At 69.1% G+C, this 56,842-nt stretch carries 52 protein-coding genes and 6 pseudogenes (1 of these 58 cut by a window edge); 34 read left to right on the forward strand and 24 right to left on the reverse strand.

Translation table 11 applies throughout. The features are described 5' to 3' along the window. The coding region (locus BN971_RS16470) for a cell division protein FtsQ/DivIB (RefSeq protein ID WP_211704215.1) at positions 1–754 on the forward strand (754 nt) is incomplete at its 5' end. Between the two features lie 21 nt (positions 755–775). Here the strand turns inward: BN971_RS16470 and BN971_RS16475 are convergent. After that, positions 776–2,236: a wax ester/triacylglycerol synthase family O-acyltransferase gene (locus BN971_RS16475; protein ID WP_085179046.1), complete on the reverse strand. Its 1,461-nt coding sequence runs from the start codon at positions 2,234–2,236 to the stop codon at positions 776–778. A gap of 286 nt (positions 2,237–2,522) precedes the next feature. Between BN971_RS16475 and ftsZ the strand changes: the two genes are divergently transcribed. The 13 genes and pseudogenes from ftsZ (at position 2,523) to secA (ending at position 17,480) form a co-directional block, all read left to right on the forward strand. Further along, positions 2,523–4,628: a cell division protein FtsZ gene (gene ftsZ, locus BN971_RS26315; RefSeq protein WP_139027125.1), complete on the forward strand. Its 2,106-nt coding sequence runs from the start codon at positions 2,523–2,525 to the stop codon at positions 4,626–4,628. A 218-nt stretch (positions 4,629–4,846) separates the two neighbouring features. Then, the gene (locus BN971_RS16485; protein WP_085182062.1) at positions 4,847–6,088 is read left to right on the forward strand and encodes an alkane 1-monooxygenase; all 1,242 of its coding nucleotides are present in this window, start codon (positions 4,847–4,849) and stop codon (positions 6,086–6,088) included. Continuing rightward, positions 6,085–6,261 (forward strand): rubredoxin, encoded by a 177-nt coding sequence (locus BN971_RS16490; protein WP_085182061.1) that lies wholly within the window; start codon positions 6,085–6,087, stop codon positions 6,259–6,261. The genes BN971_RS16485 and BN971_RS16490 overlap by 4 nt, the downstream gene beginning before the upstream one ends. Continuing rightward, the gene (locus BN971_RS16495; RefSeq protein ID WP_085182060.1) at positions 6,258–6,440 is read left to right on the forward strand and encodes a rubredoxin; all 183 of its coding nucleotides are present in this window, start codon (positions 6,258–6,260) and stop codon (positions 6,438–6,440) included. Before BN971_RS16490 ends, BN971_RS16495 begins: the two co-directional genes overlap by 4 nt. A gap of 26 nt (positions 6,441–6,466) precedes the next feature. Beyond that, positions 6,467–7,063 carry a TetR family transcriptional regulator AlkX gene (gene alkX, locus BN971_RS16500; RefSeq protein WP_085182153.1) on the forward strand — a complete coding sequence of 199 codons (597 nt, stop codon included), beginning with the start codon at positions 6,467–6,469 and terminating at the stop codon, positions 7,061–7,063. A 98-nt stretch (positions 7,064–7,161) separates the two neighbouring features. Next, positions 7,162–8,634 carry an adenosylhomocysteinase gene (ahcY, locus tag BN971_RS16505; RefSeq protein WP_085182059.1) on the forward strand — a complete coding sequence of 491 codons (1,473 nt, stop codon included), beginning with the start codon at positions 7,162–7,164 and terminating at the stop codon, positions 8,632–8,634. Positions 8,635–8,734: 100 nt separating this feature from the next. Next, positions 8,735–8,986 (forward strand): annotated as a pseudogene (locus BN971_RS25900) (nucleoside/nucleotide kinase family protein); the annotation flags it as partial. Positions 8,987–9,061: 75 nt separating this feature from the next. Continuing rightward, positions 9,062–10,354: pseudogene (gene mtrB, locus BN971_RS16510) on the forward strand (MtrAB system histidine kinase MtrB); the annotation flags it as partial. A 1-nt stretch (position 10,355) separates the two neighbouring features. Further along, positions 10,356–12,113, forward strand: coding sequence for an MtrAB system accessory lipoprotein LpqB (gene lpqB / locus BN971_RS16515; protein WP_085182056.1), 1,758 nt, complete (start codon positions 10,356–10,358; stop codon positions 12,111–12,113). 132 nt (positions 12,114–12,245) lie between these two features. After that, on the forward strand, positions 12,246–12,932 hold the full coding sequence (gene mtrA / locus BN971_RS16520) for a two-component system response regulator MtrA (RefSeq protein WP_007168097.1): 687 nt from the start codon (positions 12,246–12,248) through the stop codon (positions 12,930–12,932). A 49-nt stretch (positions 12,933–12,981) separates the two neighbouring features. Then, positions 12,982–13,515, forward strand: a complete 534-nt coding sequence (locus BN971_RS25905; RefSeq protein ID WP_170322178.1) for a phosphoribosyltransferase family protein — start codon at positions 12,982–12,984, stop codon at positions 13,513–13,515. Positions 13,516–13,784: 269 nt separating this feature from the next. After that, positions 13,785–14,477 (forward strand): ribosome hibernation-promoting factor, HPF/YfiA family, encoded by a 693-nt coding sequence (gene hpf / locus BN971_RS16530; protein ID WP_085182054.1) that lies wholly within the window; start codon positions 13,785–13,787, stop codon positions 14,475–14,477. 113 nt (positions 14,478–14,590) lie between these two features. Continuing rightward, positions 14,591–17,480: pseudogene (gene secA / locus BN971_RS16535) on the forward strand (preprotein translocase subunit SecA). A 113-nt stretch (positions 17,481–17,593) separates the two neighbouring features. On the opposite strand, the gene BN971_RS16540 reads toward secA, so the two are convergent. Next, a complete protein-coding gene (locus tag BN971_RS16540) occupies positions 17,594–18,982 on the reverse strand; it encodes an alpha/beta hydrolase (protein ID WP_085179670.1) in 1,389 nt (462 codons plus the stop codon). 108 nt (positions 18,983–19,090) lie between these two features. Next, positions 19,091–19,699, reverse strand: a pseudogene (locus BN971_RS16545) (HAD-IC family P-type ATPase); the annotation flags it as partial. Positions 19,700–19,903: 204 nt separating this feature from the next. On the opposite strand from BN971_RS16545, the gene BN971_RS16550 reads away from it, so the two are divergent. Together BN971_RS16550 and BN971_RS16555 are read left to right on the forward strand one after the other, a co-directional pair. Next, positions 19,904–20,386, forward strand: coding sequence for a cation:proton antiporter regulatory subunit (locus BN971_RS16550; protein WP_085182052.1), 483 nt, complete (start codon positions 19,904–19,906; stop codon positions 20,384–20,386). A gap of 4 nt (positions 20,387–20,390) precedes the next feature. Further along, complete coding sequence (locus BN971_RS16555; RefSeq protein WP_085182051.1) at positions 20,391–21,545, forward strand: cation:proton antiporter; 1,155 nt, start codon at positions 20,391–20,393, stop codon at positions 21,543–21,545. Between the two features lie 7 nt (positions 21,546–21,552). Here the strand turns inward: BN971_RS16555 and BN971_RS16560 are convergent, their stop codons facing one another. Then, on the reverse strand, positions 21,553–22,086 hold the full coding sequence (locus tag BN971_RS16560; protein ID WP_085182050.1) for an Rv3235 family protein: 534 nt from the start codon (positions 22,084–22,086) through the stop codon (positions 21,553–21,555). Positions 22,087–22,282: 196 nt separating this feature from the next. Between BN971_RS16560 and BN971_RS25350 the strand changes: the two genes are divergently transcribed. From BN971_RS25350 to BN971_RS16585, 5 genes are all read left to right on the forward strand, one after another. Beyond that, entirely contained in the window at positions 22,283–23,701 is a 1,419-nt protein-coding gene (locus BN971_RS25350) for a WS/DGAT/MGAT family O-acyltransferase (protein WP_085182049.1), read from the forward strand. Positions 23,702–23,717: 16 nt separating this feature from the next. Then, positions 23,718–24,584 (forward strand): polyphosphate kinase 2, encoded by an 867-nt coding sequence (gene ppk2, locus BN971_RS16570; protein ID WP_085182048.1) that lies wholly within the window; start codon positions 23,718–23,720, stop codon positions 24,582–24,584. 8 nt (positions 24,585–24,592) lie between these two features. Further along, positions 24,593–25,120 carry a DUF6912 family protein gene (locus BN971_RS16575; protein WP_085182152.1) on the forward strand — a complete coding sequence of 176 codons (528 nt, stop codon included), beginning with the start codon at positions 24,593–24,595 and terminating at the stop codon, positions 25,118–25,120. A gap of 130 nt (positions 25,121–25,250) precedes the next feature. After that, the gene (locus BN971_RS16580) at positions 25,251–26,399 is read left to right on the forward strand and encodes a ferredoxin reductase (protein WP_085182047.1); all 1,149 of its coding nucleotides are present in this window, start codon (positions 25,251–25,253) and stop codon (positions 26,397–26,399) included. 96 nt (positions 26,400–26,495) lie between these two features. Next, positions 26,496–27,785 (forward strand): fatty acid desaturase family protein, encoded by a 1,290-nt coding sequence (locus BN971_RS16585; RefSeq protein ID WP_085182046.1) that lies wholly within the window; start codon positions 26,496–26,498, stop codon positions 27,783–27,785. A 3-nt stretch (positions 27,786–27,788) separates the two neighbouring features. Here BN971_RS16585 and BN971_RS16590 read toward each other — a convergent pair whose 3' ends face one another. After that, positions 27,789–28,655, reverse strand: a complete 867-nt coding sequence (locus BN971_RS16590) for an ABC transporter substrate-binding protein (protein WP_085182045.1) — start codon at positions 28,653–28,655, stop codon at positions 27,789–27,791. 14 nt (positions 28,656–28,669) lie between these two features. Next, positions 28,670–29,413, reverse strand: coding sequence for an SDR family NAD(P)-dependent oxidoreductase (locus BN971_RS16595; protein ID WP_085182044.1), 744 nt, complete (start codon positions 29,411–29,413; stop codon positions 28,670–28,672). Between the two features lie 171 nt (positions 29,414–29,584). On the opposite strand from BN971_RS16595, the gene BN971_RS16600 reads away from it, so the two are divergent. Next, positions 29,585–29,965 carry a nuclear transport factor 2 family protein gene (locus BN971_RS16600; RefSeq protein WP_085182043.1) on the forward strand — a complete coding sequence of 127 codons (381 nt, stop codon included), beginning with the start codon at positions 29,585–29,587 and terminating at the stop codon, positions 29,963–29,965. A gap of 10 nt (positions 29,966–29,975) precedes the next feature. Here the strand turns inward: BN971_RS16600 and BN971_RS16605 are convergent, their stop codons facing one another. The 7 genes and pseudogenes from BN971_RS16605 to BN971_RS16635 all read right to left on the reverse strand — a co-directional run bounded on the left by BN971_RS16605 (position 29,976) and on the right by BN971_RS16635 (position 35,919). Next, positions 29,976–30,800, reverse strand: coding sequence for a hypothetical protein (locus tag BN971_RS16605; protein ID WP_085182042.1), 825 nt, complete (start codon positions 30,798–30,800; stop codon positions 29,976–29,978). Continuing rightward, entirely contained in the window at positions 30,797–31,405 is a 609-nt protein-coding gene (locus BN971_RS16610) for a TetR/AcrR family transcriptional regulator (RefSeq protein WP_085182151.1), read from the reverse strand. The genes BN971_RS16605 and BN971_RS16610 overlap by 4 nt, the downstream gene beginning before the upstream one ends. Before the next feature lie 108 nt (positions 31,406–31,513). After that, a complete protein-coding gene (locus BN971_RS16615) occupies positions 31,514–32,014 on the reverse strand; it encodes a DUF302 domain-containing protein (protein ID WP_085182041.1) in 501 nt (166 codons plus the stop codon). A 3-nt stretch (positions 32,015–32,017) separates the two neighbouring features. Next, a pseudogene (locus tag BN971_RS16620) lies at positions 32,018–32,236 on the reverse strand (steroid 3-ketoacyl-CoA thiolase); the annotation flags it as partial. Between the two features lie 30 nt (positions 32,237–32,266). After that, positions 32,267–33,829 (reverse strand): FAD-dependent monooxygenase, encoded by a 1,563-nt coding sequence (locus tag BN971_RS16625; RefSeq protein ID WP_085182040.1) that lies wholly within the window; start codon positions 33,827–33,829, stop codon positions 32,267–32,269. 218 nt (positions 33,830–34,047) lie between these two features. Then, positions 34,048–34,425: a trypco2 family protein gene (locus BN971_RS16630; RefSeq protein WP_085182039.1), complete on the reverse strand. Its 378-nt coding sequence runs from the start codon at positions 34,423–34,425 to the stop codon at positions 34,048–34,050. Positions 34,426–34,731: 306 nt separating this feature from the next. Then, positions 34,732–35,919 (reverse strand): thiolase family protein, encoded by a 1,188-nt coding sequence (locus tag BN971_RS16635; protein ID WP_085182038.1) that lies wholly within the window; start codon positions 35,917–35,919, stop codon positions 34,732–34,734. 95 nt (positions 35,920–36,014) lie between these two features. Here BN971_RS16635 and BN971_RS16640 point away from each other — a divergent pair, with 95 nt between their 5' ends. Next, entirely contained in the window at positions 36,015–36,488 is a 474-nt protein-coding gene (locus tag BN971_RS16640; RefSeq protein ID WP_085182037.1) for a winged helix-turn-helix transcriptional regulator, read from the forward strand. Between the two features lie 12 nt (positions 36,489–36,500). On the opposite strand, the gene rsgA is transcribed toward BN971_RS16640, so the two are convergent. Then, positions 36,501–37,481, reverse strand: a complete 981-nt coding sequence (gene rsgA, locus BN971_RS16645; RefSeq protein WP_085182036.1) for a ribosome small subunit-dependent GTPase A — start codon at positions 37,479–37,481, stop codon at positions 36,501–36,503. Next, positions 37,478–38,761: a 3-phosphoshikimate 1-carboxyvinyltransferase gene (gene aroA, locus BN971_RS16650; RefSeq protein WP_090350337.1), complete on the reverse strand. Its 1,284-nt coding sequence runs from the start codon at positions 38,759–38,761 to the stop codon at positions 37,478–37,480. Before aroA ends, rsgA begins: the two co-directional genes overlap by 4 nt. Positions 38,762–38,816: 55 nt before the next feature. On the opposite strand from aroA, the gene BN971_RS16655 reads away from it, so the two are divergent. Beyond that, positions 38,817–39,590 carry an SOS response-associated peptidase gene (locus BN971_RS16655; RefSeq protein ID WP_085182150.1) on the forward strand — a complete coding sequence of 258 codons (774 nt, stop codon included), beginning with the start codon at positions 38,817–38,819 and terminating at the stop codon, positions 39,588–39,590. Positions 39,591–39,593: 3 nt separating this feature from the next. Here BN971_RS16655 and BN971_RS16660 read toward each other — a convergent pair whose 3' ends face one another. Then, positions 39,594–40,946, reverse strand: a complete 1,353-nt coding sequence (locus tag BN971_RS16660; protein ID WP_085182035.1) for a PE domain-containing protein — start codon at positions 40,944–40,946, stop codon at positions 39,594–39,596. Between the two features lie 133 nt (positions 40,947–41,079). Here BN971_RS16660 and BN971_RS16665 point away from each other — a divergent pair, with 133 nt between their 5' ends. Next, a complete protein-coding gene (locus BN971_RS16665) occupies positions 41,080–41,946 on the forward strand; it encodes a 3-hydroxyacyl-CoA dehydrogenase family protein (RefSeq protein ID WP_085182034.1) in 867 nt (288 codons plus the stop codon). Positions 41,947–41,958: 12 nt separating this feature from the next. Here the strand turns inward: BN971_RS16665 and BN971_RS16670 are convergent, their stop codons facing one another. After that, entirely contained in the window at positions 41,959–43,131 is a 1,173-nt protein-coding gene (locus BN971_RS16670) for an NDMA-dependent alcohol dehydrogenase (RefSeq protein ID WP_090350338.1), read from the reverse strand. 550 nt (positions 43,132–43,681) lie between these two features. Here BN971_RS16670 and BN971_RS16675 point away from each other — a divergent pair. Continuing rightward, entirely contained in the window at positions 43,682–44,281 is a 600-nt protein-coding gene (locus BN971_RS16675) for an HdeD family acid-resistance protein (RefSeq protein WP_085182032.1), read from the forward strand. Positions 44,282–44,298: 17 nt separating this feature from the next. Here the strand turns inward: BN971_RS16675 and BN971_RS16680 are convergent, their stop codons facing one another. Next, entirely contained in the window at positions 44,299–45,516 is a 1,218-nt protein-coding gene (locus BN971_RS16680; protein WP_085182031.1) for a PucR family transcriptional regulator, read from the reverse strand. Between the two features lie 145 nt (positions 45,517–45,661). Between BN971_RS16680 and BN971_RS16685 the strand changes: the two genes are divergently transcribed. From BN971_RS16685 to BN971_RS16695, 3 genes are read left to right on the forward strand one after another with little or no spacing between them, the layout of a single operon-like run. Further along, a complete protein-coding gene (locus tag BN971_RS16685) occupies positions 45,662–47,173 on the forward strand; it encodes a long-chain-fatty-acid--CoA ligase (RefSeq protein ID WP_085182030.1) in 1,512 nt (503 codons plus the stop codon). Between the two features lie 2 nt (positions 47,174–47,175). Further along, on the forward strand, positions 47,176–48,867 hold the full coding sequence (locus BN971_RS16690; RefSeq protein ID WP_085182029.1) for a PHA/PHB synthase family protein: 1,692 nt from the start codon (positions 47,176–47,178) through the stop codon (positions 48,865–48,867). Between the two features lie 27 nt (positions 48,868–48,894). Continuing rightward, on the forward strand, positions 48,895–49,722 hold the full coding sequence (locus BN971_RS16695; protein ID WP_090350384.1) for an alpha/beta fold hydrolase: 828 nt from the start codon (positions 48,895–48,897) through the stop codon (positions 49,720–49,722). A 12-nt stretch (positions 49,723–49,734) separates the two neighbouring features. On the opposite strand, the gene BN971_RS16700 is transcribed toward BN971_RS16695, so the two are convergent. Beyond that, on the reverse strand, positions 49,735–50,583 hold the full coding sequence (locus tag BN971_RS16700) for an SDR family oxidoreductase (RefSeq protein ID WP_085182028.1): 849 nt from the start codon (positions 50,581–50,583) through the stop codon (positions 49,735–49,737). Positions 50,584–50,868: 285 nt separating this feature from the next. On the opposite strand from BN971_RS16700, the gene BN971_RS16705 reads away from it, so the two are divergent. Continuing rightward, a complete protein-coding gene (locus tag BN971_RS16705; RefSeq protein ID WP_169718630.1) occupies positions 50,869–51,513 on the forward strand; it encodes a sigma-70 family RNA polymerase sigma factor in 645 nt (214 codons plus the stop codon). After that, positions 51,510–51,815 carry a mycothiol system anti-sigma-R factor gene (rsrA, locus tag BN971_RS16710; protein ID WP_085182026.1) on the forward strand — a complete coding sequence of 102 codons (306 nt, stop codon included), beginning with the start codon at positions 51,510–51,512 and terminating at the stop codon, positions 51,813–51,815. The genes BN971_RS16705 and rsrA overlap by 4 nt, the downstream gene beginning before the upstream one ends. Before the next feature lie 3 nt (positions 51,816–51,818). Here the strand turns inward: rsrA and BN971_RS26715 are convergent, their stop codons facing one another. Beyond that, complete coding sequence (locus BN971_RS26715) at positions 51,819–51,893, reverse strand: 50S ribosomal protein bL37 (protein WP_011728008.1); 75 nt, start codon at positions 51,891–51,893, stop codon at positions 51,819–51,821. 194 nt (positions 51,894–52,087) lie between these two features. Here BN971_RS26715 and BN971_RS16720 point away from each other — a divergent pair, with 194 nt between their 5' ends. Then, positions 52,088–52,303, forward strand: coding sequence for a biotin/lipoyl-binding carrier protein (locus tag BN971_RS16720; RefSeq protein WP_085182025.1), 216 nt, complete (start codon positions 52,088–52,090; stop codon positions 52,301–52,303). A 23-nt stretch (positions 52,304–52,326) separates the two neighbouring features. Next, positions 52,327–53,823 (forward strand): sensor histidine kinase, encoded by a 1,497-nt coding sequence (locus BN971_RS16725; RefSeq protein WP_085182024.1) that lies wholly within the window; start codon positions 52,327–52,329, stop codon positions 53,821–53,823. A 63-nt stretch (positions 53,824–53,886) separates the two neighbouring features. Here the strand turns inward: BN971_RS16725 and whiB1 are convergent, their stop codons facing one another. After that, entirely contained in the window at positions 53,887–54,141 is a 255-nt protein-coding gene (gene whiB1 / locus BN971_RS16730; protein ID WP_085182023.1) for a transcriptional regulator WhiB1, read from the reverse strand. 272 nt (positions 54,142–54,413) lie between these two features. Then, complete coding sequence (locus tag BN971_RS16735) at positions 54,414–55,388, reverse strand: diacylglycerol/lipid kinase family protein (RefSeq protein WP_085182022.1); 975 nt, start codon at positions 55,386–55,388, stop codon at positions 54,414–54,416. A gap of 78 nt (positions 55,389–55,466) precedes the next feature. Between BN971_RS16735 and BN971_RS16740 the strand changes: the two genes are divergently transcribed. Next, on the forward strand, positions 55,467–55,919 hold the full coding sequence (locus BN971_RS16740; protein WP_090350340.1) for a hypothetical protein: 453 nt from the start codon (positions 55,467–55,469) through the stop codon (positions 55,917–55,919). Here the strand turns inward: BN971_RS16740 and BN971_RS16745 are convergent. Then, entirely contained in the window at positions 55,862–56,353 is a 492-nt protein-coding gene (locus BN971_RS16745) for a GNAT family N-acetyltransferase (RefSeq protein WP_085182021.1), read from the reverse strand. The two genes, BN971_RS16740 and BN971_RS16745, sit on opposite strands and share 58 nt — an antisense overlap. Next, a pseudogene (locus tag BN971_RS16750) lies at positions 56,350–56,842 on the reverse strand (isochorismate synthase); its annotated part runs 233 nt beyond the window's last position; the annotation flags it as partial. The pseudogene BN971_RS16750 and the gene BN971_RS16745, both read right to left, overlap by 4 nt.

Consider the following 56,842-nt stretch of genomic DNA (forward strand, 5'->3'; position numbering starts at 1 on the left):
CGCGCGAGCCATCGAGGAGGCCCGCCGGGAGGCCAAGCGCAAGGCCACCGGACGCCTGGTCAACCAGCCCAAGCCCGTCGGGCGCGGTGTCGTCCGGGGCCTGAAGATGTTGCTGGCGACGGTGCTGCTGACGCTCCTCGGGGTGGGCCTGGCGCTGGTGCTCTACTTCACGCCCGCGATGTCGGCACGCAGCATCGTCGTGACCGGCATCGGGGCGGTGACCCGCGAGGAAGTGCTGGACGCGGCCCAGGTGCGGCCCGGCACGCCGCTGCTGCAGATCAACACCAACCAGGTCGCCGACCGCGTCGCCGCGATCCGGCGGGTGGCCAGCGCCCGCGTACAGCGCCAGTACCCGTCGGCGTTGCGGATCACGATCGTCGAGCGGGTTCCGGTGGCGGTCAAGGACTTTCCCGACGGCCCGCACCTCTTCGACCGCGATGGCGTGGACTTCGCGACCGCGCCGCCGCCTCCGGCGCTGCCCTACATCGACGTCGCGGACCCGGGCCCGAGCGACCCGGCGACCAAGGCGGCGCTGCAGGTGCTGACGGCGCTGCGGCCCGAGGTCGCCGGCCAGGTCAGCCGGATCGCGGCGCCGTCGGTCGCCTCGATCACCCTGACGCTGAACGACGGCCGGGTGGTGGTCTGGGGGACCACCGACCGCACCGAGGAGAAGGCGGAAAAGCTGGCCGCGCTGTTGACCCAGCCGGGGCGGACCTACGACGTGTCCAGCCCGGACCTGCCGACCGTCAAATAGCGGCCCGGCGCGGGCGCCCGCTCAGGGCTGGGCGCGGGGACGACGCTGCCGCGCGGGCCTCACGGCGGCCTTCAGCTCGGCGAAGGACGCGTCCATGCAATCCCCGTAGTGCGCGATGTCGGGCATCACGGTGGGGCACCCGTTGATGCTGACGACGATGCGTCCGCAGTAGCTGATCACGTTGTGCATCAGCCCGCCTCCCTGCGTGAAGGGCGACAGGGCGTAGCCGGCGAGCATCCGGGCGCCGACCAGGTAGACCGGGAAGTCCGGGCCCCGCATGGTGGACACCAGGGTGTTCGAGATGTGGGAATGCTCGGCGAGCCTGCCGAGGTGGGCGGCCATCCCGACCCGCAGGGCCGTCACGACGAGCGCGCCGGGCACGAATTCGGCGTACTGCAGAACCTGTTCTCCCAGAACCGAATTGGCGGCCTTGGACTGGGCGGTCGCCTCGTGTACGGCCCGCAGCCGGTCCACCGGGTCGGCGATGTCGGTGCCGAGCGGAACCCGGACCACCGAAATCTGGTTGACCCCGCGCCGGCGGCCGGAGTTGTCGTGCATGGAGATCGCCATCGCCGTCACCAGAGATTTGTCCGGCAGCGCGTCCTTCTCCTCGAGGTAGCGGCGCATCGCGCCCCCGATGCCGGTGATGGCGGCGTCGTTGACGGTGGCGCCTTCGACGAGCGCGCAGGCCGCCTTGCATGTCGCGAGGTCGTAGGAACGGGCGTCGAAGTTGCGGGTGCTGTCGGTGTGTGCGTTGAACGGGCTGTCCGGCACCTCGAGGGACGTGTCGTGCTCGAGTCGGGGCCCGACCGGCATCCGCCGGTTGATCGCGCCCGGCAACCGGCCGAGCAACGGGATGCTGTGCGCCGCGGCCGAGGCGAAGCGCACCGGACGGCGCGCGAACGTCACCGCGGTGCGCGCCAGCAGATGCAGGGACGACGGGTGCGCCTCCGGGGTCCAGTCGTCGTCCAGGGGCGGTGCGATCTCGGGGGTCAGGTCGTGCAGCCCGTTGACGATGGACAGCCCGGTCACCCCGTCGACCGCGCAGTGGTGGACCTTGAAACACACGGCGAACGCGTCCTTCGGAACGCCCTTGATCCGGCCCAGCCCGTCGATCACGTAGCCCGCCCAGGGCGGCCGGCGCAGGTCGAGGCGCTCGGCGTGCAACCGCGACACCTCGTCGCACAGCTGCCGCCACCCACCGGGCCGCGGCAGGGTCAGGTGGTGCAGGTGTTGGCTCAGGTCGAACTTCTTGTCGCGCACCCAGTACGGGTGATCCAGGTCGAACGGCACGCGCGCGAGCACCGAACGGAAGACGCGGTCCGCGCCCAGCCGGGAGGCCACGTGCTCCACCACGTCATCGAAGGTGACGATGCCGCCGGGCGTCGTCGAGGGATCGTAGATCCCGAAGAAGGTCACGTGCGCGGCGCCGGCGGTCTCGGCGTACACGAACGCGGCATCCAGGCCGCTCAGTTGCTCCACCCTGGCCTCCGTTGGTCAGTCGAGTCGCCGAGCCCCCCGCATCATCATTTACCGATCGGTCGCGCCGTTCCCAGTCATCGTCACTGTTCTGTCTACCGTCGCCGCAATGACGCGCCCGAAATTGCTCAAATTTCGCACCGGCGCGTCGGCGCGCCTGCGAGGCTACGGCGCGCCGTGCCCATACCGTTCTGTTTGCGCGAAACTACTTGACATAACTCTAAACCTATGGTTGAGGTTGAGGGTTTTGCAGGCAAGAGCTTGAGCCCACCAGGGAGGAAGACGAATGATGACCCCCCCGCATAACTACCTGGCCGTCATCAAGGTCGTGGGGATCGGTGGCGGCGGCGTGAACGCCGTCAACCGGATGATCGAACAAGGCCTCAAGGGCGTCGAGTTCATCGCGATCAACACCGACGCACAGGCGTTGCTGATGAGCGACGCCGACGTCAAGCTGGACGTCGGTCGCGACTCCACTCGCGGGCTGGGCGCCGGCGCGGACCCCGAGGTCGGCCGCAAGGCCGCCGACGACGCCAAGGACGAGATTGAAGAACTGCTGCGCGGGGCGGACATGGTGTTCGTGACCGCCGGCGAGGGGGGCGGCACCGGAACCGGCGGCGCGCCCGTCGTCGCCAGCATCGCCCGCAAGCTCGGCGCGCTCACCGTCGGCGTGGTCACCCGGCCGTTCTCGTTCGAGGGCAAGCGCCGGGGCAACCAGGCCGAGAACGGCATCGCCGCGCTGCGGGAGAGCTGCGACACCCTCATCGTGATCCCCAACGACCGGCTGCTGCAGATGGGCGACGCGGCGGTGTCGCTGATGGACGCCTTCCGCAGCGCCGACGAGGTGCTGCTCAACGGCGTGCAGGGCATCACGGACCTGATCACCACGCCGGGCCTGATCAACGTGGACTTCGCCGACGTCAAGGGCATCATGTCCGGCGCGGGCACGGCGCTGATGGGCATCGGCTCGGCCCGCGGCGAGGGCCGCTCGCTCAAGGCCGCCGAGATCGCCATCAACTCGCCGCTGCTCGAGGCCTCGATGGAGGGCGCGCGGGGCGTGCTGACGTCGACCGCCGGCGACATCACCGGTCCCGCGATCTGGATCTCGTTCGTGATCGCCGCGGCGACCTGCGCGCTGGCGGCGTTGTGCTACGCCGAGTTCGCCTCCACGCTCCCGGTCGCGGGCAGCGCCTACACCTTCTCCTATGCCACGTTCGGGGAGTTCCTGGCCTGGATCATCGGCTGGAACCTGTTGCTGGAGCTGGCGATCGGCGCCGCCGTCGTCGCCAAGGGCTGGTCGAGCTATCTCGGCACGGTGTTCGGGTTCGCCGGTGGCACCGTCGGCGTGGGATCCGTCCAGCTCGACTGGGGCGCGCTGCTGATCGTCGCGGTGGTGGCGACGCTGATCGCCCTGGGCACCAAGCTGTCCTCGCGATTCTCGGCGGTGGTCACCGCCATCAAGGTGTCGGTGGTGGTGCTGGTCGTCGCCGTCGGCGCCTTCTACATCAAGCGCTCGAACTACTCGCCGTTCATCCCGAAGCCCGAAGCGGGGGCCGACGTGCGGGGCATCGACCAGTCGGTGCTCTCGCTGCTCACCGGGGCGCACAGCAGCCACTACGGCTTCTACGGCGTGCTGGCGGGGGCGTCGATCGTGTTCTTCGCGTTCATCGGGTTCGACATCGTCGCCACCATGGCCGAGGAGACCAGGAACCCCCAGCGCGACGTCCCCAAGGGCATCCTCGCGTCGCTGGGGATCGTGACCGTGCTCTACGTCGCGGTCGCGGTGGTGTTGTCCGGCATGGTGTCCTACACGAAGCTCAAGACCGTTCCCGGCCGGGGGCATGCCAACCTGGCAACGGCGTTCGAGGACAACGGCATTCACTGGGCCAGCGAGGTCATCTCCATCGGGGCGCTCGCGGGGCTGACCACCGTGGTGATGGTGCTGATGCTCGGTCAGTGCCGGGTGCTGTTCGCGATGGCGCGCGACGGCCTGTTGCCGCGGCAGCTGGCCAAGACCGGCTCGCGGGGCACCCCGGTGCGCATCACGGTGCTCGTCGCCGTGCTGGTGGCGGCGACGGCCTCGGTCTTCCCGATGGCCAAGCTGGAGGAGATGGTCAACGTCGGGACGCTGTTCGCGTTCGTCCTGGTGTCGGCCGGCGTCCTGGTCCTGCGCCGCACCCGCCCGGACCTCGAGCGCGGATTCCGGGCGCCGTGGGTGCCGGTGCTGCCCATCGCCTCGATCTGCGCGTGCCTGTGGTTGATGGTCAACCTCACCGCGCTGACCTGGGTGCGGTTCGGCATCTGGCTGGTGGCCGGGACCGCGATCTATGCCGGCTACGGCTACCGCCACTCGGTGCAGGGCCGCCGCGCGGCGAGCGCCGCGCCGACCCGGTAGCCCACTGTCATCTGCGTGCATCTGCGTGCGGGCGTCGAGCCTGCGTCCAGGGCGTCGAAAACGCCGGATTCGCGACGTGAGCGCAGGTTCGATGCCGGCAGCGCAGGCTCGACGCCGCCCGCAGTTGTACAAAACAGCTCAAATTGTCTAGACGGAAGACGCAAAGCGATGTATTGTCCAATCCCAAGCGTGGTGTGACTCACAAGGAGGTTTGGCATATGACCACATTCAGCCGGCAGTCGGAGGCGGCGACGGGCGAGGCCCCCGCCTGGCGGGACAAGAAGCGCCACCTGTGGCTGATCGGGCTGATCCCGCCGACGGCGCTGTTCGTGATGCTGCCGATCGTGTGGGGACTGAACCAGCTCGGCTGGCACGCCGCGGCCCAAATTCCGCTGTGGATCGGGCCGTTCCTGGTCTACGTGCTGCTCCCGATCCTCGACACGCGGTTCGGGCCGGACGGGCAGAACCCGCCCGACGAGATGATGGAGCGGCTGGAGAACGACAAGTACTACCGCTACTGCACCTACATCTTCATCCCGTTCCAGTACCTCACCGTGGTGTTCGGCGCCTACCTGTTCACCGCCGCCCACCTGGGTTGGCTCGGCTTTGACGGCGCCCTGGGCTGGGGCGGGAAGCTCGGCGTGGCGCTGTCGGTCGGCATCGTCGGCGGCGTGGGCATCAACACCGCGCACGAGATGGGCCACAAGCGCGAGTCGCTGGAGCGCTGGTTGTCCAAGATCACCCTGGCGCAGACCTGCTACGGCCACTTCTACCTCGAGCACAACCGCGGCCACCACGTGCGGGTGTCCACTCCGGAGGACCCGGCGTCGGCGCGGTTCGGCGAGACCTTCTGGGAGTTCTTGCCGCGCAGCGTGTTCGGCAGCCTGCGTTCGGCACTGCGGCTGGAGGCCCAGCGGATTCGCCGGCTCGGCAGGAGCCCGTGGGACCCGCGGACCTACCCGTCCAACGACGTGCTCAACGCGTGGGCGATGTCGGTGGTCCTGTGGGGCGTGCTGATCGCGGTCTTCGGGCCGGCGCTGATCCCGTTCGTGCTCATCCAGGCGGTGTTCGGGTTCTCCCTGCTGGAGGCCGTCAACTACCTGGAGCACTACGGCCTGCTGCGGCAGAAGACCGCGAACGGCCGCTACGAGCGCTGCGCGCCGGTGCACAGCTGGAACTCCGACCACCTGGTCACCAACCTGTTCCTCTACCACCTGCAGCGGCACAGCGACCACCACGCCAACCCCACCCGGCGCTACCAGACGCTGCGCAGCATGGACGGGGCGCCCAACCTGCCCAGCGGGTACGCGTCGATGATCTCGCTCACCTACGTCCCGCCGCTGTGGCGCAGGGTCATGGACCATCGCGTGCTCGAGCACTACGACGGCGACATCACCAGGGTGAACCTGCACCCGCGGCTGCGTGCCCGGCTGCTCGCCAAGTACGGAGCCGCGGCGTGACCGCCAGCTTCCGCTGCCCGGGCTGTGACTACGTCTACGACGAGGCGAAAGGCAATGCGCGCGAGGGCTTTCCGCCCGGCACGCCCTGGGAGCGGATTCCCGACGACTGGTGCTGCCCCGACTGCGCGGTCCGCGAGAAGGTCGACTTCGAAAAGATAGGAGCGAATCGATGAGTGCCTACAAGCTCTTCCGGTGCATCCAGTGCGGTTTCGAGTACGACGAGGCGCTGGGCTGGCCAGAGGACGGCATCGCCCCGGGCACCCGCTGGGACGACATCCCCGAGGACTGGAGCTGCCCCGACTGCGGCGCGGCCAAGTCCGACTTCGAGATGGTGGAGGTCGCGCGCACGTGAGCGATATCCTCGCGCCTGTGAAGCGGATGGCGTACGCCGAGGCGTCGCGGATCCTGCTGAGGGACTCGGTCCTCGACGCGATGCGGGATCTGCTGCTCACTCGCGACTGGTCGGCCATCACGCTGTCGGACGTCGCGCGCGCCGCGGGCATCAGCCGGCAGACCATCTACAACGAGTTCGGCTCTCGGCAGGGCCTGGCGCAGGGGTACGCCCTGCGCCTGGCCGACCGCCTGGTGGACACCGTCCATGCCGCCGTCGACGCCAACGTCGGCGACATCTACGGAGCATTCCTGGAGGGTTTTCGTTCCTTCTTCACAGAATCCGCCGCCGACCCGCTGGTGATCTCGCTGCTGAGCGGGGTGGCCAAGCCCGACCTGCTGCAGCTCATCACCACCGACAGCGGGCCGATCATCACCCGGGCGTCGTCGCGGCTGGCGTCGACCTTCACCCAGACGTGGGTGGCCACCAGCGACGACGACGCCGGGGTGCTGGCGCGCGCGATCGTGCGGCTGTGCCTGAGCTACGTGTCCATGCCGCCGGAGGCCGACCACGACGTCGCGGCGGACCTCGCGCGGCTGATGGCGCCGTTCGCCGAGCGCCACGGCGTCGCGGGCGTTCCCTAGTCTCGGGGGCCGACGGACCGGCGACTACAGTGGCGGAAGAACATACTTAACCTATGTACCGCCGGATCCGCTGATCCCCGCAGAAGGATGAAACACGCATGACGACGACCGAGACATCGCTCACCCCCGACGTTCGCAACGGCATCGATTTCAAGGTCGCCGACCTGTCGCTGGCCGACTACGGCCGCCGCGACATCGAATTGTCCGAGCAGGAGATGCCGGGTCTGATGTCGCTGCGGCGCGAGTACGCCGACGTGCAACCGCTCAAGGGCGCGCGGATCTCGGGCTCGCTGCACATGACGGTGCAGACCGCGGTGCTGATCGAGACTCTGGTGTCGCTGGGTGCCCAGGTCCGCTGGGCGTCGTGCAACATCTTCTCCACCCAGGACCACGCCGCCGCCGCCGTGGTCGTCGGCCCCTACGGCACCCCCGAGGAACCCAGGGGCGTGCCGGTGTTCGCCTGGAAGGGCGAGACGCTCGAGGAGTACTGGTGGGCCGCCGAGCAGATGCTGACCTGGCCCGACGAGCCCGCCAACATGATCCTGGACGACGGCGGTGACGCCACCATGATGGTGCTGCGCGGCGCGCAGTACGAGAAGGCCGGCGTGGTGCCCCCCGCCGAGGAGGACGACCCCACCGAATGGAAGGTCTTCCTGGACCTGCTGCGCCGCCGGTTCGAGACCGACAAGGGCAAGTGGACGAAGATCTCGGCTTCGGTCAAGGGCGTCACCGAGGAGACCACCACCGGCGTGCTGCGGCTCTACCAGTTCGCCGCCGCCGGCGACCTGGCCTTCCCGGCGATCAACGTCAACGACTCGGTCACCAAGTCCAAGTTCGACAACAAGTACGGCTGCCGGCACTCGCTGATCGACGGGATCAACCGCGGCACCGACGTGCTGATCGGCGGCAAGAAGGTGCTGGTCTGCGGCTACGGCGACGTCGGCAAGGGCTGCGCGGATTCCGTGAAGGGCCAGGGGGCGCGCGTCGTGGTCACCGAGATCGACCCGATCAACGCGCTGCAGGCCCTGATGGAGGGCTACGACGTCGAGACGGTCGAGGACGCGATCGGCCAGGCCGACATCGTGATCACCGCGACCGGCAACAAGGACATCATCACGCTGGCCCACATGAAGGCGATGAAGGATTACGCGGTCCTGGGCAACATCGGGCACTTCGACAACGAGATCCAGGTCGCCCAGCTCGAGCGCTCCGGCGCCACCAAGACCAACATCCGCCCGCAGGTCGACGTGTGGACCTTCCCCGACAGCGGCAAGTCGATCATCCTGCTCTCCGAGGGCCGGCTGCTCAACCTCGGCAACGCCACCGGCCACCCGTCGTTCGTGATGAGCAACAGCTTCTCCAACCAGGTGATCGCGCAGATCGAGCTGTGGACCAAGAACGACGAGTACGACAACGAGGTGTACCGGCTGCCCAAGCACCTCGACGAGAAGGTCGCCCGCATCCACGTCGAGGCGCTCGGCGGCAAGCTGACCAAGCTGACCAAGGAGCAGGCCGAGTACATCGGCGTGGACGTCGACGGCCCCTACAAGGCCGACCACTACCGCTACTGAGCTCTCGCCCTCGCCGTAACGCCCGGCCAGCCGGGCGCTCGGCACCGAAAGCCCGGCTGGCCGGGCGCTCGGGAAGGACTAGGCTCGCGCCGTGCTGATCGTGATCGAAGGGGTCGACGGCGCCGGCAAGCGGACGCTGTCCGGCGGCCTGCGCAAGGCCTTCGAGGCCGCCGGGAAGTCGGTCGCCATGCTGGACTTCCCGCGGTACGGGCGCTCGGTGACCGCCGACCTCGCGTCGGAGGCCCTGCACGGCCAGCACGGTGACCTGGCCTCGTCGGTGTACGCGATGGCGACGCTGTTCGCCCTCGACCGCGCAAGCGCGACGGGCGAGGTCGAGGAGATGTGCCGCGCCCACGACGTGGTGATCCTGGACCGCTACGTCGCCTCGAACGCGGCTTACAGCGCCGCGCGGCTGCGCGAGGGAGCGGCGGCGAGCGCCGCCGGGCCCGTCGACCAGGTGCCCAACTCGCTGCGCGGCTTCATCAAGGCCGGGCAGGCGGCCTACCAGTACGCCACCGTGCACACCGACGGCTTCTCGGGCCCCGCGCTGATCATCGGCACGCCGGCGTCGGCGCAGGTGGCCAACCTGGAGCTCTACCTGATCTTTCCGCTGAAGAACGAGCAGGCCACCATCACGCTGGTGCGCGGCACGATGATCACCGGCGGCGTCGTGCTGCTGGTGCTGCTGGCGGGGATCGCGCTGCTGGTCACCCGCCAGGTGGTGGTGCCCGTGCGGTCGGCGTCGCGGATCGCCGAGCGGTTCGCCGAGGGGCACCTGTCCGAGCGGATGCCGGTGCGCGGTGAGGACGACATGGCCCGGCTGGCCGTGTCGTTCAACGACATGGCCGAAAGCCTGTCCCGCCAGATCACCCAGCTGGAGGAGTTCGGCAACCTGCAGCGCAGGTTCACCTCCGACGTCAGCCACGAGCTGCGCACCCCGCTCACCACCGTGCGGATGGCCGCCGACCTGATCTACGACCACAGCGAGGACCTCGACCCGACCCTGCGCCGCTCGACCGAACTGATGGTCAACGAGCTGGACCGGTTCGAGACGCTGCTCAACGACCTGCTGGAGATCTCCCGGCACGACGCCGGCGTGGCCGAGCTGTCCGTCGAGGCGCTGGACCTGCGGGCCACCGTGCGCAGCGCGCTGGGCAACGTCGGCCACCTCGCCGAGGAGGCCGGCATCGAATTGCAGGTCGACATGCCCGACACCGAGGTGATCGCCGAGGTCGACGCGCGCCGGGTCGAGCGGATCCTGCGCAACCTGATCGCCAACGCCATCGACCACGCCGAGCACAAACCCGTGCAGATCCGGATGGGCGCCGACGAGGACACCGTCGCGGTCACGGTCCGCGACTTCGGGGTGGGCCTGCGGCCCGGCGAGGAGAAGCTGGTGTTCAGCCGGTTCTGGCGGTCGGACCCCTCGCGGGTAAGGCGCTCCGGCGGAACGGGCCTGGGCCTGGCGATCAGCATCGAGGACGCGCGGTTGCACCAGGGCCGGCTCGAGGCCTGGGGCGAGCCCGGTCAGGGCGCGTGTTTCCGGCTGACCCTGCCGCTGGTGCGCGGCCACAAGGTCACCACCAGCCCGCTGCCGCTCAAGCCGATTCCGCAGCCCGGAGTCCCCGGGCCGCCGCCGGGCGCCGCCACCGGTCTACAGCCCACCCAGCACACCAAGGAAAGCCAGCGGCAGCGCGAGCACGCCGAGAGGAGCGGGTAGCGTGCGCAGGCTCCTGACCATGCTGGTGCTGGCGGCGGTGCTCGCCGGCTGCGCGGGCGTGCCCAATTCGTCGGCGCCGCAGGCCATCGGCACCGTCGAGCGGCCGGCCCCCTCCAACCTGCCCAAGCCGACCCCGGGGATGGACCCCGACGTGCTGCTGCGCGAGTTCCTCAAGGCCACCGCGGACCCGGCGAACCGGCACCTGGCGGCGCGCCAGTTCCTCACCCAGTCGGCGTCCAACTCCTGGGACGACGCCGGCAGCGCGCTGCTGATCGACCACGTGGTGTTCGTGGAAACCCGTGCCGCCGAACGGGTTTCGGCGAACATGCGGGCCGACATCCTCGGTTCGCTGTCCGATGTCGGCGTGTTCGAAACCGCCGAGGGCGTGCTGCCCGACCCGGGCCCCATCGAGCTGGTCAAGACCTCGGGCGGCTGGCGGATCGACCGGCTGCCCAACGGCGTCTTCCTGGACTGGCAGCAGTTCCAGGCGACCTACAAGCGCAACACCCTGTACTTCGCCGACCCGACCGGCAAGACGGTGGTGCCCGACCCCCGTTACGTCGCGGTGCCCGACCACGATCAGCTGGCCACCGAGCTGATCTCCAAGCTGGTGGCCGGGCCACGGCCGGAGATGGCGCACACCGTCCGCAACCTGCTCGCGCCGCCGCTGCGGCTGCGCGGGCCGGTGACCCGCGCCGACGGCGGCAAGAACGGGATCGGGCGCGGCTACGGCGGCGCCCGGATCGAGCTGGAGAAGCTGTCCACCACCGACCCGCACAGCCGGGCTTTGCTTGCGGCGCAGATCATCTGGACGCTGGCCCGCGCGGACATCCGCGGCCCGTACGTCATCAACGCCGACGGCGCGCCGCTCGACGACCGGTTCGCCGAGGGCTGGACCACCTCCGACGTCGCCGCCACCGACCCCGGCGTCGCCGACGGCGCGGGCGCCGGGCTGCACGCCCTGGTCAACGGGTCGCTGGTCGCGCTCGACGGGCAGCACATCACCGCGGTGCAGGGCGCCTTCGGGCGCATGGGCGACCAGACCGGGGCCGCGCTGTCCCGCAACGGACGGCAGGTGGCGTCCGTGGTGACCCTGCACCGCGGCGCACCCGACATGGCGGCGTCGCTGTGGATCGGGGACCTGGGCGCCGAGGCGGTCCAGTCCGCCGACGGGCACACCCTGTCGCGGCCCAGCTGGTCGCTCGACGACGCGGTCTGGACCGTGGTGGACGGCAACAACGTCCTGCGGGCGATCCAGGAACCGGCGTCGGGCCAGCCCGCCCGGATCCCGGTGGATTCCGTCGCGGTGGCCAGCCGCTTCCCGGGGCCCATCACCGACCTGCAGCTGTCGCGGGACTCGACGCGCGCCGCGATGGTGATCGGCGGCCAGGTGATCCTGGCCGGGGTCGAGCAGACCCAGGCCGGGCAGTACGCCCTGACCTATCCGCGCCGGCTGGGCTTCGGGCTGGGCACCTCGGTGGTGTCGCTGTCGTGGCGCACGGGTGACGACATCGTGGTGACCCGCACCGACGCCAGTCACCCCGTGTCGTACGTGAACCTCGACGGCGTCAACTCCGACGCCCCGTCCCGCGGTGTCGGGCTGCCGGTGTCCACGGTCGCGGCCAACCCGTCGACGGTGTACGTCGCCGCCCCCGACGGGGTGGTGCAGTATTCGGCGTCGGCGGCCGAGGGACAGCAGGGCTGGTCGGAGGTCTCGGGGCTGACGGTGCCCGGCGCGGCGCCGGTGCTGCCGGGATAGCCGCCGGCACACACCGGCACACGCCGGCACACACATGTCGGCGCCATTCGCCACACTGACCGGGTGCTCGACCTGATTCTGCCGCTGGAGTGCGGCGGCTGCGGGGCGCCCTCGACGCGCTGGTGTGACACCATGGACTCCATGAGGCAAAGGATTTTGGTCGTCGACGACGACGCTTCGCTGGCCGAGATGCTCACCATCGTGTTGCGTGGGGAGGGTTTCGACACCGCGGTCATCGGTGACGGCACCCAGGCCCTGACCGCGGTGCGCGAATTGCGCCCCGACTTGGTACTGCTGGATCTGATGCTGCCGGGCATGAACGGCATCGACGTCTGCCGGGTGTTGCGCGCCGACTCCGGCGTCCCGATCGTCATGCTGACGGCCAAGACCGACACCGTCGACGTCGTGCTGGGCCTGGAATCCGGCGCCGACGACTACATCATGAAGCCGTTCAAGCCCAAGGAGCTGGTGGCGCGGGTGCGGGCGCGGCTGCGGCGCAACGACGACGAGCCGGCCGAGATGCTGTCGATCGCCGACGTCGAGATCGACGTGCCGGCGCACAAGGTCACCCGCAACGGCGAGCAGATCTCGCTGACGCCGCTGGAGTTCGACCTGCTGGTCGCGTTGGCGCGCAAACCGCGGCAGGTGTTTACTCGTGATGTGCTGCTCGAACAGGTGTGGGGCTACCGGCACCCGGCGGACACCCGCCTGGTGAACGTGCACGTCCAGCGCCTGCGGGCCAAGGTCGAAAAGGACCCGGAGAACCCCACCGTGGTGTTGACCGTTCGAGGAGTGGGATACAAGGCCGGACCTCCGTGATCCGGGCGGGCGACGATCCGGAACGGAGTAATGCGAAGGAGCGCCGCCATTGATCTGGGGGCCGCGGCAACGCACCCGTAGCCGCTGGGGCCGTTCGGGCCCCATGACCCGCGGCATGGGTGCGGTCAGTCGGGTCGTGGGCACCGCCTGGCGCCGATCGCTGCAGCTGCGCGTGGTGGCGCTGACCCTCGGGCTGTCGCTGGCGGTAATCCTGGCGCTGGGGTTCGTGCTGACCAGCCAGGTCACCAACCGCGTGCTCGACGTCAAGGTCAAGGCCGGCATCGAACAGATCGAGCGCGCGCGCACCACCGTCGGCGGCATCGTCAACGGCGAGGAGACGCGGTCGCTGGACTCGAGCCTGCAGCTGGCCCGCAACACGCTGACCTCCAAGACCGACCCGGCCTCGGGCGCCGGCCTGGCCGGCGCGTTCGACGCGGTGCTGCTGCGCGGGCGCCCGCCGGGCACCGAGGTCGTCCTCGTCGACGACGTCGTCACCACCGGGGCCACGGCCCGCGAGTCGGTGCGGGTGCTGCGCGCGGCCGGGGTGCGCGTCGTCGCGGTGCTGGCGATCGCCGCCGCCTGAGTCGGGCGTGTGAAGAACTCGCAACACCTCCCCGAAATCAGTGGCATCCGCGGGCGAACACGAGCTAACGTCGAGAACAACATGCAATGACAGGACTGTCGCAGGTTGAGCTCCCACCGATCGGAAGGGGTGAGTATTCGACACCTCGCACCGGCGGGCAGCCTGAGGCGGTCACGGCTCTACAACCGCTCTAACCCCGTCGGCGCGCTTCTTGAAAAGCCCGGCACGCACGAGGCGTGCGACATGGAAAAGAGAGCGAGTTGTCCCGTATGTCAAGGCTATCCGTGGATTTCGACCCAACGCTGGACCAACCGCCCGCAGAAACCAACGGGCAATCCGAACCGACGCTGACCGCCGAAGTCGTGTTCAAGGGCCGCAACGTGGAGATCCCCGATCACTACCGTGTCTACGTCTCGCAGAAACTCGCCCGCCTCGAGCGATTCGACCGCTCCATCTACCTTTTCGACGTCGAGCTCAAGCACGCGCCCAACCGGCGTCAGCGCAAATCGTGTCAGCGCGTGGAGATCACCGCCCGCGGCCGCGGCCCCGTGAGCCGGGCGGAGGCCTGCGCCGACAGCTTCTACGCGGCCTTCGAGTCGGCGGTGCACAAGCTGGAGAGCCGGCTGCGCCGCGTCAAGGATCGCCGCAAGGTGCACTACGGCGACAAGACCCCGGTGTCGCTGGCAGCCGCGACCGCGGTCGTGCCGCCCCCGGAGGCGCAACCGGAGGCGCAGCCCGAGCCGTCAGCGCCCGAGCGTGACGGCGCCGCGGCGGATCACGAGCCCGGGCGGATCGTGCGCACCAAGGAGCACCCGGCCACCCCGATGACCGTCGACGACGCCCTCTACGAGATGGAACTGGTCGGACACGACTTCTTCCTGTTCCACGACAAGCAGACCGAGCGGCCGTGCGTGGTCTACCGGCGGCACGCCTACGACTACGGTTTGATCCGCCTGGCCTGATCGGGCTCCGCCGAGGTACGACGGCCATTCGCGGGTTGTCACCTACCATGGGAGTCGCTTGATAGATCGAGACTCCCACCAACAGGGGACCATCCCAAAAAGGGGACAACACCGTGCTGTCGAAGTTGCTGCGCCTGGGCGAAGGCCGCATGCTCAAGCGTCTGCGGCGGGTGGCTGACTACGTCAACACCTTGTCCGACGAGGTCGAGAAGCTGACCGACGCCGAGTTGCGGGCCAAGACCGACGAGTTTAAGAAGCGGCACGCCGACGGTGAGAGCCTCGACGACCTGCTGCCCGAGGCGTTCGCCGTGGCGCGGGAGGCCGCCTGGCGGGTGCTCGACCAGCGCCCCTTCGACGTCCAGGTGATGGGTGCGGCGGCGCTGCACTTCGGCAACGTCGCCGAGATGAAGACCGGTGAGGGCAAGACCCTGACCTCGGTGCTGCCGGCCTACCTCAACGGCATCGGCGGCAAGGGCGTGCACGTCGTCACGGTCAACGACTACCTGGCCAAACGCGACAGCGAGTGGATGGGCCGCGTGCACCGCTTCCTCGGCCTCGACGTCGGGGTGATCCTCGCGCAGATGACGCCCGACGAGCGCCGGGTGGCCTACAACGCCGACATCACCTACGGCACCAACAACGAGTTCGGCTTCGACTACCTGCGCGACAACATGGCGCACTCGCTCGAGGAGCTGGTGCAGCGCGGGCACAACTTCGCCATCGTCGACGAGGTCGACTCCATCCTGATCGACGAGGCCCGCACCCCGCTGATCATCTCCGGCCCGGCCGACGGCGCCTCCAGTTGGTACACCGAGTTCGCGCGGCTGGCGCCGCTGATGGAGAAGGACATCCACTACGAGGTGGACCTGCGCAAGCGCACCGTCGGCGTGCACGAGAAGGGCGTGGAGTTCGTCGAGGACCAGCTCGGCATCGACAACCTCTACGAGGCCGCCAACTCGCCGCTGGTCAGCTACCTCAACAACGCGCTGAAGGCCAAGGAGCTGTTCACCCGCGACAAGGACTACATCGTCCGCGACGGCGATGTGCTCATCGTCGACGAGTTCACCGGCCGCGTGCTGTACGGCCGCCGCTACAACGAGGGCATGCACCAGGCCATCGAGGCCAAGGAGCACGTGGAGATCAAGGCCGAGAACCAGACGCTAGCCACCATCACGCTGCAGAACTACTTCCGGCTCTACGACAAGCTCTCCGGGATGACGGGCACCGCCCAGACCGAGGCGGCCGAGCTGCACGAGATCTACAAGCTCGGCGTGGTGCCCATCCCGACCAACAAGCCGATGATCCGCACCGACTGCTCCGACCTCATCTACAAGACCGAGGAAGCCAAGTACATCGCGGTGGTCGACGACGTCGCCGAGCGCTACGAGAAGGGCCAGCCGGTCCTGATCGGCACCACCAGCGTGGAGCGCTCGGAGTACCTGTCGCGGCAATTCACCAAGCGCCGCCTGCCGCACAACGTGCTCAACGCCAAGTACCACGAGCAAGAGGCCGGCATCGTCGCGGTGGCGGGCCGCCGGGGCGGCATCACCGTCGCGACCAACATGGCCGGCCGCGGCACCGACATCGTGCTGGGCGGCAACGTCGACTTCCTCACCGACCTGCGGCTGCGCGAGCGCGGCCTCGACCCGGTGGAGACGCCCGAGGAGTACGAGGCGGCCTGGCACTCCGAGCTGCCCAAGGTCAAGGAGGAGGCCGGCAAGGAGGCCGCCGAGGTGATCGAGGCCGGCGGCCTGTACGTGCTGGGCACCGAGCGGCACGAGTCGCGGCGCATCGACAACCAGCTGCGCGGCCGCTCCGGCCGCCAGGGTGACCCGGGGGAGTCGCGCTTCTACCTGTCGCTGGGCGACGAGCTGATGCGGCGCTTCAACGGCGCCGCCCTGGAGGCGATGCTCAACCGGCTCAACCTGCCCGACGACGTGCCGATCGAGGCCAAGATGGTCACCCGGGCGATCAAGAGCGCCCAGACCCAGGTGGAGCAGCAGAACTTCGAGGTCAGAAAGAACGTCCTGAAGTACGACGAGGTGATGAACCAGCAGCGCAAGGTGATCTACGCCGAGCGCCGCCGGATCCTCGAGGGCGAGAACCTCAAAGAGCAGGCGATGGACATGGTGCGCGACGTGATCACCGCCTACGTCGACGGCGCGACGGCCGACGGCTACGCCGAGGACTGGGACCTCGACGCGTTGTGGACCGCGCTCAAGACCCTCTACCCGGTCGGCATCAGCCACGAGACGCTGACCCGCCTCGACGGCGACTCCGAGCGCGACGACCTGACCCGCGAGGAGCTGCTCGACGAGCTGCTCAAGGACGCCGAACGCGCGTATGGGGTCCGGGAGGCCGAGCTCGAGGAGCTCGCGGGCGAGGGCGCCATGCGGCAGCTGGAGCGCAACGTGCTGCTCAACGTCATCGACCGCAAGTGGCGTGAGCACCTCTACGAGATGGACTACCTCAAGGAGGGCATCGGCCTGCGGGCGATGGCGCAGCGCGACCCGCTGGTGGAGTACCAGCGCGAGGGCTACGACATGTTCATGGCGATGCTCGACGCCATGAAGGAGGAGTCCGTCGGCTTCCTGTTCAACGTCTCGGTGGAGGCGGTACCCGCCCCGCAGGTCGCCCCGATGCAGACGCCGGAAGGCCTCGCCGAGCTCGGAACGGCGGCGCCGGAGGACGCCGCACCCCAAGCGCCGGCCGAGGCCCGCGAGGAACCGCGAAGTGTGGTGCACGCCAAGGGGATCGACAACGAGGCGCCCGCCCTGACGTACTCGGGCCCGTCCGAGGACGGGTCGGCGCAGGTACAGCGCAACGGCGGTGACGCCGAGAAGGCGACCGCCGGCGTGGCCGGGGGTGCGAGCCGCCGCGAGCGCCCCGAGGAAACGGCGGCGGTTGAGTTCCGGGGAACCGCCGACGCGCCGGCGATTGCGGACGGCCGGCTTGCGGTGTGACTCCGGCGTGCGCGCCCCCGCGCCCGAGGCGCGGGAATAGCCGAACTCCGTCGTCACAGCAGCGAACCGTACCATCGCCGGCGCCGATATGCCGGGCGCGTTACAGGAGGGTCAGCTGTGAATTCTGCATCGATCCGGCAACGATTCCGCGGGTCAATGCGGCGTCCCGTCGCCGGGTCGCGGTAACGGGACGGGCTCGACACCCGGGGTGCCCAGCGTCCCGGCCAGCCACGGCAGCGCCGCCTCGAAAGCCCGGGCCGCGAACGGCCAGTCGTGCCTGCCCTCCTGGCTGACCACCGCGCAGGGGATGCCGTTGGCCATCGCCGCGGCGCACAGGGCGTGGGCCGCGGCGTCCTGACCCTCGGGGTTGGCCGCCGGATCGGCGTCCTGGCCACCGCTGGGATTTGCCTCCGCCGAGACGTCGCGGGTGCCCGGCGAGCCGGGGACGTCGAACCAGCCCGACAGTCCCGTGTAGCGGCCGTGGCGGGACATCACCGTGATCGGGTCGAAATCCGACCAGGCGGCGGTGTCGCCGCCGAACAACTTGGCGACGGTCAGATCCTTGCTGCCGATGTTCGGGCTGCGGTCGCCGGCGATGTCGACGAAGGCGCTGAACAGCTCGGGATGCATCACCGCCAGGTCAACGGCGCAGGTGCCGCCCATCGACCATCCGGCGACGCCCCAGTTCGCGCGGTCGGGGCTGACACCGAAGTTGGACACCATGAACGGCACCACGTCCTTGGTCAGGTGGTCCGCGGCGTTACCGCGGCTGCCGTTGACGCACTCGGTGTCGTTGTCGAACGAGCCGGTGGGGTCGACGAACACCAGCACCGGCGCGAAGCCGTGATGCGCGGCGGCGAAGTTGTCGATCGCGGTGAAGGCGCCGCCGGGGCCCAGCCAGTCGGAGGGGGTGTTGAAGGCGGAGCTGATCATCATCACCGTCGGCAGCCGCGGGGGCGGGTTGCTGTTGAACCAGGCCGGCGGCAGGTAAACGAGCTCTTCGCGGTGCGGGAAGTGCGACGCGTCGCCGCCGGTGTTCACCGGCACCACCACGCCCTTGCTCGGCCTGGTGCCGGCGACCTGCATCTCGGTGACCCGCAGCCGGTCGATCTCGTTGGGTAAGGGCACCGATGTCAGCTGGTTCCACGCGGCGAGGACCGTCGGAAAGTAGCCGACCCACACGTTCAGGGCGAGGGCGGCGCACAGCGCGCACAGCGGAACCGACAGGGCCGCCAGGCCGCGCCTCCACCAGCGCGTGCCCGGCCAGCCCAGCAGCAGCACGGCGGCGGCCAGCCCGGTCATGGCGATCCAGAGCCACAGCGAGGTCGGTGCCGGGTCCCCGGCCACCCCGAGCGACGCGAGGTACCAGTACGACAGGGCTGTCAGCGCCGCCGCGGCGATCAGCGCCCCGGGCAGGACCCACCTGCGCCAGCGTCGCCTGCGCCATTGGATCGCGGCGATCACCGCGACCAGGGCCACCGCCTGCAGCATGGGCGGCAGCCAGCCGTGCAGCAAGGACAGCTGCCCGAAAAAGTGTTGCAACGGTCGATCGCTCCGCGAGGTTCATCCCGCCGGCCGTGGCCCGGCGAGGCTAGTCAGACCCCACTATCCCATACCGGGGCGAGCCCCAGGCTCCGCCGAGGGCGCGGGTTACGGCTCCCGGATGACCGTGGCGAGCGATCGTAGGCGCAGGCTGTTGCCGACGACGAAGACGCTGGACAACGCCATTGCGGCGCCCGCCAGCATCGGGTTGAGCAGGCCCAGGGCGGCCAACGGGATGGCGGCGATGTTGTAGCCGAAGGCCCAGAACAAATTCGTCTTGATGGTCCGCAGCGTTCGGCGCGAGAGCCGGATCGCGTCGGCCGCCGCGCGCAGGTCCCCGCCCACCAGGGTGAGGTCGGCGGCCTCGATGGCCGCGTCCGTCCCGGTGCCCATGGCCAGTCCCAGATCCGCGGCGGCCAGCACGGCGGCGTCATTCACGCCGTCACCGACCATCGCGACGACGTTGCCCGCGGCCTGCAGGCGCCGGACCGCGGCGACCTTGTCGGCGGGCGAGGTGTCGGCGATGACGTGGGTGATGCCGACCTGCTCGGCGATCAGGTTCGCGGCGGCCCTGTTGTCGCCGGTGAGCAGCACCACCGTCAGGCCCAGGAGATCGAACAGCCGCACGGCTTCCGCGCTCGTGGGTTTGACGGTGTCGGCGACGACCAGTACCCCGCGGGCCCGCCCGTCCCAGGCGACGGCGACCGCGGTCTTGCCCGCGAGGCCGCCCGCCGCCAGGGCCGCGGAGCCAAGCCGCCGAAATCGGTCAAGAGGCGCTAGCCTTTCGCCGGACGTGACGCCGGCTTCGCCTTCGCCGGGCCCGGCGAGAGGGGCCGTCGACCCCGAGCCAAGAGTATGAGTTTGGCCGGAACCCCTTGACTGCGCGGGCATCTCGTGGTGGCTTGCCGGTAGGTTTCGGGTATGGATGTCAAGGAGGTGTTGCTCCCGGGGGTCGGTCTGCGTTATGAGTTCACCGACCACCGGGGCGACCGAATCGGCATCGTCGCGCGCCGCGGCGGCGACTTCGACGTCGTGGTCTACGCCGTTGAGGATCCCGACGAGGCCAGGCCGCTGCTGCATCTCAACGACGAAGAGGCCGAGGCCGTGGCCCAGATCCTGGGCGCGCCGCGGATCGCCGAGCGGTTCACCGAGTTGGCCCGGCAGGTGCCGGGCCTGCAGACCCGCCAGGTCCGCGTCGTGGCCGGCAGCCCGTTCGTCGACCGCCCACTGGGGGACACCCGGGCCCGCACCCGCACGGGAGCGTCGATCGTCGCGATCGTGCGCAACGAGGACGTGCTGGCCTCACCCGGCCCGGCCGAAATCCTGCGCGCCCGAGACACATTGATCGTGATCGGCACCGAAGACGGCATCACCGGTGTCGAGCGGATCATCGAAAAGGGCTGAGCGAATGCAGATTTCGGGGACGCTACTGCTGCAACTGGGCGCCCTCCTGACAGGCCTGGCCATCCTGGGCGCGCTCGCGCGCCGAGTCGCGTTGTCCCCGATCCCGGTGTACCTGCTCGCCGGTCTCTGCCTCGGCAAGGGTGGGATCCTGCCGGTGGCGGCCGCCGGTGACTTCGTCACCACCGGCGCGCCCATCGGCGTCGTGCTGCTGCTGTTGACGCTGGGATGCCAGTTCTCCGCGACCGAGTTCGCCAGCAGCCTGCGTCATCACCTGCCGTCCGCGGGCGTCGACATCGTCCTCAACGCGCTCCCCGGCGCGATCGCGGGCTGGCTGCTCGGGCTCGACGGCGTCGCGATCCTGTGTTTGGCCGGCGTCACCTACATCTCCTCGTCGGGAGTCATCGCGCGGCTGCTCGAGGACCTCAACCGGCTGGGCAACCGGGAGACGCCCGCGGTCCTGTCGGTGCTCGTCCTCGAGGACTTCGCGATGGCGGCCTACCTGCCGTTGTTCGCGGTGCTGGCGTCCGGCGGCGGGTGGCTGCGCGCGGTCGCCGGCATGGCCGCGGCGGTCGGTGCGCTGCTGGCGGCGTTCGCCGCCTCCTACCGCTGGGGCCACCACGTCGGCAGGCTGGTCGAGCATCCCGATTCCGAGCAGCTGCTGCTCCGGATTCTCGGGATCACCCTGATCGTGGCGGCCGTGGCCGAAAGCCTGCACGCGTCGGCGGCCGTGGGCGCGTTCCTGGTGGGCCTGACGCTGACGGGCGACACCGCGGAGCGGGCGCGCAAGGTGCTGGGTCCGCTGCGTGACCTGTTCGCCGCCATCTTCTTCCTGGCCATCGGCTTCTCGGTGGACCCGCACGAGCTGGTCCCGATGCTGCCGGCGGCGCTGGCGCTGGCCGCGGTCACCGCGGGAACGAAGGTCCTCACCGGGATGTTCGCCGCCCGGCGCGACGGCGTGGCGCGGCGCGGGCAGCTGCGCGCCGGCATGGAACTGGTCGCCCGCGGTGAGTTCTCCCTGATCATCATCGGCCTGGCCGGCGCATCCCTCCCGGCGGTGGCGGCCCTGGCGACGGCGTACGTCTTCGTCATGGCGACCCTCGGCCCGGTGCTGGCCCGCGCAACCGGCGGACGGTTGCGGGCGGCGACCGCGGCCGGTTAGCCGCTGACTAGCCGATATGCAGGGCCACCACCAGCCACCGGCCGGTGGGCGCCCGCTCCACCCTGCAGGCGATGGCGTGCATCCGGTCCCCGCGGCTGTAGCAGCCGAACACTTCCGCCGCCGTGTCGCGGTGACCGGCCGGCTGCAGCCGCATCCGGCGCAGCACCGCGGCGCCCTGCCGGCCGGTCGCCCCGTGGCCCAGCGCGAACACGGAATCGACCAGGCTCGGCGCCAGCAGGGGCCGCAATTGGGCGGCGGGGCGACGGCGGTCGATCACTTCCAGCACCCGGCGCAACGCTGCGTCGGCGAAGAGAGCCGCCTGGCGCATCGGGGCGGACACGGCCTCGGCGACCGGCGGCGACGACGGCGCCGGGCCGGGCTGCCGGAGGTGGGGCCGGTGCGGCGCGTGGGTGGTGCGGCGCCGCGACGGCCGGCACGGGACCGGGTTGCGGTGTGCCGCGACGTTGCGCGGCGGAGGCTCATAGTCGACGACGGGCTGGACGGCGAAAGCGTGGGGGCCGGCCGGGCGATCACTGGTCAACGCGCACTCTCCAACTGGGGGTCCGACGGGGAGCCTGCTGGAGAGGGGCAGACGGAATTTTCCGGGTCAGTCAGGGGTCATCATGACACAAGTCGCGCGCACGCGTACCCGCGCCGAACCGCACCCCGCCGGGGGGATTAGCGTGGGCCACACCTGTGGGTAGACGTCACGAAACGACAAGGAGCGCAGCGCCGTAATGGTGACCCGGTTGTCCCCCTCGGACGCGTCCGCCTATGGGCTGGAGAACACGGCAACCCCGATGTACGTCGGGTCGCTGTCCATCCTGCAGCGGCCGCGCGCCGGGCTGAGCTACGAGTCGCTGCTGGCCACCGTCGAGAAGCGCCTGCCCCAGACGCCGCGCTACCGGCAGAAGGTCCGCGAGGTCGGCATCGGCACGGCCCGGCCCGTCTGGATCGACGACAACGACTTCGACATCACCTACCACGTCCGCCGCTCGGCGCTGCCCTCGCCGGGCAGCGACGAGCAGCTGCACGAGCTCGTCGCCCGGCTGGCCGCGCGACCCCTGGACAAGTCGCGTCCGCTCTGGGAGATGTATCTGGTCGAAGGGCTGGAGAAGAACCGGGTCGCGCTCTACACCAAGTCGCATCAGGCGCTGATCAACGGCATGAGCGCGCTGGAGATCAACCACGTCATCGCCGACCGCACCAGGCGGCCGCCTCCGTTCCCCGAAGACATCTGGGTGCCCGAGCGCGACCCGGGCAACACCCGGTTGGTGCTGTGGGCGATCGGCGACTGGCTGGGCCGGCCGGGCGCGCAGCTGCAGGCGGTCGGGTCCGCGGTCGCCGAGCTGGCCACGAACTACGGCGAACTCGTCGGCGCCGGCCGCCGCGTCCTCGACTACGCGCGCAACATCGCCCGCGGCACCGCGCCCAGCAGCCCGCTGAACGCACGGGTGTCGCGGCACCGGCGGTTCACGGTCGCGCGCGGCAGCCTGGAGGACTACCGCACCGTGCGGGCGCGCTACGACTGCGACGTCAACGACGTGGTGCTCGCGGTGATCGCCGGGGCGCTGGGCAACTGGCTGATGTCGCGCGGGGTGGCGGTGTCGGCGACCGCGACGATCCGGGCGATGGCGCCGCTGTCGGTCTACGCCGACGACCAACTCGACGCGACGGGCCCGGGCCAGAGGATGAGCCAGGTGATGCCGTTCCTGGTCGACCTGCCGGTGGGGGAGCCCAACGCCGTGGTCCGGCTGTCGCAGATCGCGCACGCGACCGAGTCCAACCCCACGGCCGGCAGCCTCGTCGACGCCAGGACGATCGTCACGCTGTCGGGGTTCGCGCCTCCGACCTTGCACGCCATGGGCATCCGGGTCGCCACCAGCTTCCCCAGCTTCTCCAAGCGGACGTTCAACCTGTTGATCACCAACGCGCCGGGGGCGCAATCGCAGATGTACATCGCCGGCGCCAAGCTGCTGGAGACCTACGCGGTGCCACCGCTGCTGCACGACCAGGCGCTGGCCATCAGCGTCACGTCCTACAACGGGATGCTGTATTTCGGGATCAACGCCGACCGCGAGGCCATGAGCGACGTCGACCTTCTTCCGGCGCTGTTGAGCCAATCGCTCGAGGAACTGCTGGAAGCGTCCCGGTAGTCTCTATCATTCGGTGATGAGCACCGCGACAAACGACGGCGCGCCGGTGAGGGCGAAGAAACCGAAATCGACCGCCAAAGCCGCCCGCAAGATCTCCGACGCCGTCTATGAGTCCGAATTGTTCCGTCTGCAAACGGAATTCGTGAAGCTACAGGAATGGGTGCGACATTCCGGGGCGCGCGTCGTGGTGATTTTCGAGGGTCGTGACGCCGCCGGCAAGGGTGGTGCGATCAAGCGGATCACCGAGTACCTGAGCCCGCGGGTCGTCCAGGTCGCCGCGCTGCCGGTGCCGACCGAACGCGAGCGCGGGCAGTGGTACTACCAGCGCTACATCGCCCACCTGCCCGCCAAGGGCGAGATCGTGCTCTTCGACCGCTCCTGGTACAACCGCGCCGGCATCGAGAAGGTCATGGGATTCTGCACGCCCCAGGAGTACGTGCTGTTCCTGCGGCAGACGCCGATCTTCGAGCAGATGTTGATCGACGACGGGATCATGCTGCGCAAGTATTGGTTCTCCGTCTCCGAGGGCGAGCAGCTGCGCCGGTTCCGGGCCCGCATGAACGACCCTGTGCGGCAATGGAAACTGAGCACCACCGACCTCGAGTCGGTGTATCGGTGGGAGGACTATTCGCGCGCCAAGGACGAGATGATGGTGCACACCGACACCCCGGTCAGCCCGTGGTACGTGGTGGAATCCGACATCAAGAAGCACGCGCGGCTGAACATGATGGCGCACCTGCTGTCCACGATCCCCTACCAGCCGGTCAAACAGCCCGAGGTGAAGCTCCCGCGGCACCCCCTCGTGTCCGAGAACTACCACCGTCCGCCGCGCGAGCTGTCGACCTACGTCGACGACTACGCCGCCACCCTGATCGGGCGTTGAGCGCCTCGATGCAGGTCTTCATCCCCGCCACCCTGGCGATGCTGCAGCAGCTGGTGACCGATGGCTCGCTGCGGCCCGTCAACGGCACCGCGTTCGCCGTGACGCCCACGTTGCGCGAGGCCTACGCCGAGGGCGACGACGACGAGCTGGCAGAGGTGGCGCTGCGCGAGGCGGCCCTGGCGTCGCTGCGATTGCTGGCGGGCGCCGCGGAGGCCCAAGCGGGGGCCCACCCCGGGGTCACCGCGGACCTTCCGCCCCGGCGGGTGGTGCTGGCCGCGGAGGCGCGGGAGGTCACCTATCGGCCCGACCTGGACGACGCCGTCGTGCGGCTCGCCGCCGCGGTGGCGATGGAGGACGTCATCGCCGCCTATGTGGACAACGCCGCCGCCGAGCCGGCGGTGCGCAAGGCGATCGAGGTCATCGACGTCGCGGACCTGGGGGACGAGGACGCGGAGCTGGCGGTCGGTGACGCGCTGGACCACGACCTGGCCTGGTATGCGAACCAGGAACTGCCGTTCCTGCTGGAGCTGCTGTAGCGCCGGTGTGATGAGTTCGATCTCGCATTCCCGGATACGCTGTCGTAAGTTACGGTACCGTAGGTTGATGACGGGCGTCAGCGCCCCGATGGCAGCGGAAGCTGACGCCTCAGACGAGCAGGAGCTTCCTATGGGCAAGAAGTCCACAGTGCTGGTCGCGAAAGTAGTCGATACGGCCCGTCCGGCAGTCGTAGGCGGAGACAGGCGCCCCGTGTGGCACGCGCTGCGCACGATCGCCTCGCGGATCACCACGCCGCTGTTGCCCGACGACTATCTGCACCTGGCCAACCCGCTGTGGTCCGCGCGGGAACTGCGGGGCCGCATCCTGTCGGTGCACCGGGAGACCGAGGACTCGGCAACCCTGGTGATCAAGCCCGGCTGGGGCTTCGACTTCGACTACCGGCCCGGCCAGTACATCGGGATCGGGCTGCTGGTCGACGGGCGGTGGCGCTGGCGGTCGTATTCGCTGACATCGAGCCCCACGGACACCGGATCCTCATCGGCCCGCACCGTGACCATCACGGTCAAGGCCATGCCCGAAGGCTTCCTTTCGACGCACCTGGTCGCCGGCGTCGAGCCGGGGACCATCGTGCGCTTGGCCGCACCCCGGGGCAACTTCGTGCTGCCCGATCCGGCGCCGGCCTCGATCCTGTTCCTGACCGCCGGATCGGGCATCACGCCGGTGATGTCGATGCTGCGAACGCTGGTGCGCCGCAACCAGATCGGCGACATCGTGCACGTTCATTCGGTGCCCACGGGAGCCGACGCCATGTTCCGTGCCGAGCTGGACGCGCTGGCCGCGGACCGGCCGGGGTACCGACTGCTGCTGCGCGAGACCCGCACCCGGGGCCGGCTCGACCTCGAGTCGCTGGACCACGAGGTGCCGGACTGGCGCGAGCGCCACACCTGGGCCTGCGGGCCGGAGGGGATGCTCGCCCAGGCCGAGCGGGTGTGGACGTCGGCCGGCATCGGTGATCGATTGCACCTGGAGCGGTTCGCGGTGGCGAAGGCCGCCCCCGCCGGGGCGGGCGGGACGGTGACGTTCGTGCGCAGCGGTCGGACCGTGGCCGCCGACGCCGCGACGTCGCTGATGGACGCCGGCGAGGGCGCGGGCGTGCTGATGCCGTTCGGCTGCCGGATGGGCATCTGCCAGTCGTGCGTGGTGGGCCTCGTCGACGGACACGTCCGCGACCTGCGGACCGGGCGGGAGCACGAACCGGGGTCGCGGATCCAGACCTGCATATCGGCGGCGTCGGGCGATTGCGCAATAGACATTTAGAGGCTACTCACAGGTAACCTACGGATACGTAGGTTACGATAGCGTAAGTCCGGGAGATTTCCGGATGCACGCACCGATCGTAGGGAGAAGAACACGATGGCGATTAGCGACGTCGACGTATTCGCCCATTTGACGGAGGCGGATATCGAAAGCCTGGCCGTGGAGCTCGACGCCATCCGCCAGGACGTCGAAGACTCACTCGGCGCCCGCGACGCGCGCTACATCCGCCGCACCATCGCCGCCCAGCGCGGGCTGGAGGTGGCCGCCCGGCTGATGCTGGCCGCCGGTTCGCGCCGCTCCGCCTGGTGGGCCGGGACCCTGACGCTGGGCGTGGCCAAGATCATCGAGAACATGGAGATCGGCCACAACGTCATGCACGGCCAGTGGGACTGGATGAACGACCCGGAGATCCACTCCACCTCGTGGGAGTGGGACATGAGCGGGTCGTCCAAGCACTGGCGATACACGCACAACTTCGTGCACCACAAGTACACCAACATCCTCGGCATGGACGACGACGTCGGCTACGGCCTGCTGCGCGTCACCCGCGACCAGCGCTGGAAGCGCTTCAACCTGCTCAACCTCGTCTACAACACCCTGCTCGCGCTCCTTTTCGAGTGGGGCGTGGGGCTGCAGCACGTGGAGATCGGCAAGATCGTCAAGAAGCGGATGGACGAGGACGACGCCCGCCAGCGTGTCGACGAGTTCCTGGCCAAGGCCGGCCGGCAGGTGGTCAAGGACTACGTGGCCTACCCGGCGGTGACCGCGCTGTCGCCCGGCGCGACCTACAGGTCCACGCTCAAGGCCAACGCGCTGGCCAACGTGATCCGCAACGTGTGGGCGAACGCCGTGATCTTCTGCGGGCATTTCCCCGACGGCGCAGAGAAATTCACCAAGACCGACATGATCGGCGAGACGAAGGGTCAGTGGTACCTGCGCCAGATGCTGGGCAGCGCCAACTTCGAGGCCGGGCCCGCGCTGCGGTTCATGAGCGGCAACCTTTGCCACCAGATCGAGCACCACCTGTACCCCGACCTGCCCAGCAGCCGGCTGCACGAGATCTCGTTCCGCGTCCGCGAGCTGTGCGACAAGTACGACTTGCCTTACACCACAGGCTCTTTCCTGGTCCAATATGGCAAGACCTGGCGCACGCTGGCCAAGCTGTCGCTGCCCAACTCCTACCTGCGCGACGACGCCGACGACGCGCCCGAGACCCGCAGCGAGCGGATGTTCGCCGCGCTGGAGCCAGGCTTCGCCGGCACCGACCCGGCGACCGGACGCCGGCGCGGGCTCAAGACCGCCATCGCCACCGTGCGGGGCTGGCGGCAAGACCGGCGCGACAGGCGCCAGGCGGAGGCCGGTCGCAACGGCGGCCTCGCCGCCTAGCAGCTAAGACGCCGGCTGGTACATTCGCGCGGCGTCTCCTGAAGGGACACCGAGTTCGCCGGCGACAGCATCGACCGCTTGCTGCGCTAGCCCGATGTCCACCTTGCGGCCCGCAATGAAATACGGCCCGACATAGCGTTCGTAGTATTGCTGCGCTTCATCACGCGTCAGCCGGTCGAGGAACCAGTTGACGTAGCTCACGGCCCGATCCGGTTTTTCGGCGAGGAGCTGCAACGCTCGCTGATTCGCCTGAACCACTCCCTGCACGGCGGGGCTGTCCAGCGGGATGTGGCCGGGGTCCACCGCGACGCCCACGGTGGGAATCCGGAAGTGGTCCCCGACCCAGGCCAGGACGTGGAATCCCTCTTCCGCGGCGACCTGTTCGGGCGACAGGGTGCTGCCTACGTAGGCGGCGTCGATCGAGCCGTCGCGAAGGCGCCGCAGGTCCATCTGGTAGTCGCCCGGATGGCGCACCACGCATTTCAGGTCGCGGTCGGGGTCCAGGCCGTGCTTGCGCAACACGATTCTCGCGAAGGTACCCGGCGGATTGTCGGGGGCGTGGACTGCCAGGCGCCGCCCGCGCAGATCCGCCATGGACGTCACCTCGGAGTTGCCGAGGAACCAGAACAGCGGGCGATCGGTGTTAACGCTGACCGCCGTCCAACCGATCCCGTCGGTCAGCCGCGACAGCAGGGTCCGGCCCAATCCGATGACGGCGCCGCGGCGCAACCGCTCCGGCTTCCAGCCGATCCCGTCGCGAACGGCGACGTGGACACCTTCGTCTTCGTAGTAGCCCTCTTGGTCGGCGACATGGGCGACCAGCTCCTCATGAAGGCCGCGACCGACATAGGCCAGATCGATCGTCTCCACAGCCACAGCCCCTTTCAGTCCATGGCAAGGCCGCCGTTGATCTCCACACAATGGCCGGTGATGAAACCGGAATCCTCACTCGCCAAGAACGCCACCGTCTTGGCGATCTCGTCGGGACGGACGTTGCGCCCCATGGGATTGGATGCGCCGATTCGACGCAACTCCTCGGCCTTCAACAGCGCGCTCGCCGCCGTATCAGCCACCGTCGCGGGCGAAACGAGATTAGCGGTGATTCCGTGCGGCGCCAGCTCGAGAGCGACGTACCGGACGAACTGGTCGAGCGCCGCCTTGGCGGTACCGACCGTAATCATGCCTTGCCGGGGCCGGCGGGACAACACCGTGGTGAGAAAGACCAACCGGCCATAATTCCGGGAAAGCATGCCCGGCACAACGGCTTTGGTGACCATGTAGGCGGCATGCAGCTCCCGGTCCAGCTTTCCCCCGAGCTGCTCCCAGCTCAGATCGGCAAACGAAGTTACATCGTAGGGAATTAACGCGTTATGCACGAGTACGTCGACCCGGCCCCATCGCTGTTCGGTGTGCTCGAACAGCGCCCTGACATCGTCGGGCGAGGTGACGTCGGCCCGAATCGCCACGGCTTCACCACCGGCCGCCCTGGCGGCGCCGACCACCTCATCTGCCTGCCCGGCGCTGGAATGGTAATTGACGACGACCCGAAATCCACGCTCCGCGAGGACCAATGCGGTTGCCGCACCGATTCCCCGGCTGGCGCCGGTGACCACCGCGACACGATCCATCGGCGTAGCCTCCGTCCATGTTTACTGTCCGGACAACCCGCGGACATGTGACGGTTTCCTGGCGGCCGGCAACCTCCCGACGTGCTGTCACGACGGCGTAGGCTGGCCACGCCGAACGATACTCCGGCCGCGCAACAGGGTAAAGCGCGTCGATCGGGAAGGATTGCAGCCATGGGAGACGACGACGTGCGGGTCGCCCTGCGGCGCCACTGGGTGGCCTCCGACGCCAACGACTTTGCGACGGAGCACGAAATTTACCGGGCCGATGCGGTTCTCGAATATCCGCAATCGCGCGAGCGGATCCGAGGCCGGGCCAACATCCAGGCGTCGCGTGCCGCCCAGCCGAACGAGAAACGGTTCACGGTGCGACGCATGCTGGGCGGGGGTGACCTGTGGGTCAGCGAACTCGTCCTGACCTATGACGTGCAACCGTTCTACACGGTCAGCATCATGGAGTTCGAGGACGGCGAAGTGGTCCGTGAGACACAGTACTTCGGCGATCCGTTCGAGCCGGGGGCATCGCGGGCGCAGTGGACCGAGCGAATGGAGTGAGGGATCGCCGTCAGGGGTGGGCGACCAGATAGGTTTCGTTGTCCAGCCCGGCGGTGAGTTCGTCGACGTCGAAGGGTCGGTCGAGTCGTGCCCGCAATTCCGCCATGTCGACGAGCAGGCTGATCTCCACGGTCTGCCGGGCGAAAAGCCGTCCGATGAGTGGATAGATCCGGCGCATGGCCGCCCGCTCCGCGGATGTGCAGCGCGACGCGCAGTAGCCGACGTGGCCGATCTCGTCGGTGAGGATGTCGCTGTAGAGCAGTTCGATTCGTCCGGCGACCGCGGGTTCGTCGGCGAACAGCTTGCTGCCGACGCGGCGCAGTTCGTCAAACATGATGCAGCCGGCCATCTCCGCGGCGCCGACGAACGCGAAGCTGACCCGGTCGGGGAGGAACACGGCCGTCTTGACGAACTGCCGCATGACGAACGGCGGGGGCACGACTTGGAACGTCAGATCGAAGATGTCCAGCGCGTAGGCCAGCAGCCGGGTGTGGTAGTGCTCCTCGAGTTCGAGGTAGACATTCTCCGGCGGCAAATTCTCGTCGCTGTTGCGCCCGTAGGTTTCTCCGAGGCCGACACCGAAGCGTTCGGCCTGGTTCAGTTTGGCGGTCGCCAGCAGGAAGAGCATCTTGGGGTCCAGCCCCGGTTCGGGTCGACGGCGTCGCAGGTTGCGAAGGAATGTCGCCCGGTCGGCGGGATGGGCCGACCGGACGGGGTTGGCTTCGAGGTCGTTGAAGAACCGCTCCCGATTCGCCAACCGCCGATTGAGCAGGTCGGCTTCGCCGTCACGCTTGGCGAGGAACTCCCGGTAGCCTTCGATTCCGTTGCCATTCATCGTTTCTCCATTCCCTTGACGGTCGTTGTGACGTAACGCCTCAGCAGCGCGGCGTCGTGCGCTCCGATGGCCAACAGGGCGAACAGCCCGGTCAGGAAGAAGGTCGCGAGTTCCTCGGCGTCCTGGCGTAAGGAGACGTGCCCGGCCTTTTGCGCCCGACGGATGACCGCCACGAGAAACTCTGCGAGCGGATGCGCCGTCACATCGTCTTCGACCGGTCGCGCGGGCGAGAAATGCAGTCCGAGCATGGCCCGGAAGACGACCTCGCCCAGCCGGCGTTCCGCATTGAGGACGTGCTGCACGAGTCGCGCCAGCACCGACTCCAGATTGCCCTTGGCCGTGCCGATTTCACCGACGATCCGCTGTTCCTCGTTGCGCTCGAGTTCGATGAGGACGTGTTCTTTGGTCGGGAAGTGGAAGTAGAACGTCCCCCTCACCACGCCGGCCGCAGCGGCGATGGCACTGACATCGGCGTCGGCGAATCCACGTCGGGATATCTCGGCCAGCGCCGCGTCGAACAAGCGGGCCCGGGTTTCCAGCCGCCGAGCCTCCCGGACACCGGCCGCCGGCGATGGGGCGGCTGACGTTGCGTTGGGTGCCCCCATGACGGGAATCATATGCACGTTCGCTGACGGCCGTCAATGACGGTCGTCAGCGAAGCTGCGCGGCGGCGAACCTGCTCGACGGGCCGTTCGGCATCGATTGCTGTACGTTCAGGGGCCGCCGCCGGTCACCTTTTCCGCCAGGGCTGCCAACTTGGCGTCGAGTTCTTCTGCGGCGCTGAGCAATTCGGGGTTGAACCCGATCACCATCAGCGACGACGGCTTGACGTAGGTCAGGCTGCTGCCGGCGCCCTCGTCGAGGAGCAGCAGTTCGACCGGCGCGAACAGCCCGGCGGTCACGTCGTGGCGCAGCATCGTGATCGCGATCAGCGGGTTGCCGAGGATGACGCGCATCGCCTTGCGCTCGATGCCGGCCTTGGTGATCCAGGCGCCGTGGTCGAGCAGCGCGAACAACGCGAATCCGCTTGGCCCGATGTAGGTTTCGACCCGCTCCTGGTAGGACCGCCAGTCGCCGCCAGAACCCGCGATGTCGTTGATCGGGACCGGCTTGTCGCCGATGTCGGCCAGCAGGGCGGCCAGCAGCGCGTCGTAGCCCTTGGCGCTGTCGTAGCGGACGCGCACCCCGTCGAACCTTGCCTCGGAGGCCGCCACGGCCTAGCCCAACCGCTCGATGATGGTGGCGTTGGCCATGCCGCCGCTCTCGCACATCGTCTGCAGGCCGTAGCGCCCGCCGCGCTGGTGCAGGGCGTTGACCAGTGTGCGCATGATCCGGGCCCCGCTGGCGCCCAGCGGGTGACCGATCGCGATGGCACCACCGTTGACGTTGGTCTTGGCCAGGTCGGCGCCGGTGTCCTGCGCCCAGGCGAGCGCGAGGGTGGTGCGGAAGAGTACGTCCATAAGCAACTAGATACCGAACCAATGCGTAAGCGCGCCGAACAGTTCGCCCAATTCCTCGGGGCCGGGTCTGGCGTGCGACGACGCCCAAGCCACGTAACCATCGGGACGCACCAACACAGCGGTGGCGGCGATCTCGCCGACGGGTTGTCCGGCGGCGAGGTTGAGCTGGTCTGCAATATCGGTCACTGCCGCTGTGACGGCGCCGCTCTCGGTGAGATCGACGAGTACTGGCCGCCCATCGCGGGCTAGCTCCGCAATACGTTGGGTTGTGCTGGTGCCCGCAACAGCGAAGTCGGGCACCCAGCGTCCAACGAGCGGATGTGTACTGGCGCCAAAAGTGCCCATCGTGTAACGGTTGTCCGCGCCCGAGAGCAAGTCGCCGATCCGGCTGACGTTATTGCAGTCGGCGAGCATTTCGGAGAAGAGTTCGCGTTGCGCCGTGACTTCAAGTCCCGGTCGAAACAGAGCCAACTGGACCCGGCTTTGCATGATAAGCCGCTCGGCGGCGGCCCGACGCTCGGTCTCGTAAGTGGCGAGCAATGCGGGCTGCACGCGCCCACTGACAACCGCCGCCATCTTCCAGCCGAGGTTGACCCCGTCTTGCAAGCTCAAGTTTAGACCCGGTCCGCCAATGGGCGAGTGGACGTGAGCGGCGTCGCCGACCAGCATCACCCTGCCGACCTGGTACCGGGAAGCGATCCTCGAGTTGATGCCGAAGAACCGACGCAGATCAAGTGGTGTGTCAGGCGATGTCCGCCGTAGCGGCACGCCGGAGCCGAGCACACGCTCGGCGCTGGCCTCCAGCTCGGCCAGGCTCATGGGTGGCTCATCAGCTCTTTCTTCGCTGCGCTGTTCGCGGGCCGCGATGTCCAGTTCGTAGGTCATCACCGCCACGCGGTTTCCCATCGCACCGCATGCGAACACACCTCGGTCGGTTCGGTAATACCGCTGGGGTGGAAGGTGATTGGATTCTGGTGAGTCGCTGACCGGTTCAAGCCATTTGTCGGGCGGCAGCAGGTCGAAGCCGATCCGGACAACCAAGTCGTAAGACGACATTCCGGAAAACTCGATGCCGGCGAGGTGGCGTGTTTTGCTGTGGCCGCCGTCGGCGCCGACCAAGTACTTGGCCGTCATGTCGTAGGCGCCGTCCGGCCCGGTGACATGCACCGTGACGCGGTCTTCGTCTTGGTCGAAACCGGTCAAAGCGTGACCCCAACGAATGTCCACGCCGTATTCGTCGGCCCGTTCGGTAAGCACTTGAACAAGCCCGTGCTGTTGAATCGGGACGACGAAAAGTTGGGAGTCCGGCATTGCGGCGAGGTCCAAGGGAAAACCCGCGAACATCGCGCGCTTTGCTGGCCGGGGCGGTTCCGCTGACCCGGTGAGTGCACCGTAGAGACCTCGGTGATCAAGGATTCGAGCCGCTTGGCCCACGATGCGGTTGGCCCGCGCGCTGGGATTGGGGCCGGGTGTCGGGTCCAACATCACCGGCCGGACCCCGGCCAATCCCAGTTCGCAGGCCAGCATCAATCCATCCGGACCAGCCCCGGCGATGACGACATCAGTCACTTGGCCCGCCCAACTTCCAGCTAGCTTCCCTGATCACCGCAGCGCGACGAAGTCTTCGAACACCCAAGCGCCTGACACGCTATTAACCCGACGGTTGCTGCCAAGTCGGAACGATACGTATGCAATAGGTCTCGGTAAAGGGCGCGCAAGGGAACGCGCCGACTTTACCCGTGCGTAGCGAGGCGGGGGCCTTTCTATCGCCGACTCGGAAGTCCTGCTCAGCTCTCCAAGTCCGACGCCGTTGGCTCTCCATCTGCCGTGTATGGCTTGACCATCAGCGGATGCCACTCGCTTGCGCGTACCTCGGCCAGCAAAGGACCCCACCCGGCCCCAGACTTGCTCTGCGGCACCATCTTTACCGTCACAGTGTTGGTGTGTGCGCTGCCCACTTTTCCTTTCGCGCCGAGAGAAACGACCGATAAGTTGATCCCAGCCCCCGCGCCACCTTCGCGTGTCAGCTCGACTGCAAACTCCAAGGTCACCTCATCGACCCTGAACTGCAACTCCTGACCCTCGCCGCGCACTTGGGCATTCTCGAGTTCGGCGCGTACCTGCCCGATCGCTTCCGCTAGCCCTATGGGCCCTTGATCACCCACATCGACACCTCCTGACAAATCGACAACAGTCCCGAACCATCGTCCTCTCCCGCACTTTCTAAAGCGAGGGCGTCTTAGGGGGGGTCGGCCCAGGGCGATTTCGTCGCACCCGTGAGCATCGAGCAGTCTGCGCTGGTGATCAACTGATGTGCGAGTTGACGAGGTATTTCATTCAATCCCCGGCGCGGCTCGCAGCAGTCCAGCAAGCGTTTGCCAGCCGTCAGCAGGGCGGCGGACAAGCTCCGAAAAGGCTAGAGCCCGCGCGACGAATCGCGAGGTGCTCTCCCGTCGTGTGTAACCGTCTATCTAGCCAAGCCGCTCGATGATGGTGGCGTTAGCCATGCCGCCGCCCTCGCACATCGTCTGCAAACCGTAGCGACCTCCGCGCTGTTCGAGCGCATTAACCAGCGTCGTCATGATGCGGGCACCGCTGGCACCGAGCGGGTGGCCGATGGCGATGGCACCACCGTTGACGTTGGTCCGAGATAGGATGCCGGTCTGCTCCCCATCTACGTCCTGTGCCCAGGCCAGGACGACGGGCGCGAACGCCTCGTTCACCTCGAACAGGTCGATGTCGGCCACGGTCAGCCCGGCGCGGCGCAGCACCTTCTCGGTGGCGGGGATGACCCCGGTCAGCATGTAGAGCGGGTCGGATCCCACCACGGTGGTGGTGTGGATGCGGGCCAGCGGGCGCAGGCCCAGCTTGCGCGCGACCTCGCTGCTGGTGATCATGACCGCGGCGCTGCCGTCGGACAGCGGGGACGAGTTGCCCGCCGTGATCGACCAATTGATCTGGGGGAAGCGCTCATTCATCGCGTCGCTGTAGAAGGCGGGCCGCAATCCGGCCAGCGTGTCGACCGTGGTGCCGGGCCGGATGAATTCGTCGGTGGACAACCCGGCGATCGGGATGAGCTCATCGTCGAACAGCCCGTCCTTGGTGGCGCGCGCGGCCTTCTCGTGGCTGGCCGCCGAGAACTCGTCGAGCTGGGTGCGGGAAAAGCCCCACTTCGCCGCGATCAACTCGGCGCTGATGCCCTGCGGCACCAGGCCGTCGGGGTACCGGCGCGTCATGTCGTGGCCGAAGGGGTTGCTGCCGGGCAGCACGGAGGTGCCCATCGGGACGCGGCCCATCGACTCCACGCCGCCGGCGATCACCAGGTCGTAGGCGCCGGCGAGCACACCCTGGGCCGCGAAACTGATGGCCTGCTGGCTGCTGCCGCACTGACGGTCGATCGTGACGCCGGGAACCGACTCGGGAAACCCGGCGCCCAGCAGGGCGTTGCGCGCGATGTTGACCGCCTGGTCACCGACCTGGGCGACGGCGCCGGCGATCACGTCGTCGACCTGCGCCGGGTCGACGCCGGTGCGGGCCACCACTTCGCGCAGGCTGTGCGCCAACAGGTCGGCGGGCAGCACGTCGTGCAGCGCGCCGGTGGGCTTGCCCTTGCCGATGGGGGTGCGGACCGCACCAACGATGACGGCGTCGCGAGACATGGCTCCTCCTTGAGTCCGTTGCCTGAGTATTTGAGGCTATACCCAGGTAAACATCTAGGTACACTAAAAGCAACCCAGACCGGGAGGTGATGTGCGTGACACTGCTGCAGGGGCCGCTGGCCGACCGCGACGCCTGGTCGGCGGTCGGGGAGTGTGCGATCGAAAAGACCATGGCGGTCGTCGGCACCAAGTCCGCCATGCTGATCATGCGCGAGGCCTATTACGGGACCACCCGGTTCGACGACTTCGCCCGCCGCGTCGGCATCACCAAGGCCGCAACGTCGGCGCGGCTGGCCGAACTCGTCGAGATCGGGCTGCTGCAGCGCCGGCCCTACCGGGAGCCGGGGCAGCGCCGTCGCGAGGAGTACGTCCTCACCGAGGCCGGCATCGACTTCATGCCCGTGGTGTGGGCGCTGTTCGAGTGGGGCCGGCGCCACCTGCCGGGACGCAACCGGCTCAGGCTCACCCATCAGGGCTGCGGCGCCGAGGTTGGCGTCGAGATTCGTTGCAGACAAGGCCATCTGGTGCCGCCCGACGAGCTCGGCATGCGGCTGGCCAAGCCCGTCTGATCGGCGCTTTGCCTAGGGCGCCCGCAGCGCCGCCAGCAGCCGACGCGCCGCGGCGACGCGGCGTTCCGCGGGCCCGGACAGCGCGTCCAGCGCGCACTCGGGGTCGGCGGGCGGGCCCATGTGCCCGCAGCCGCGGGGGCAGTCCTCGATCACCTCGGCCAGATCCGAGAACGCCATCAGCACGTCCTCGGGCCGGATGTGGGCCAGCCCGAACGACCTGATCCCCGGCGTGTCGATCACCCAGCCGGAACCCTCGAGCGCGAGCGCCAACGACTGCGTCGAGGTGTGCCGGCCCCTGCCGATCTCGGTCACCTCGCCCACCGCCCGGAAGGCCTCGGGCACCAAGCGGTTCACCAGTGTCGACTTGCCCACGCCGGAATGTCCCAGCAGCACGGTGATTTTGCCGGCCAGCAGGTCGGCGACGGCCAGCAGGGGATCGTCGCGGCCCGCCGCCACGATCGTCAGGTCCAGGTCGGCGAACTGCTCGGCGAACGGCTCCGGCGCGGCGAGGTCCGTCTTGGTCAGGCACAGGATCGGAGCCAGCCCGCCGGCGTAGGCGGCGATCAGCGCCCGGTCGACCAGGCCGGTGCGCGGCGGCGGGTCGGCCATCGCCACCACGATCAGCAGTTGGTCGGCGTTGGCGACCACCACCCGTTCGGTGGGATCGGTGTCATCGGCGGTGCGGCGCAACACCGTTCGGCGCTCGCCGCGGCGCACGATGCGCGCCAGCGTGTCGGGGCGCCCGGACAGGTCGCCGACCAGGTCGACGTCGTCGCCGACGACGATCGGCGTGCGGCCCAGTTCGCGGGCGCGCATGGCGGTCACCCGGCGAGCGGGGTCCCCGCCCAGCACGCAACCCCAGCGGCCGCGGTCGACGCTGACCACCATGGCGGCCTCGGCGTCCGCGTGCCCGGGACGGGTCTTGGTCCGCGGCCGCGAACCGCGTCCGGAGCGGATCCTGACGTCGGACTCGTCGTAGTCGCCAGGCCTCAAGCCCAGGGCTCCAGCATGTTGGCCCACAGCCGGGGGAAGTCCGGCAGCGTTTTGGCGGTGGCGCCGATGTCGTCCACCAGGACCCCGGGCACCCGCAGCCCGATTATGGCCCCCGCCATGGCCATTCGATGGTCGGCGTAGGCGCGCCAGGTGCCGGGCTGCAGCGGGGTCGCGGTGATCACCAGGCCGTCCGCCGTTTGGGCGCAGTCGCCGCCCAGGCGGTTGATCTCGGCGCTCAGCGCGGCGAGCCGGTCGGTTTCGTGGCCGCGCAGGTGCGCGATGCCCGACAGGCGCGACACCGAACCGGTTTCGGCCAGCGCGGCCAGCGCCGCCACCGACGGCGTCAGCTCGCCGACGGCACTCAGGTCGACGTCGAACCCGGAGTAGTCGCCGGGCCCGCGCACCTCGAGATACGTATCCGTCTGCGTCACAACGGCATTGAGCTTGGCGAGGACGTCGAGGATGTGCCCGGCCGGTTGCACGCTGGCGGCCGGCCAGCCGGTGATGCGCACCGCACCGCCGGTGACCACGGCCGCGGCCAGGAAGGGCACGGCGTTGCTGAGGTCGGGTTCGATGTCCCAGTGCCGGGCGGCGACCGGGCCGGCGCCCACCCGCCACCGGTTGGGAGCCGAGTCGTCGACGTTAACCCCGGCCCGCCGCAGCATCGCGACCGTCATGGCGATGTGGGGGGCCGACGGCAGCGCCGCGCCGGTGTGCTGCACGGTCAGGCCCTCGCTGAACGACGCCGCACACAGCAGCAGCCCGGAGACGAACTGCGACGACGCGGAGGCGTCGATCGCGACGGTGCCCCCGGCCACCGATCCGCCGCCGTGCACCCGGAACGGCAGGCCGTCGCCGTCGATGCGGACGCCGAGGCCGCGCAGCGCGTCCAGCAGCGGCGCGATGGGACGCGCACGGGCCTGTTCGTCGCCGTCGAACTCGACCACCGCGTCAGACAGCGCCGCCAGCGGCGGCACGAAGCGCAGGACCGTGCCGGCCAGGCCGCAGTCCACCCGCGCGTCGGGCCCGGGGGCCACCCGGCCGCCGATCGTCACGTCGGGCCCGGCCCCGTCGACGGTCAGACCCAGGGTGCGCAGCGCCCCGATCATCAGGTCGGTGTCGCGGCTGCGCAGCGCCCCGCCCAGGGTCGACGGGCCCTGCCCCTGCGCGGCCGCCAGCGCGGCCAGCATGAGCGCGCGATTGGTCTGCGACTTGGAGCCCGGGATCGTCACGGTCGCGTGCACCGGCGCCGGCATGGTCGGGGCCGCCCAGTTGATCACGGGTCCATCATCGCCTGTCCGCGGCCCGTCGGGGACATCTGCCACCATGGAAACCATGTGCGGACGGTTCGCGGTGACCACCGATCCGGCCCTGCTGGCCCAGAAGATCAAGGCGATCGACGAGGCGACGGGCACTACGGAGGGCGCGGCGCCGGGCGCCACGGCCCCCAACTACAACGTGGCCCCCACCACCAGCATCGCGACCGTGGTCAGCCGGCACTCGGAGCCCGACGACCAGCCGAGCCGGCGGGTCCGGCTCATGCGCTGGGGCCTGATCCCGCCGTGGGCGAAGGCCGGCGCCGGCGGCGCGCCGGAGGCCAAGGGGCCGATGCTGATCAACGCCCGCGCCGACAAGGTCACGTCCTCGCCGGCCTTCCGGTCGGCCGTGAAGTCGAAGCGCTGCCTGATCCCGATGGACGGCTACTACGAGTGGCGCGTCAACGACGCGGGCGCCGGCGCCAAGTCCCGCAAGACCCCGTTCTTCATGTACCGCGCCGACGGTGAGCCACTGTTCATGGCCGGGCTGTGGTCGGTCTGGAAGCCGGCCAAGGAGGGCTCGCCGCTGCTCAGTTGCACGATCATCACCACCGACGCCCCCGGCGAGCTCGGCCGGATCCACGACCGGATGCCGCTGGTGGTGCCCGAAGCGGACTGGGACCGCTGGCTGGACCCGGACGCCCCGGTCGACGAAGAGATCCTGTCCCGCGTCCCCGACGTCAGCGGCATCCGCATGCGGGAGGTGTCCACCCTGGTGAACAACGTGCGCAACAACGGCCCCGAGCTGGTCGAGCCCGCCGAACCGCAGCCCGAGCAGGCCCGGCTGCTCTAGGCGCTACAAGTTCGAGACGTTGATGATCGGGTTCAGCGAATCGGCCGGGCCGCCGCCCAGGGCGCCGACGATGTCGTGGGTCACCGCGACGGGGAATTGCGCGGTCGCGGTGCCGACCAGGTCGGCACCGTTGGCAAACGTGTTCACGATGGTCGCGGGGTTGCCGCCGAGCAGGGCCTGCACGTCGTCATAAGCCGCGAATTGCGGCGCCATCATCAGGTCGCGCACGTCGACGAACAACTCGGTCGGCAGCGAGGCCGGGGGAACGGGCACCCCGTCCCAACTCACCAGGTTCCAGCCGTCCTGGGGGTCGCCCTGCACCACGACGACGCCCGTGTTCGGCAGCGGGTGGGTGAGCATCAGCAACAGGTCGGGGTTCTTGACGTTCATCAGCGTTCCCACCTCGATGGCGAATTCGCTCGAGTACGCCACGTCGGTGATCTGGCCGTTGGCCGCCAGCACCGGGTGCGCCATCGCACCGGCATACATCGTCTGCAGGGCATTGGTGAACCCCTGGTCGAACGCCAGCCCGCTGAACGGGCCGGAGCCCGGGCCCAGCATGGGCACCAGGGGCAGCCCGAGCACCCACGCCAGCGGGGCCGGCAGATACAGGACGCCCAGCGGGACCTCCGGGAAACCGTTGAGGGCGCCGGCATAGATCTCGTTGAGCCCGGGCAACGTGGTGACGGGCATGCCCAGCAGCGCGGCCAGCGGCGCGGCGGTCTGCTGCGTCCGGAGCAACTGCGACGAGAAGATCGCGGCGAACGGCCCCTGCGAGTCGAGCGCGTTGGCGATGGTCACCGCTTGTTGCTGACCGAGCGCGGTCAACGGGGTGCCGGGCACGCCGGTGTCGATCAGATTCGCCGCGTTGCCGAACGACTCCCCGTGCCGGACGAAGTCGATGACGATCTTGGTGGCGGGTGCCGGCGTTCCGGCGGCGCCGGTGCCGATCAGATCGCGGCCGAACAGCACGTCCGTCGGCGCGTTGATGATCGGATCGAGCACCTGGCCCAGTGGGCTGTTGACCCAGGCCTCGCCGACGGTGCGCAGCGGATCGGCGACGAAGGACGCGGCGGCCGCCGTCTCGGTGCCTGCGTAGGCCGCCGCCGCCGCGTTCAGGGTCCCCGCGAACTGCTCGCAGTACGTCGCCGCCTGCGCCGCCGCCGCCTGGTAAGTCGTGGCATGCGCGCCGAACACCGCGGCGATGGCCGCCGACACCTCGTCGGCGCCGGCCGCCGCCAGTTCGGTCGTCGGGAGCAGCGCGGCGAGATTTCCGGTGTGCACCGCCGAACCGATCCGCCCGATGTCGGCGGCCGCCGTCTGCACCAACTCCGGTGCCACGTCAACAAATGACATCGCCCAACCCCCGACGTTTCACGACGCAACCATTGAGCCGCGCCCACACATTAGGGCAATTGGCCCGGTGATATAGCTGTTTTCGGGCCGTTTCCACCCGAGGCGTCGATCGGGTGCCGCCTACCATGCGTATGTGACCGGCTCCTACACCCACACGTTCGAGGACATCCGCGACCGTCCGGTGGCCGTGATCGGGGCGGGCACGCTGGGGCGCCGCATCGCCTTGATGTTCGCCAGCCGCGGCGGAACGGTGCGAATCCATGCCCGCCGCGCCGACCAGCTCGCCGAGGCGGCGCGCTATGTCGTGGATGGATTGCCAAAACTTGTGCAGGACAGGGGATTCGGTGAGATCGGCGTGGCGCTGCCGATGACCTCGCTCGACGAGGCGTTGGACGACGCCTGGCTCGCCGTCGAATCCGTGCCGGAGAAGCTTGAGATCAAGGTGCCGCTCTGGGGTCGGATCGACCAATCGGCGCCGCCGGACACCATTTTCGCGACGAACTCGTCGTCATACCCGTCGCGCCTGCTGGCCGACAATGTCGGGGACAGACGCCGGCTGTGCAATATGCACTTCTACATGCCCCCGCAGGTCAATGGCGTCGACCTGATGTCCGACGGCGAGACCGACCGCGGGTTGCTCGACACCCTGCTGGCCGTGCTGCCCGAGTTCGGACTGCATCCGTTCGAGGCGCTCAAGGAGAGCACCGGCTTCATCTTCAACCGCATTTGGGCGGCCATCAAACGGGAATCGTTGGCGGTGGTCGCCGAGGGCGTCGCACGTCCCGAGGATGTGGACGGGCTGTTCAGGGTCAACCTCGGTGTGGCGGCCGGGCCGTTCCAGATGATGGACGCGGTGGGGCTGGACGTGGTGCTCGACATCGAAAACCACTACGCCCAAGAGTTTCCCCACCTGCCCAAGAGCGTGCGAGACCTCCTGCAGTCCTACGTCGACGCAGGCAAGCTCGGGATCAAAACCGGCGAGGGCTTCTACAAGTACTGAGCCGACCGGCGACTACTGAAAGTCAATGAAGTCGATGAGCCCGCGGATGTTTCGCCCTTCCCGCATATCGCTGAACGCCTCGTTGATCTGATCGAGCCGGTAGCGCCGGGTGACGAGCTCGTCAAGCTTCAGCCTGCCTTCGCGATACATCGACAACAGCATCGGCATGCTGGCGCGCGGATTCATTCCGCCGGCGAGCAATCCCTTGAGCTGCTTGGCCGACAACACCATGTCGTTGAGCACCAGTGGCACCGGCAACTCGTCGTAACGGCTCAGCCCGGTGAGCACGCAGGTACCGCCCTTGCGCGTCAACATCATCGCCGGAGACAGCAAGTCCGTCGGGACGACGCCGGGAGTCAGGACCACCCTGTCGGCCATCACACCGCGGGTCAGCTGCCGCACCAACGGTGCGGCCTCGTCGATCGACGCCACGGCATGGGTCGCGCCGAAAGCGCCCGCCGAGTCACGTTTGAACGCGACCGGATCGACCGCGACCACGTACTTCGCCCCAACGGCCCGCGCGCCCTGCAACGCGTTCATGCCGACGCCGCCGGTGCCGATCACCACGACGGTGTCGCCGGCCTCCGTGCCCGCGCCGACCGTCGCCGAGCCCCAGCCGGTCATGACTCCGCAGGACACCAGTGATCCGGCGTGGAACGGAATGTCGTCGTCGATCTTGATCACCGACGACTCCGCCGCCACCAGGTACTCCGCGAAGGTGCCCAATTGCGTCATGGCGGTCAGGTGTTCGTCCCCCACGTGACGGCGCGGCGTGCCGTCCGTCGTCATCTCCTTGGAGACGGTGCCGGCGCCGAGGTCGCACAGGTAGCTCTGCCCACGGGAGCACCACCGGCAGGAACCGCATGCCGGGATGAACGATGTGGCCACGCGGTCACCGGGTCGCACGGACCGCACGCCCGGACCGACCTCGGTGACGACGCCGGCGCCCTCGTGTCCGCCAAGCATCGGATACAGCTCGGGCACCGGGATTTCGTTGTCCGCCATGATCGTCGCCAGGCGGCTCCCCGCGACGCCGTCCCCCGTCGCGTAGTGATCATCGGAGTGGCAGATTCCGGCGACGGCCACCCGCACCAGCACTTCGCCGTCCCGCGGCGGATCGAGTTCGATCTCCCGGATCTCCCAGCCGCGGCCGGCGCCCGGCAGCACCGCCCCTCGGCACTTCATCGGCCACCATCACCTGCAAGTCTGGTCATGGCTTCATCCCGTCGCTCGCGGCTCGAATCCGTTCGAGCCGAAGCATGTCATCACCGAACCCGGCGCGCGGGCAAAGGCCGGAATTCGGCGGGCCGGGTCAGGCTCGGCGGCGCAGCGCCCGGATTAGGCGCACCGGCCGGACCCGGCCGCCTTCACGCTCGAAATGGATCGCATGCACGGGCGCCGGAGTTAGCACGGGCGTGAAAACGACCGCGGTGCACATCGTGATCACCAGTGTGCGTTTCGACAGGCGCCTGCGCTTTCCCGCGGTCCCAAATCGAAGTGACTGCGGCACTTGGCGATCGAGATCCCTGATGGATCGCCTTGCCGGGTTCGTCGCAGAACTTGACGGCGCGGCGTGGCCGTGGCGCCGTCCCCGTGCGACGAGGGTTGTCGGTAGCGAGAAATGCGCCCCGGGGCGGATGAATTGTCGTAGGCAATTCGTGTGACAACCGCCCGTATACCAAATTGTGTCGCCCAAGCCATTTTCTTTACGCCACGAGTGGCGAATCATATTGTCATGACAACTACCGATCGGACCGTGTTCGAAGGTCCACTGCAGCAGTTTGCCCGCAGCGCGTGGCAGATGCTTCTCTTCACCGGTCTCCTGGCGGTGGCACTCGGTGTCATCGTGCTGGCCTGGCCGGGCAAGACACTGTTCGTGGCGGGTGTCTTGTTCGGCATATACCTGGTGGTTTCCGGCATCGGGTACGTGTTCGCGTCTTTCGGCACGCACGCGGGCGCCGCGATGAGGGTGCTCACCTTCCTCGCCGGCATCGTGTCAATAGTGCTGGGGTTCTTCTGCTTCCGCGACAAGTTCGAGGCCGTGGCCCTGTTGGGGATATGGATCGGCGTCAGCTGGTTGTTCCGCGGGATGACATTGCTCACCGCGGCGCTGGCGCTCGACCACATGCCCGGCCGCGGCTGGCAGGTGCTGTCCGGGTTGATCATCGTCGTCGGCGGCGCCGTCCTGATCGTCTCCCCGCTGGACTCGATCGCCGTCCTGACCCTGGTCGCGGGCTGCTGGCTGATCGCCATCGGCATCGTCGACGTCATCACCGCGATTCAGGTTCGCGGCCGCGCCAAGCACCTGACGGAATCGCCGGGGCACCCGGCCTAGGGGGTGCCGGTGACCCGCTAGGGCAGTCGCCGGTCCGCCTCGAACACCAGGCACAGCTCCGCGAGATCCCTTGGCCGCGAGAGTGACCGGCCGGTCAGCTCCTCGATGCGGCGCAGCCGGTGCCGCACGGTGTTGGGGTGGCAGAAGACCGCCGCGGCGGCGTCGTTGGCGGAGCCGCCCGCGTCCACCCAGGCCCGGAACGTGTCCAGCAGGATCGCCCGCTCCTCGGCCGGCAGGTCGTCGACGCGCCGCAGCAGCGCGGACTTGATCTTGGTCATCGCCTCGGGCGCGCTGACCGCCGCGACGGCCAGCGGGGTGTCGTCGAAGACGCAGACCAGCGAGTCCCCGGACCGCTTTCCGGTGACCGCCACCCGGGCGAACCGCAGCGCGTCGCTGGTGTCGGCCAGGTCCCGAAACGGCGGGCTGATGCCGACCCGCGCGGTCGCGGCCTGGCCGAGCACCTCGACCAGGGTGGTCATCGCCTCCGTCGTTTCCCTCAGCGCGACGATCCCCACCTGCAGGTCGGGCAGGAGCCGCCACGCGGATCGAACGTCCTTGGCGGACAGCTTGTTCTCGATGGCCGGCAGCCCGAGGCGGCCGATCGCGGGCAGCTCCGCCGCCGCCACGACGTAGGGCCCGGAGGTCGGCAGGCGCAGCAGATCGGCCGCCTCCCAGAGGCTTTGCCTGTCGGTCATCCGCCGGGACAGCAGCGCCTCGACCAACGCCGATCGTTCCTCTTCGCGCTCCAGGATCTGCGCGGTGAGCTGTTGGCGGTAGGCGGTGGCCATCGCCTGGGTGAAGGTCTCCTGGGCGAAGAAGATTCGCGCGGTGGCATCAAGGATCGCGTCGGTGGGTATGGCCGCGTCCCGCGCGGTGGCCAGGGTCTCCTCCCACACGAAGCGAAAACCGATGCGGTAGGCGGTCATCACCGCCGGCAGCGGCACACCGGCGAGCGCCCGTTCGGTCCCGGTGCGCTCGGCGGGGGAGACGTCGACGCCCTCGTCCCCCGTGAGCGACTGAAAGATGAAGGCGACGTTCGCCACGCAGCTTTCGGCAACCTGATCCCTGGTGACGACGGTGTCGTCGCGGTAGGCCTCGATGTCGCGGCAGAGCACGTCGGCCATGGCTCTGCCCAACCCGGGCGCGCGGGCCAGCATGAGCTTGCTCAGCTCGATCACGTGCGGGTCAACCGTCGCGCCATGCCGGACGCCGCGGCTCCTGGATGCCACGCCCATATCGCGAACCCTATGCCCGGAGGCGGTCGGATGTGCGCCGTAACAGCAAAGAGCCGCTGCCGTTGTTTCCGGGGACATTGCCGCCCGCCGCCATGGAGACCACGCTGGAGGCAACGACGACACACCCACCCCGACGGAGGCCCTCATGAGCGCACTGAGCAACAACCTCATCGCGTCGAAAGAACGCCACCCGGAACGTGTCGCCCTGCGCTGTGGCGAGTCGCAGCTCACCTTTGCCGAATTCGACGGCGCGGCGGCGCGCGTCGCGGCGCTGCTGGAGCGGGCCGGGGTCGAGCCGGGCGACCGGGTGGGCGTGATGCTGCCCAACACGCCCGCGTTCGCCATCGCCTTCTACGGCATCATCTATCGCGGCGCCGTCGCGGTCCCGATGAACCCGCTGCTCAAGGCCCGCGAGATCGCCTTCTACCTGTCCAACAGCGGCGCCAAGGCGCTGTTCGCGACCCCGGTCTTCGCCGGGGAGGCCACCGCGGGGGCGGCCGAGGTGGGAGCGCAGTGCCTGCTCGTCGACGACGCCGCGCTGGGGAAGCTGATCGCCGACCTGCCTGCCCAGGACGCGCCGGTGCACCGCGACGACGAGGACGTCGCGGTGATCCTGCACACCTCGGGGACGACGGGAAAACCCAAGGGCGCCATGCTCACTCACGCCAACCTGGGCCGCAACGCCGAGGTCGCCGCCCGCACCCTGGTCAAGACCGGTCCGGACGACGTCGTGATGGGCTGCCTGCCGTTGTTCCACGTCTTCGGGCTCACCTGCGGCCTGAACTCCTCGGTGCTGTCGGGGGCGATGCTGACGTTGGTGCCCCGCTTCGACCCCAAGGCCGCGCTCGAGGTGATCGAACGCGACCGGGTCACGGTTTTCCAGGGGGTGCCGACGATGTACTCGGCGCTGCTCGCCGTGGCCGACGAGGCCGCGCCAGGGGCGACGCAAAGCCTCCGAACCTGCGTCTCGGGTGGCGCGGCACTGCCGGTCCAGGTACTCACCGACTTCGAAAAGGCCTTCGGCTGCACGGTTCTCGAGGGCTACGGGCTCTCCGAGAGCTCCCCGGCCGCCGCGTTCAATCACCCGGACCGGCCCCGCAAGGCGGGTTCGATCGGCACCCCGATCGAGGGCGTCGAGATGCGGGTGGTCGACCCCACCGGCGCCGAGGTGCCCCAGGGGGAGGCGGGGGAGGTCCAGATCCGCGGCCACAACGTGATGAAGGGCTACTGGAACCTGCCCGACGCCACCCAGGCCACCATCACCCCCGACGGCTGGCTGAACACCGGCGACATCGGGCGCGTCGACTCCGATGGCTACTTCTACATCGTCGACCGGACCAAGGACATGATCATCCGCGGCGGGTACAACGTCTATCCGCGGGAGATCGAGGAGGTGCTCTACGAGCACCCCGCGGTGGCCGAAGCCGCCGTCATCGGCATCCCGCACGACTCGCTCGGCGAGGAGGTCGGCGCCGCCGTCGCCCTCAAGGAGGGCACCGCGGCGGAACCCGACGAGCTGCGTGAGTACGTCAAGGAGCGCGTGGCCGCCTACAAATATCCGCGCAAGGTGTGGCTCGTCGACGCGCTGCCCAAGGGACCCACCGGAAAGGTCCAGAAGCGCGACATCACCGTCCCTGCAACCGAAAGCACGACATAGCCATGGCAACCCAAACCCCCAAGCCCGACGAGCTCGCCGTCCCGCTCGACCTGCTGCTGACCAGCGCCACCAAGCCCTTCGTCAGCCGGATGATGCCCGACGACACCTGGACCCGTTTCGCCGCCGGCCTGGCCAGGCGACCCGGCGCGGTGGCCGGCCGGATCGGGACGCTCACGCGAGAACTCGGCGCCGTCGCGGCGGGGAACTCGCAGCGCGTGCCGGCGCGGGCCGACAAGCGATTCGCCGACCCGGCGTGGGAGCAGAACCCGGTGCTGCACCGCATCATGCAGGCCTACCTCGCCGGCGCCGAGACCGCCGAGGCGATGGTGGCCGACGCCGCGCTGGACTGGCGGGACCGGGAGCGGATGCGGTTCGTCATCGACAACCTCGTCGAGGGCCTGGCCCCCAGCAACAACCCGCTGATCAGCCCGCTGGGCTGGAAGGCGATGATCGACACCGGCGGCCTGAGCGCGGTGCGGGGGCTCAAAGCCCTTGCGCGGGACATGCTTTCGAAGCCGCGCGTGCCCGCCATGGTGGAGCCCGACGCGTTCGTCGTGGGGGAGACGGTCGCCGTCACCAAGGGCGCGGTCGTGCTGCGGACGCCGATGTTCGAGCTGATCCAGTACGCGCCGCAGACCGCCAAGGTCCGCGAGGTTCCCCTGCTGATGGTGCCGCCGGTGATCAACAAGTACTACGTCATGGACATCGCGCCCGGGCGCAGCATGATCGAGTACTTCGTCCGCCAAGGGCAGCAGGTCTTCGTCATCTCCTGGCGCAATCCGCAGAAGCGGCACCGCGATTGGGGCTTCGACGAGTACGGCGCCGCCATCGTCGAGGCGATGGACGCGGTGGAGACGATCAGCGGCACCGACCGCACCCATCTGCTGGCCACCTGCTCGGGCGGCATCCTGGCCGCGATGACGGCGGCCCACCTGGCCGAGATCGGCGAGGGCGACCGGGTGGCCGGCCTCAACCTGTCGGTCACCGTGCTCGACGAGGACCGGGCCGGCCTGCCGGCCGCCATGATGAGCGAGCGCGCGGCCCAGGCGGCCATCCGGGCCTCCGGACGCAAGGGCTACCTGGACGGCCGCGACATGGCGGAGATGTTCGCCTGGCTGCGGCCCACCGACCTGGTCTGGCGGTACTGGGTCAACAACTACGTGCAGGGCCGCAAACCGGCCGCGTTCGACGTGCTGTTCTGGAACGCCGACACCACCCGGATGACCGCCGCTTTGCACCGCGACATGGTGCTGATGGCCGTGCGCAACGCGCTCGTCACCCCCGGTGGGGTGAGCATGCTGGGCACGCCGGTGGACCTGGCGAAGGTGACCGCCGACGCCTACGTCGTCGGCGGTGTGGCCGACCACATCTCGCCCTGGCAGGCCACCTACCGCAGCGCGCGCCTGCTGGGCAGCAAGGACAACCGCTACGTCCTGTCCACCAGCGGCCACATCGCGGCCCTGGTCAACCCGCCGGGGAATCCGAAGGCGTCGTACCGAAGCGGGCCCGTCGACGCGGACGACCCGCAACGGTGGCTGGAGGCCGCGGAGCAGTCGAGCGACTCGTGGTGGCCGGACTACGTGGCCTGGCTCGCCGAGCGCAGCGGCCCGGAGATCGATGCCCCGAAAACCCTTGGCGGCGAAGGCCTTCCACCGCTCGGCCCGGCCCCCGGCAGCTATGTGATGGAGAAGTGAGTGAAGCGTAGTGCGCCGCCGAGGCGCCTGCGCGTGGTGACGGCCAGCACCCTCGGCGAGGAGCGCTACGTCACCGCGGGCGGGCAGCGGATCCGGGTGAACGTGCGCACCGGAACGGGCGTGCCGCTGGTGCTCTGCAACGGCATCGGGGCCAGCCTGGAGGTGCTCGATCCGCTGGTCGAGCGGCTCACGTGCACGGTGGTGAGGTTCGACGTGCCCGGGACGGGGGGCTCGCCCACCTCGCCTCTGCCGTACGGGTTTCCGTACCTCGCGTGGGTCCTGGGCCGGGTCCTGTCGAAGCTCGGCCTTGGCGTGGTCGACGTCCTCGGCCTCTCCTGGGGCGGGGCGCTGGCCCAGCAGTTCGCCTTCCAGAACCCGCGCCGCTGCCGGCGCATGGTGCTGGTGGCGACCGGCACGGGCGTGCTGATGGTGCCCGCCCCTCCGCGGGTGCTGTCGAAGATGATCACCCCGCGCCGGTTTTCGGATCCCGACTACGCCGCGGCCATCGCCGGTGAGCTCTACGGCGGTACCGTGCGCGCCCACGGCGAGGACGTGGCCCGGCTGTTCGTGCGGCAGCTGCACGCCGGGTCGAAGCTCGGATATGTGCACCAACTGCTCGCGGGCTCGGTCTGGACCAGCCTGTTCGCCCTGCCTGCCGTGCGGCAGGAGACGCTGATCGTGGCGGGCACCGACGACCCGATCATCCCGGTGGTCAACGCGCACATCCTCAACACGCTGCTGCCGCACTCCGTGCTGCACCTGCACCCGGGCGGGCACATCGACATCGTGCACAACGCGACCGAACTCGCGCCCGTCATCGAGGAGTTCCTGGCCGAGCCGGGCGAGCGGGCCTAGCGGCGGGCCCGGCTAGGGACCGCTGTAACCCGGCGGGTTCACGCCGTCGACCCAGAAGTCGACGCCGAGCTGCGACCCCGGCACGCAGTTGTACACCGAGAGGTCGGAGACGCCGGATTCCAGCAGCACGTCCTCGCAGAGCAGCATGTTGCCGGTGTACTCGCGGGCGGGCTTGTTGAGGATGACGTAGGCCGCGTCGGAGTAGACCTCGGGCCTGCGGGCGCGTCCCATCGCCTCGTCGCCGCCGAGCAGGTTCTGCACCGCGGCGGTGGCCACCAGGGTGCGGGGCCACAGCGTGTTCGAGGCGATTCCCTCGGAACGCATCTCCTCGGCGATGCCCAGCGCGCACAGGGTCATGCCGAACTTGGCCATCATGTAGGCCGTCGGCTTCAGCCACTTGCTTTCCAGCAGGATCGGCGGCGACAGCGTCAGGATGTGCGGGTTCTCCCGGCCCTTGAGGTGCGGGATGCACGCCTGGGAGACGGCGTAGGTGCCGCGCACCTGGATGCCGTTCATCAGGTCGAAGCGCTTCATCGGCACCTCGGTGATCGACCCCAGGTTGATCGCCGACGCGTTGTTGACGCAGATGTCGATGCCGCCGAACTGCTCGACGGTCTTGGCCACGGCGGACTCGACCGAGTCCGGGTCGCGGACGTCCCCGACGATCGGCAGGGCCTGCCCGCCCGCCTCCTCGAGCTCCTTGGCGGCGGTGTAGACGGTGCCCGGAAGCTTGGGGTGCGGCTCGGCGGTCTTGGCGATCAGGGCGACGTTGGCACCGTCCTGAGCGGCGCGTTTGGCGATCGCCAGGCCGATGCCGCGACTGGCGCCGGAGATGAACATGGTCTTGCCTGATAGGGACATGGCGACACACTAACGCCCGCCCCGCCGGCCGCCGGATGATCCCCGGGAAATAGCCCGGAGGATAACGCTGTTAATCAAGTCGGTTCTTATGCGGTGTGGCTGCACACCCGGACAGAAGTTGTCGGGGGCAGCCTCTAGATTGGGAGGAGCGGTCGGGTGTCAACGGCGACGAGCCTTTTGGACAGGCCAAGGGGCACCGAGCGGTTGGCGTGCCTGCTCGCGAGTCCGGCGGCGCTCGCGCCGCTCCCCGGCGACACCGCAGCAGAAGGGACCGGGTTAATCGACATGGCCGATACCGACGGCGCCACGGAATCCGGGGTGCCCGACCCCGAGCGGGAGACCGACGCGGAACTGACGGCGCGCTTCGAGCGCGACGCGATTCCCCTGTTGGACCAGCTTTACGGCGGCGCCCTGCGCATGACGCGCAACCCCGCCGACGCCGAGGACCTGCTGCAGGAGACGATGGTCAAGGCCTATGCCGGCTTCCGCTCGTTCCGGGCCGGCACCAATCTCAAGGCGTGGCTGTACCGCATCCTGACCAACACCTACATCAACAGCTACCGCAAGCGGCAGCGTCAGCCGTCGGAGTACCCGACCGAGGAGATCACCGACTGGCAGCTGGCGGCCAACGCCGAGCATTCGTCCACCGGGCTGCGCTCGGCCGAGGTCGAGGCGCTCGAGGCGATGCCGGACACGGAGATCAAGGAAGCGCTGCAGGCGCTGCCGGAGGAATTCCGGATGGCCGTGTACTACGCCGATGTCGAGGGCTTCCCGTATAAAGAGATCGCCGAGATCATGGACACGCCGATCGGGACGGTAATGTCTCGGCTGCACCGCGGCCGGCGTCAGCTGCGGGGCCTCCTGGCCGACGTGGCCAAGGAGCGGGGCTTCAACCGCGGGCAGCAGGCGCACGAGGAGGTGTCGTCGTGAGCGAGTCTCCCGGCAGCACCGACCCGCGCCCCGCCGACGACAGCCACACCCACGGCGTGAGCTGCGCCCAGGTGATCGCCGAGGTATGGACCCTGCTCGACGGCGAATGCACGCCGCAGGCCCGCGAGCAGTTGCTCGCCCACCTCGAGCTGTGCCCCGGCTGCTTCGAGCATTTCGGCCTGGAAAAGCGGATCAAGGGTTTGCTCGCGACGAAATGTCAGAGCGAGAAGGCCCCCGAGGGCCTCAAGGAGCGCCTCCGCCTGGAGATCCGGCGGACCACCATCATCCGGGGCGGGCAGTAGCCGCTAAGCGTTGGGTCGCTTGCCGTGGTTGGCTTTGCTGTGCTTGCGGTCGCGCTTCTTCCGGCCACGCTTGGCCATCGTCAAACCTCCGGGAAATCGAACGTCACACGGGGCGCTGTGCCCACATCTTGACGCCCAGTCTCTCACGCGGAGGGCGGCGGGCTTCACACGCCCGCGCGCCGCGCACCGCGGCGGCCCTGTGGTTCGATATACATGAGCTTGCCAAATCAGCTACCCAGCCTGCGCGAATGCCAACAACGAGCGGAGTGAAGATGGCCGAGGATGTTCGAGCGGAGATCGTCGCCAGCGTGCTCGAAGTCGTTGTCAGCGAGGGCGACCAGATCGGCAAGGGCGACGTCGTGGTGCTGCTGGAGTCGATGAAGATGGAGATCCCCGTGCTCGCCGAGGTCGACGGCACCGTCAGCCAGGTCAGCGTGTCCGTCGGTGACGTCATCCAGGCCGGCGACCTCATCGCCGTCATCAGCTAGGACCCCGCTCGGGGGATCAAGACATGTCCACTCTCGGTGATCTGCTCGCCGAACACACGATGCTGCCGGGCAACGCGGTGGACCACCTGCACGCCGTGGTGGGGGAGTGGCAACTGCTGGCCGACCTGTCATTCGCCGACTACCTGATGTGGGTCCGCCGCGACGACGGCGCGCTGGTGTGCGTGGCGCAGTGCCGGCCGACCACCGCGCCCACCGTCCTGCAGACCGACGCGGTGGGCAGCGTGGTCGCCGCCGGCCGGTTGCCGCTCGTCGCCGAGATCTTCGGTGGCGCCGGGCCGAACGGCGATGGCTCGCAGGAACATTCTTGGCCGCTGCCCGGCCACCATGTCGAGGCCTCGCCGGTTCGCTACGGCGACCGAGTGGTGGCCGTGCTCACCCGGCACCAAACCGCCCTGGCGGCCGACCACATGTCCAGCCATCTCGAGACCGCGTACCGCAACTGCGCCGCGGACCTGGTGCTCATGCTGGCCGAAGGCACCTTCCCCGACGTGCGCGACGTCGCCATGTCGCGGTCCACCCCGCGGGTGGGCGACGGCTTCATCCGGCTGGACGTCAACGGCGACGTCGCCTACGCGAGCCCGAACGCCCTGTCGGCGTATCACCGGATGGGGCTGTCCAGCGAGCTGGAGGGCCGCAACCTGATCAAGGTGACGCGCCCGCTGATCTCCGACCCGTTCGAGGCCCAGGAGCTGGCGGAACATGTGCTCGACCTGCTGGCCGGCGGCAAGAGCGTGCGGATGGAGGTCGACGCCGGCGGCGCCACGGTGCTGCTGCGCACGCTGCCGCTGGTGGTGCACGGCGCCCCCGCGGGCGCGGCGGTGCTGATCCGCGACGTCACCGAGGTCAAGCGCCGCGACCGCGCGCTGATCTCCAAGGACGCGACCATCCGGGAGATCCATCATCGGGTCAAGAACAACCTGCAGACCGTCGCGGCGCTGCTGCGCCTGCAGGCCCGACGCACGGTCAACGTCGAGGGCCGCGAGGCGCTCATCGAGTCGGTGCGCCGGGTGTCGTCGATCGCACTGGTCCACGACGCCCTGTCGATGTCGGTGGACGAGCAGGTCAACCTCGACGAGGTGATCGACCGCATCCTGCCGATCATGAACGATGTGGCGTCGGTGGACCGGCCCATCCGGATCAACCGCGTCGGCGACCTGGGGGTGCTGGACTCCGACCGCGCGACGGCCCTGATCATGGTGATCACCGAGCTGGTCCAGAACGCGATCGAGCACGCGTTCGACCCGGGGGCGCCGGAGGGGTCGGTGACGATTCGCGCCGAGCGCTCGGCGCGGTGGCTCGACGTGGTGGTCCACGACGACGGCCGCGGACTGCCCGAAGGGTTCAGCCTGGAAAAGTCCGACAGCCTGGGCCTGCAGATCGTGCGGACCCTGGTGTCGGCCGAACTGGACGGCACGCTGGGCATGCGGCAGGCGCCGGGGCGCGGCACCGACGTGGTGCTGCGGGTCCCGATCGGCCGGCGGGCGCGGCTGGTGATCTAACGGCTGCACACAACAGTGCGGCCCCGACGTTCGTCGGGGCCGCACTGTGTGCTGATTGACTGGTCAGACCGCGCTGCGGGCCTTCGTCCGGGCATTGCGGCGCTTGAGCGCGCGCCGCTCGTCTTCGCTCATGCCGCCCCAGACGCCCGAGTCCTGGCCGGTGTTCAGGGCCCACGAGAGGCAATCCGTGGTCACCGGGCACCGGTTGCAGACCAGTTTCGCGTCAGCGATCTGCGCAAGCGCCGGGCCGCTATTCCCTACCGGGAAGAACAGTTCCGGATCCTCGTCGCGACAGACCGCCTTGTGGCGCCAATCCATAAGTTGTTACTCCTCACTGAGTGCGCAGCAAGGCGCACGGCCATTTTTCTTCGGCTGTTAACACGTGCACAAGAAAAGGGTCCGCACCCCTACATAAATTTCTGCATGCAACCTTTCGATCGTTTCACAGGCTCAACAGATGTCAATAGCGTGAGTTCGCTCGTGGGCTATCTCACTTCAGGGATTTCTTAGTTGAGCCCTTACTCCGTTGTACTACACTCGCCCGCCACATTCCCAGATGAATTTATCGGCGGGCCCCGCCGCCGCGGGCGTTACCGCAGTTCACGCCGCGTTTTTGCGGGCGGCGCGACCACCGGCAGCGCGTCGGGGACCGCCCTGAACGTCATCGCCTGGCGCAGGCCGAGGTAGTCGCCGTCGAACTGGCTGGCGATGGGCGCCCCGGAGCAGGTCACCCGGGCGCACGCCGCGTCGTCGTCGCGGACGAGCGAACTGCCCTGCGGGTTCCCGCGCTTGGACAGGATCTGGCGCACCAACCGCAGGGTCGGGAGCACCTTCATGCTGGTGAGCGCGAACACGCCCAGGCCCGACTCGAAGGTGCAGCCGGGGTTGGGCCGCAGCGGCCGGTCGTTGCTGTAGGTCCAGGGGTTGGTGTTGGACACCCACACGAAGTGCACGCCCGGGATCGGCTCGCGGCCCGGCAGCTCCAGCGTCAGCCGCGGCTCGCGGCGGCGGAACGCCAACGTGGTGGGCACCGCCACCCGCCAATAGCGCAGCGCATTGACCTTCACACCCTTGTCGCGCTGGGCCTCCACCCCGGCCACCACCTCCGCGTCGACGCCCATGCCCGCGTTGAGCACGGCCCAGCGCTCGCCGCAGTCGATCAGGCCGATGCGGCGCCAGCTTTGGTGGCGGCGGTAGTCGTCGATCAGCTGGATCAGCTGGTTGGTGGCCGCGGCCGGGTCGGTGGAGACCCCCAGCGAACGCGCCAGCACGTTGGCCGAGCCGCCGGGCAACACCCCGATCGCCGGGACGTGCGCCGGCCGGGGCGCCCCGGGGTTGCCGAGCATGCCGTTGACCACGCTGCTCACCGTGCCGTCGCCGCCGTGCACGATGACCAGGTCGACCTTGTCCTCCACGGCGGCCTGCGCGATCTCGGCGCCGTGACCGCGATGGGTGGTGTGCTCGACCGTCAGTTGCAGCCGGCTCTTGAGCGCGTGCGCCAACAGGTCCCGGGCGGCCGGGGTCGTGGAGGTGGCGGTCGGATTCACGATCAGCACGGCGCGCATGAGCCACGAGCTTATGCGCGCCGGCTATGGGGCCCCTAAGCCCCCGCTGTGCCGCCGGGCCCCGGCTACGCTGACGCTGTGACGCTGCCCCGCAAGCCCGCGGCGCCCGCCCCGGTGCGCGCCGCGGGCCTGATCGTCGCCGTACAGGGGGCGGCCGCCCTGGTCGTTGCGGGGGTCCTGCTGGTGCGGGGACTGGCGGGCGCCGACCAGCGGGTGGTCAACGGTCTTGGCACCGCGGTCCTGTTCGTGCTGGTCGGCGCCGTGGTGCTGGCGGCCGGGCGCGCGCTGACCGCCGGAAAGCGCTGGGGCCGCGGCCTGGCGGTGATCACCCAGCTGTTGTTGCTGCCGGTCGCGTGGTACCTGGTGCGGGGCTCGCAGCAGGCCGCGGCGGGGATCGCGGCGGGCGTCGTGGCGGTGGCGGTGCTGGTCCTGCTCTTCACTCCGGCGGCCGTGCGCTGGGCGGCCGGCGGCGATCAGGACGGCCCCGGCGGCCCCGCCAGGGCGGCCAACCGGTCGCCGGAGAGCCGATAGGTCGTCCACTCGCGCTGGGGCTGCCCGCCGATCCCGTCGTAGAGCGCGATGGCGTCGGCGTTCCAGTTGAGCGCCGCCCACGACAAGCGGGTGTAGCCCCTCGCGAGGCATTCGCCCGCCAGGGTCGCCAGCAGCGCGCGGGCCACGCCGCGGCGGCGAAACGCCGGCCGCACGAACAGGTCCTCGAGGTGGATGCCGCCGACGCCGTCCCAGGTGGAGAAGGTGACGAACCACAGCGCCATCGCGGCGAGCTCGCCGCCGACGTCCGCGACGTGCGCGTGCGCCGTGGGCGGCTGAGCGAAAAGCGCGGTGTGGATCTGCGTTCCGGTGACGCTGCATTGATCGGCGGCCAATTCGAATTCGGCCAGCGCGTGGATCATCTCGGTGATGCCGGCGACGTCGTCCGGAATGGCCCGCCGGATTGCCGCGCTCATTGCCCGACCCCCAGCGCGTTCAAAATGGTGGCGAATTTCGTTGTCGTTTCGGCCACTTCGTCGTCGGGGTCGGATTCGGCCACGATGCCGCCGCCGGCGCGCGCCAGGGCGGTGCGGCGATCCGCCGACAACTGGGCGCAGCGAATGGACACCACCCAGCGGCCGTCGCCGCCTGCGTCGCACCAGCCCACGGCGCCGGCGTAGAAACCGCGGTCGCCGTCCAGTTCGGCGATGAGCCTTTCGGCGGCGTCCGTCGGGACTCCGCCCACCGCCGGCGTGGGGTGCAGCGACAACGCCAAATCGATTGCGGTGGTGGATGTTTCGCGGAGCCGACCGGTGATGGGCGTGCACAGATGCCACACCGCCGCGGTGCGGCTCAATTCCGGCTCGTCCGCGATCGCCAGCTCGTGGCACAGCGGCTCCAACGCCTCGCGCATGCTCTCGATGACCAGCCGGTGCTCGTGGCGGTCCTTGGCCGACGCGGCCAGC

This window comes from Mycobacterium bohemicum DSM 44277, from assembly GCF_001053185.1.
Lineage (GTDB): Bacteria > Actinomycetota > Actinomycetes > Mycobacteriales > Mycobacteriaceae > Mycobacterium > Mycobacterium bohemicum.

Coding starts and splice junctions, on each gene's coding strand:
- ftsZ (WP_139027125.1), top strand. CDS start 2,523: ATGACCCCCCCGCATAACTACCTGGCCGTCATCAAGGTCGTGGGGATC.
- BN971_RS16485 (WP_085182062.1), top strand. CDS start 4,847: ATGACCACATTCAGCCGGCAGTCGGAGGCGGCGACGGGCGAGGCCCCC.
- BN971_RS16495 (WP_085182060.1), top strand. CDS start 6,258: ATGAGTGCCTACAAGCTCTTCCGGTGCATCCAGTGCGGTTTCGAGTAC.
- alkX (WP_085182153.1), top strand. CDS start 6,467: ATGGCGTACGCCGAGGCGTCGCGGATCCTGCTGAGGGACTCGGTCCTC.
- ahcY (WP_085182059.1), top strand. CDS start 7,162: ATGACGACGACCGAGACATCGCTCACCCCCGACGTTCGCAACGGCATC.
- mtrA (WP_007168097.1), top strand. CDS start 12,246: ATGGACTCCATGAGGCAAAGGATTTTGGTCGTCGACGACGACGCTTCG.
- hpf (WP_085182054.1), top strand. CDS start 13,785: ATGTCAAGGCTATCCGTGGATTTCGACCCAACGCTGGACCAACCGCCC.
- BN971_RS16550 (WP_085182052.1), top strand. CDS start 19,904: ATGGATGTCAAGGAGGTGTTGCTCCCGGGGGTCGGTCTGCGTTATGAG.
- BN971_RS16555 (WP_085182051.1), top strand. CDS start 20,391: ATGCAGATTTCGGGGACGCTACTGCTGCAACTGGGCGCCCTCCTGACA.
- BN971_RS25350 (WP_085182049.1), top strand. CDS start 22,283: ATGGTGACCCGGTTGTCCCCCTCGGACGCGTCCGCCTATGGGCTGGAG.
- ppk2 (WP_085182048.1), top strand. CDS start 23,718: ATGAGCACCGCGACAAACGACGGCGCGCCGGTGAGGGCGAAGAAACCG.
- BN971_RS16575 (WP_085182152.1), top strand. CDS start 24,593: ATGCAGGTCTTCATCCCCGCCACCCTGGCGATGCTGCAGCAGCTGGTG.
- BN971_RS16580 (WP_085182047.1), top strand. CDS start 25,251: ATGGGCAAGAAGTCCACAGTGCTGGTCGCGAAAGTAGTCGATACGGCC.
- BN971_RS16585 (WP_085182046.1), top strand. CDS start 26,496: ATGGCGATTAGCGACGTCGACGTATTCGCCCATTTGACGGAGGCGGAT.
- BN971_RS16595 (WP_085182044.1), bottom strand. CDS start 29,413: ATGGATCGTGTCGCGGTGGTCACCGGCGCCAGCCGGGGAATCGGTGCG.
- BN971_RS16600 (WP_085182043.1), top strand. CDS start 29,585: ATGGGAGACGACGACGTGCGGGTCGCCCTGCGGCGCCACTGGGTGGCC.
- BN971_RS16605 (WP_085182042.1), bottom strand. CDS start 30,800: ATGAATGGCAACGGAATCGAAGGCTACCGGGAGTTCCTCGCCAAGCGT.
- BN971_RS16610 (WP_085182151.1), bottom strand. CDS start 31,405: ATGGGGGCACCCAACGCAACGTCAGCCGCCCCATCGCCGGCGGCCGGT.
- BN971_RS16635 (WP_085182038.1), bottom strand. CDS start 35,919: ATGTCTCGCGACGCCGTCATCGTTGGTGCGGTCCGCACCCCCATCGGC.
- BN971_RS16655 (WP_085182150.1), top strand. CDS start 38,817: ATGTGCGGACGGTTCGCGGTGACCACCGATCCGGCCCTGCTGGCCCAG.
- BN971_RS16660 (WP_085182035.1), bottom strand. CDS start 40,946: ATGTCATTTGTTGACGTGGCACCGGAGTTGGTGCAGACGGCGGCCGCC.
- BN971_RS16670 (WP_090350338.1), bottom strand. CDS start 43,131: ATGAAGTGCCGAGGGGCGGTGCTGCCGGGCGCCGGCCGCGGCTGGGAG.
- BN971_RS16675 (WP_085182032.1), top strand. CDS start 43,682: ATGACAACTACCGATCGGACCGTGTTCGAAGGTCCACTGCAGCAGTTT.
- BN971_RS16680 (WP_085182031.1), bottom strand. CDS start 45,516: ATGGGCGTGGCATCCAGGAGCCGCGGCGTCCGGCATGGCGCGACGGTT.
- BN971_RS16685 (WP_085182030.1), top strand. CDS start 45,662: ATGAGCGCACTGAGCAACAACCTCATCGCGTCGAAAGAACGCCACCCG.
- BN971_RS16690 (WP_085182029.1), top strand. CDS start 47,176: ATGGCAACCCAAACCCCCAAGCCCGACGAGCTCGCCGTCCCGCTCGAC.
- BN971_RS16700 (WP_085182028.1), bottom strand. CDS start 50,583: ATGTCCCTATCAGGCAAGACCATGTTCATCTCCGGCGCCAGTCGCGGC.
- BN971_RS16705 (WP_169718630.1), top strand. CDS start 50,869: ATGGCCGATACCGACGGCGCCACGGAATCCGGGGTGCCCGACCCCGAG.
- BN971_RS16720 (WP_085182025.1), top strand. CDS start 52,088: ATGGCCGAGGATGTTCGAGCGGAGATCGTCGCCAGCGTGCTCGAAGTC.
- BN971_RS16725 (WP_085182024.1), top strand. CDS start 52,327: ATGTCCACTCTCGGTGATCTGCTCGCCGAACACACGATGCTGCCGGGC.
- whiB1 (WP_085182023.1), bottom strand. CDS start 54,141: ATGGATTGGCGCCACAAGGCGGTCTGTCGCGACGAGGATCCGGAACTG.
- BN971_RS16735 (WP_085182022.1), bottom strand. CDS start 55,388: ATGCGCGCCGTGCTGATCGTGAATCCGACCGCCACCTCCACGACCCCG.
- BN971_RS16745 (WP_085182021.1), bottom strand. CDS start 56,353: ATGAGCGCGGCAATCCGGCGGGCCATTCCGGACGACGTCGCCGGCATC.